Annotated in this window: 34 protein-coding genes, 1 tRNA gene and 4 pseudogenes (1 of these 39 cut by a window edge); 14 read left to right on the top strand and 25 right to left on the bottom strand. The window is 70.6% G+C overall.

Annotated elements, in window-relative coordinates:
* Positions 1–167: 167 nt before the first annotated feature.
* The 10 genes from ACFYZ3_RS19655 to ACFYZ3_RS19610 all read right to left on the bottom strand — a co-directional run bounded on the left by ACFYZ3_RS19655 (position 168) and on the right by ACFYZ3_RS19610 (position 10,937).
* Entirely contained in the window at positions 168–1,622 is a 1,455-nt protein-coding gene (locus ACFYZ3_RS19655) for an MFS transporter (protein ID WP_388519119.1), read from the bottom strand.
* A gap of 81 nt (positions 1,623–1,703) precedes the next feature.
* Positions 1,704–2,735 carry a class II fructose-bisphosphate aldolase gene (fbaA, locus tag ACFYZ3_RS19650; RefSeq protein WP_388519116.1) on the bottom strand — a complete coding sequence of 344 codons (1,032 nt, stop codon included), beginning with the start codon at positions 2,733–2,735 and terminating at the stop codon, positions 1,704–1,706.
* Positions 2,736–2,907: 172 nt separating this feature from the next.
* Complete coding sequence (gene pyrE, locus ACFYZ3_RS19645) at positions 2,908–3,456, bottom strand: orotate phosphoribosyltransferase (RefSeq protein ID WP_388519113.1); 549 nt, start codon at positions 3,454–3,456, stop codon at positions 2,908–2,910.
* A 10-nt stretch (positions 3,457–3,466) separates the two neighbouring features.
* Entirely contained in the window at positions 3,467–4,264 is a 798-nt protein-coding gene (locus tag ACFYZ3_RS19640) for an aldose 1-epimerase (protein ID WP_388519111.1), read from the bottom strand.
* A 67-nt stretch (positions 4,265–4,331) separates the two neighbouring features.
* On the bottom strand, positions 4,332–5,180 hold the full coding sequence (locus ACFYZ3_RS19635; protein WP_388519108.1) for an SRPBCC domain-containing protein: 849 nt from the start codon (positions 5,178–5,180) through the stop codon (positions 4,332–4,334).
* Positions 5,181–5,232: 52 nt separating this feature from the next.
* Positions 5,233–5,979, bottom strand: coding sequence for a response regulator (locus tag ACFYZ3_RS19630; RefSeq protein WP_388519106.1), 747 nt, complete (start codon positions 5,977–5,979; stop codon positions 5,233–5,235).
* Complete coding sequence (locus tag ACFYZ3_RS19625; RefSeq protein WP_388519103.1) at positions 5,976–7,136, bottom strand: sensor histidine kinase; 1,161 nt, start codon at positions 7,134–7,136, stop codon at positions 5,976–5,978. The genes ACFYZ3_RS19630 and ACFYZ3_RS19625 overlap by 4 nt, the downstream gene beginning before the upstream one ends.
* Positions 7,137–7,395: 259 nt before the next feature.
* Positions 7,396–9,066 carry a polyamine aminopropyltransferase gene (locus tag ACFYZ3_RS19620; RefSeq protein WP_388519100.1) on the bottom strand — a complete coding sequence of 557 codons (1,671 nt, stop codon included), beginning with the start codon at positions 9,064–9,066 and terminating at the stop codon, positions 7,396–7,398.
* Positions 9,067–9,197: 131 nt separating this feature from the next.
* On the bottom strand, positions 9,198–9,734 hold the full coding sequence (locus ACFYZ3_RS19615; protein ID WP_388519097.1) for a DUF2617 family protein: 537 nt from the start codon (positions 9,732–9,734) through the stop codon (positions 9,198–9,200).
* Between the two features lie 891 nt (positions 9,735–10,625).
* The gene (locus ACFYZ3_RS19610) at positions 10,626–10,937 is read right to left on the bottom strand and encodes a tyrosine-type recombinase/integrase (protein WP_388519611.1); all 312 of its coding nucleotides are present in this window, start codon (positions 10,935–10,937) and stop codon (positions 10,626–10,628) included.
* Positions 10,938–10,946: 9 nt separating this feature from the next.
* On the opposite strand from ACFYZ3_RS19610, the pseudogene ACFYZ3_RS19605 reads away from it, so the two are divergent.
* Positions 10,947–11,051, top strand: a pseudogene (locus tag ACFYZ3_RS19605) (GntR family transcriptional regulator); the annotation flags it as partial.
* 31 nt (positions 11,052–11,082) lie between these two features.
* Positions 11,083–11,349 (top strand): annotated as a pseudogene (locus tag ACFYZ3_RS19600) (GNAT family N-acetyltransferase); the annotation flags it as partial.
* Between the two features lie 52 nt (positions 11,350–11,401).
* Here ACFYZ3_RS19600 and ACFYZ3_RS19595 read toward each other — a convergent pair.
* Positions 11,402–11,812 (bottom strand): carboxymuconolactone decarboxylase family protein, encoded by a 411-nt coding sequence (locus tag ACFYZ3_RS19595; protein ID WP_003975062.1) that lies wholly within the window; start codon positions 11,810–11,812, stop codon positions 11,402–11,404.
* A 282-nt stretch (positions 11,813–12,094) separates the two neighbouring features.
* On the opposite strand from ACFYZ3_RS19595, the gene ACFYZ3_RS19590 reads away from it, so the two are divergent.
* Positions 12,095–12,427 (top strand): hypothetical protein, encoded by a 333-nt coding sequence (locus ACFYZ3_RS19590; RefSeq protein WP_388519094.1) that lies wholly within the window; start codon positions 12,095–12,097, stop codon positions 12,425–12,427.
* Between the two features lie 532 nt (positions 12,428–12,959).
* The gene (locus ACFYZ3_RS19585) at positions 12,960–14,150 is read left to right on the top strand and encodes a pyridoxal phosphate-dependent aminotransferase (RefSeq protein ID WP_388519092.1); all 1,191 of its coding nucleotides are present in this window, start codon (positions 12,960–12,962) and stop codon (positions 14,148–14,150) included.
* Between the two features lie 76 nt (positions 14,151–14,226).
* Here the strand turns inward: ACFYZ3_RS19585 and ACFYZ3_RS19580 are convergent, their stop codons facing one another.
* The 3 genes from ACFYZ3_RS19580 to ACFYZ3_RS19570 form a co-directional block, all read right to left on the bottom strand.
* On the bottom strand, positions 14,227–14,763 hold the full coding sequence (locus ACFYZ3_RS19580) for a YbjN domain-containing protein (RefSeq protein WP_164418319.1): 537 nt from the start codon (positions 14,761–14,763) through the stop codon (positions 14,227–14,229).
* 172 nt (positions 14,764–14,935) lie between these two features.
* Entirely contained in the window at positions 14,936–17,533 is a 2,598-nt protein-coding gene (clpB, locus tag ACFYZ3_RS19575) for an ATP-dependent chaperone ClpB (protein ID WP_388519089.1), read from the bottom strand.
* Between the two features lie 282 nt (positions 17,534–17,815).
* Complete coding sequence (locus ACFYZ3_RS19570; protein ID WP_003975277.1) at positions 17,816–18,151, bottom strand: hypothetical protein; 336 nt, start codon at positions 18,149–18,151, stop codon at positions 17,816–17,818.
* A gap of 252 nt (positions 18,152–18,403) precedes the next feature.
* Between ACFYZ3_RS19570 and ACFYZ3_RS19565 the strand changes: the two genes are divergently transcribed.
* Entirely contained in the window at positions 18,404–19,417 is a 1,014-nt protein-coding gene (locus tag ACFYZ3_RS19565; RefSeq protein ID WP_388519086.1) for a helix-turn-helix transcriptional regulator, read from the top strand.
* 25 nt (positions 19,418–19,442) lie between these two features.
* Positions 19,443–20,426 (top strand): LuxR C-terminal-related transcriptional regulator, encoded by a 984-nt coding sequence (locus tag ACFYZ3_RS19560; RefSeq protein WP_388519083.1) that lies wholly within the window; start codon positions 19,443–19,445, stop codon positions 20,424–20,426.
* On the opposite strand, the gene ACFYZ3_RS19555 is transcribed toward ACFYZ3_RS19560, so the two are convergent.
* The 6 genes from ACFYZ3_RS19555 to dnaK form a co-directional block, all read right to left on the bottom strand.
* Positions 20,389–21,426, bottom strand: coding sequence for a LuxR C-terminal-related transcriptional regulator (locus ACFYZ3_RS19555; RefSeq protein WP_388519080.1), 1,038 nt, complete (start codon positions 21,424–21,426; stop codon positions 20,389–20,391). The two genes, ACFYZ3_RS19560 and ACFYZ3_RS19555, sit on opposite strands and share 38 nt — an antisense overlap.
* A gap of 156 nt (positions 21,427–21,582) precedes the next feature.
* Complete coding sequence (locus ACFYZ3_RS19550) at positions 21,583–22,701, bottom strand: sugar ABC transporter substrate-binding protein (protein ID WP_388519077.1); 1,119 nt, start codon at positions 22,699–22,701, stop codon at positions 21,583–21,585.
* A 204-nt stretch (positions 22,702–22,905) separates the two neighbouring features.
* Entirely contained in the window at positions 22,906–23,361 is a 456-nt protein-coding gene (locus ACFYZ3_RS19545; RefSeq protein ID WP_059299450.1) for a heat shock protein transcriptional repressor HspR, read from the bottom strand.
* A gap of 5 nt (positions 23,362–23,366) precedes the next feature.
* Positions 23,367–24,566 (bottom strand): molecular chaperone DnaJ, encoded by a 1,200-nt coding sequence (gene dnaJ / locus ACFYZ3_RS19540; RefSeq protein WP_356868454.1) that lies wholly within the window; start codon positions 24,564–24,566, stop codon positions 23,367–23,369.
* A 42-nt stretch (positions 24,567–24,608) separates the two neighbouring features.
* Positions 24,609–25,286 carry a nucleotide exchange factor GrpE gene (grpE, locus tag ACFYZ3_RS19535; protein WP_388519072.1) on the bottom strand — a complete coding sequence of 226 codons (678 nt, stop codon included), beginning with the start codon at positions 25,284–25,286 and terminating at the stop codon, positions 24,609–24,611.
* On the bottom strand, positions 25,283–27,142 hold the full coding sequence (gene dnaK, locus ACFYZ3_RS19530; protein ID WP_388519070.1) for a molecular chaperone DnaK: 1,860 nt from the start codon (positions 27,140–27,142) through the stop codon (positions 25,283–25,285). The genes grpE and dnaK overlap by 4 nt, the downstream gene beginning before the upstream one ends.
* A 378-nt stretch (positions 27,143–27,520) precedes the next feature.
* Here dnaK and ACFYZ3_RS19525 point away from each other — a divergent pair, with 378 nt between their 5' ends.
* The 4 genes from ACFYZ3_RS19525 to ACFYZ3_RS19510 all read left to right on the top strand — a co-directional run bounded on the left by ACFYZ3_RS19525 (position 27,521) and on the right by ACFYZ3_RS19510 (position 34,015).
* On the top strand, positions 27,521–29,803 hold the full coding sequence (locus ACFYZ3_RS19525; protein ID WP_388519067.1) for a heterodisulfide reductase-related iron-sulfur binding cluster: 2,283 nt from the start codon (positions 27,521–27,523) through the stop codon (positions 29,801–29,803).
* Between the two features lie 134 nt (positions 29,804–29,937).
* Complete coding sequence (locus ACFYZ3_RS19520; protein ID WP_388519064.1) at positions 29,938–31,269, top strand: FG-GAP repeat domain-containing protein; 1,332 nt, start codon at positions 29,938–29,940, stop codon at positions 31,267–31,269.
* Positions 31,270–31,340: 71 nt separating this feature from the next.
* Entirely contained in the window at positions 31,341–32,378 is a 1,038-nt protein-coding gene (locus ACFYZ3_RS19515; RefSeq protein ID WP_388519061.1) for a Yip1 family protein, read from the top strand.
* Positions 32,379–32,581: 203 nt separating this feature from the next.
* Entirely contained in the window at positions 32,582–34,015 is a 1,434-nt protein-coding gene (locus ACFYZ3_RS19510; protein ID WP_388519059.1) for a recombinase family protein, read from the top strand.
* Between the two features lie 3 nt (positions 34,016–34,018).
* On the opposite strand, the pseudogene ACFYZ3_RS19505 reads toward ACFYZ3_RS19510, so the two are convergent.
* From ACFYZ3_RS19505 to dcd, 4 genes and pseudogenes are all read right to left on the bottom strand, one after another.
* A pseudogene (locus tag ACFYZ3_RS19505) lies at positions 34,019–34,921 on the bottom strand (replication initiator); the annotation flags it as partial.
* A gap of 700 nt (positions 34,922–35,621) precedes the next feature.
* Positions 35,622–35,753 carry a hypothetical protein gene (locus tag ACFYZ3_RS19500; RefSeq protein ID WP_263446916.1) on the bottom strand — a complete coding sequence of 44 codons (132 nt, stop codon included), beginning with the start codon at positions 35,751–35,753 and terminating at the stop codon, positions 35,622–35,624.
* Positions 35,754–35,911: 158 nt separating this feature from the next.
* On the bottom strand, positions 35,912–36,421 hold the full coding sequence (locus ACFYZ3_RS19495) for a phosphoribosyltransferase (RefSeq protein WP_388519056.1): 510 nt from the start codon (positions 36,419–36,421) through the stop codon (positions 35,912–35,914).
* A 28-nt stretch (positions 36,422–36,449) separates the two neighbouring features.
* Positions 36,450–37,025, bottom strand: coding sequence for a dCTP deaminase (dcd, locus tag ACFYZ3_RS19490; RefSeq protein ID WP_388519053.1), 576 nt, complete (start codon positions 37,023–37,025; stop codon positions 36,450–36,452).
* A 508-nt stretch (positions 37,026–37,533) separates the two neighbouring features.
* On the opposite strand from dcd, the gene ACFYZ3_RS19485 reads away from it, so the two are divergent.
* Positions 37,534–37,607, top strand: a tRNA-Gly gene (locus ACFYZ3_RS19485).
* Positions 37,608–37,865: 258 nt separating this feature from the next.
* On the opposite strand, the gene ACFYZ3_RS19480 is transcribed toward ACFYZ3_RS19485, so the two are convergent.
* Complete coding sequence (locus ACFYZ3_RS19480; protein ID WP_388519050.1) at positions 37,866–38,243, bottom strand: ArsR/SmtB family transcription factor; 378 nt, start codon at positions 38,241–38,243, stop codon at positions 37,866–37,868.
* 174 nt (positions 38,244–38,417) lie between these two features.
* Here ACFYZ3_RS19480 and ACFYZ3_RS19475 point away from each other — a divergent pair, with 174 nt between their 5' ends.
* From ACFYZ3_RS19475 to ACFYZ3_RS19465, 3 genes and pseudogenes are all read left to right on the top strand, one after another.
* Complete coding sequence (locus ACFYZ3_RS19475) at positions 38,418–39,560, top strand: FAD-dependent monooxygenase (RefSeq protein ID WP_388519047.1); 1,143 nt, start codon at positions 38,418–38,420, stop codon at positions 39,558–39,560.
* 169 nt (positions 39,561–39,729) lie between these two features.
* Positions 39,730–40,037: pseudogene (locus tag ACFYZ3_RS19470) on the top strand (TerC family protein); the annotation flags it as partial.
* Positions 40,038–40,165: 128 nt separating this feature from the next.
* Positions 40,166–40,967: the 5' end (the start) of a SpoIIE family protein phosphatase gene (locus ACFYZ3_RS19465; protein WP_388519044.1), read on the top strand. Its footprint extends 902 nt past the window's final position; only the first 802 of its 1,704 coding nucleotides appear in the window; it begins with the start codon at positions 40,166–40,168; its stop codon lies off the right edge, out of view.

The raw sequence follows: 40,967 nt of genomic DNA, 5'->3' as shown, positions 1-40,967 counted from the left end.
CCAAGGCGACACCCCGCGACCGGGCACGTCGTCGGCCGCGGGTGCGTCATGGCTGGGCGCGCAGTTCCCCGCGCCCCTTGGCGGCGTGATCGGGGCGTCGGCCAGGGCGGCAACCCTGCGTCCCCTTCCGTGCGCGGTTCCCCGCGCCCCTCAAGGGCGGGGCAGGGTCAGGTGGCTCGCTCTCCCTCCAGCGGGGGTGTCAGGACCGAGCCGTGGGTGCGGCACTCGGGGCGGGGGCAGTCCGGGGCCGGGCGGCGCACCGTGGTGAAGGCGATCAGGGAGCCCGCGACCAGGATCCCCGCGCAGATCAGCATCGCCGGTCCGAACGCGTCGTCGAACGCGTCGGCCGAGCGGTAGGCCTCCTCCCCCATGCCGGTGAGCAGGGGCAGCGCGGCGACCGCGACGAGCCCCGCCGCACGGGCCGCAGCGTTGTTGATGCCGCTGGCCAGACCGGCGCGCGCGGTGTCCACGGCGGCCAGCACGCTCGCCGTCAGCGGGGCGACCAGGGTGACCATGCCGAGGCCGAGCACCAGCAGGGCGGGCAGCACGTCGGCCAGGTACGAGGCGCCGGGACCGACCCGCAGCATCAGCACCATCCCGGCGGCGCAGAGCAGGGGGCCGACGGTGAGCTGGAGGCGCGGGCCGAGGCGCTCGGCGAGTTCGCCGGAGCGGGCGGAGAGCAGCAGCATCAGGACGGTGGTCGGCAGCAGGGCCGTACCGGCGGCCAGCGCGGACCAGCCGACGACGACCTGGAGCTGGAGCGCGGCGAGGAAGAAGAAGCCGCCGAAGGCCGCGTACACGCACAGGGTGACCAGGTTGATCGCCGAGAACTGGCGGGAGGAGAAGACGTCGAGCGGCATCATCGGGTCCTTGGCCCCCCGCTCGACGAGGACGAAGGCCACGGCGGCCACCACCCCGGCCACCGCGCTGAGCGCCACCGCCCAGGACGCCGTACGGGCCTCGATCAGCGCGTAGGTGAGCAGCGCGAGGGCCGCCGCGCACAGGGCCGCGCCGAGGACGTCGAAGCGGGTGTGGGCGCGCTCGTCCGACGACTCGGGGACGTGCCGCAGCGCGATCGGGGCGCACAGCAGCGCCAGCGGGACGTTGAGGAGGAAGACCCAGCGCCAGCCCGCGCCGTCCACCAGCCAGCCCCCGAGGAACGGCCCGACCGCCGCGCCGACGCCCCCGAACCCCGACCACAGGCCCACCGCACGGCCCCGGTCGTCTGCGTGGAACGAGGCCTGGATCAGGGCGAGGGAGCCGGGCGTGAGCAGCGCCCCGCCGACGCCCTGGAGGGCACGGGCGGCGATCAGCACACCGGCGTTCGGCGCGAGCCCGCACAGCAGGGAGGCCGCGGCGAACCACAGCACACCCAGGACGAAGATCCGGCGGCGGCCGAACCGGTCCCCGAGGGCGCCGCCGAGGAGGATCAGGCCCGCCAGCGTGACCATGTACGCGTTGACGGTCCACTGGAGGGCGGCCAGGTCCGCGCCGAGGTCGCGCCCGATGTGGGGCAGCGCGACGTTGACGACGGTCGAGTCCAGCAGGGCCATGCTGGAGCCGAGGACGGTGGTGAGCAGGATCCATTTGCCCTGCGGGGAGGCCAGCCGGACATCGGGCATGCCCCAGATATACACCCGGGCATGCGGCGAGCCCGGCGCGTCGGGCGCCGGGCTCGTGCGAACGGTCGTGTCGACCGGGTGTTACTTGATCTTCTGGCCCGCCGAGCGCAGGTGACCGCAGGCCTCGACGACGCGCGCGGCCATGCCGGCCTCGGCCAGCTTGCCCCAGGTGCGCGGGTCGTACGTCTTCTTGTTGCCGACCTCGCCGTCGACCTTCAGGACGCCGTCGTAGTTGCGGAACACGTGGTCGACGACCGGACGCGTGAAGGCGTACTGGGTGTCCGTGTCGATGTTCATCTTGACCACGCCGTTCTCCAGGGCGGTCGCGATCTCCTCGGCGGTGGAGCCGGAGCCGCCGTGGAAGACGAAGTTGAACGGCTTGCTGCCGGCCGGCTGGCCGTACTTCGACGCGATGCCCTCGTTCAGCTCCTTGAGCAGCTCGGGGCGGAGCACGACGTTGCCCGGCTTGTACACGCCGTGCACGTTGCCGAAGGACGCGGCGAGCAGGTAGCGGCCCTTCTCGCCCAGGCCCAGGGCCTCGACGGTGCGGACCGCGTCGTCGACCGTGGTGTACAGGGAGTCGTTGATCTCGTGGGAGACGCCGTCCTCCTCGCCGCCGGTCGGGGTGATCTCGACCTCGAGGATGATCCTGGCGGCGCGGGCGCGCTCCAGCAGCTCCTGGGCGATGGAGAGGTTGTCGGCCAGGGTCTCGGCCGAACCGTCCCACATGTGCGACTGGAAGAGCGGGTTGCGGCCGGCCTTCACGCGCTCCTCGGAGACGGCGAGCAGCGGGCGTACGTACCCGTCGAGCTTGTCCTTGGGGCAGTGGTCCGTGTGCAGGGCGACGGTGACGTCGTACTTCTCGGCGACGATGTGCGCGAACTCGGCGAGGGCGACGGCGCCGGTCACCATGTCCTTGTTGTGCTGGCCGCCCAGGAACTCGGCGCCGCCGGTGGAGATCTGGACGATGCCGTCGCTCTCCGCCTCCGCGAAACCGCGCAGGGCGGCGTGCAGCGTCTGGGAAGAGGTCACGTTGATGGCGGGGTAGGCGAACTTTCCTGCCTTCGCCCGGTCCAGCATCTCGTTGTAGACCTCGGGAGTTGCGATGGGCATCTGTCCGCTCCTTGTATGTGCGGGTGGGCGTGTTGTTGCTTATGGCCCTGACCTAGGACTGGGGGGCGACGTCATCGTCGGCCCCATCCTTCCAGACGGACCGGGAATACCCGAGTGGACCCCGGCCCCGTCTCGGCCCCTGGTATCCCTGGCACCCCCGGTACTCCTGGTATCAGTCCAGGCCCAGCTCGTCCTTGTCGTACGCGTACAGGTACGGCACTCCCGCGCCGTCCTGGATCTTCTGCGCGGCGCCCGTCGCCCGGTCGACGATCGTCACGACGGCGACCACCTCGGCACCGGCCTCGCGCACGGCCTCGACGGCGGTGAGCGGGGAGCCGCCGGTGGTGGAGGTGTCCTCGACGACCACGACGCGGCGGCCCTTGATCTCCGGGCCCTCGACGCGGCGCTGAAGCCCGTGCGCCTTGGCGGTCTTGCGGACGACGAACGCGTCCAGCCTGCGGCCCCGCGCGGCGGCGGCGTGCAGCATGCTCGCGGCGACCGGGTCGGCGCCCATGGTCAGCCCGCCCACCGCGTCGAACTCCAGGTCGGCGGTCAGGTCGAGGAGCACCTGTCCGACCAGCGGCGCGGCCTCGCCGTCCAGGGTGATGCGGCGCAGGTCGACGTAGTAGTCGGCCTCCAGCCCCGAGGAGAGGGTGACCTTGCCGTGCACCACGGCCTTGTCCTTGATCTGCTGCAGCAGCTCGCCGCGTACGTCCGTCATGTACGCCAGCTTAAAGGCGGCGCCAGGCCCAGGTGGTCGTGGCCTCCAGCGGCTCCAGGGGTGTGACCAGGCGCGGGAGGATGTTCAGGCCGTTGGGCGGGCCGGTCTGCGGCTCCACGCAGACGGCGGCCTCCTGCTCGTCGTACACCACGGCCCACTGCTCCCGGCTGGTCACCTTCAGCTCCAGCAGACCCGGCCAGGTCAGCGTGACGTCGACGCCGTCGGGCATGCCGAAGCAGTCGTCCCAGGGGCCGGGCTTCGGCTCGACGCGGTTGCCGGTGGGGAGGTGGTCGTCGCCGCGCTCCTCCTGCCAGGCGGGGTCGAAGGCGATCTCCACACCGGTGCCGGGCTTGTCGTCGAGGGTCCGGTTGAACCAGGGGTGCCAGCCGATCTGCGCCGGGAAGGACGACTCGTACGTCTCCACGGACATCGACAGCGTGAGCCCGTCCTCGGCGAGCGCGACCACCTGGGTGACGCGGCCGGGGTAGGGCCAGGGGTCGACGAGGTCGTACGTGAGGACGGCCTCGTCGGCGGTGACGCGGGCGGTGCGCCAGGCGGCGTCGCGGGCGGTGCCGTGGATGGCGTGCGGCGGGGAGTTCAGCGGCATCTGGTGGACCACGGCGCCGTCGCTGAAGCGGCCGTCGCGGATGCGTCCGCACCAGGGGACCATCGGGAAGCAGCCGTAGCGCTCGCCCTGGCGGAGCAGCTCCGTGCCGCCGACGCGGAGTCCGCCGATCCGGCCGCCGTTGCCCGGCAGCACGGTCGCCTCCGCGTCGCCCGCGGTCAGCGTGATGGGTTCGTTACTCACGCCACGACCCTACTGGGGCGATCAAGGGCGCCCCACCCGGCGGTGACCCTGAGGGGTCCGGCGGTGGTCAGCGGCGTCTGCGCAGTGCGCGGCCCACCACGATCGCCGACGCCACGACCAGCGCCGCCGCGGGGGCGGCCCAGCGCAGGGGGGCGCCGACCGCGCTCGGCTGGGGCGCGGGCACGGGGGCGTACCGGCCGCGCGGCGGGGAGTGGTCCACCTCCTCGGCGCTGCGGCCGATCATCGTGCGGCGTGCGTGTGCGGCCTCGGCGGGGGGCGGGACGGCCGGCTCGTCGTCCGGGCGCCCGCCGTCGTCCGCGGCCGCTTCGGCTTCCGCTTTCTCGCGCGTGTGCGCGTCTGCTTCTGCTTCTGCGTCTGCGTCTGCGTCCTCGTCGCCGTCCGCGAGGGAGGACGGGGGGACCTCGGTGTCGAAGACGGAGGCGGGGCGCGGTTCGGGGCGCGGGCTCGGCCCCGGCTCCGGGGCGGGGGGCGCCTGCGCCGCCGTGCCCAGGTTCTCGGTGAACCGGGCCAGCAGCCGTGTCGTGGCCGACGCCACCGACTCCGGCGGCAGCTCCGTGACCCGCCCGTCCGCGGTGGCCGTCCCGGTGAACGTGAGGGTGGCGCCGCCCTCGGCGTCGTCCGCGCGCAGCGTCAGCGCGAGCGCGACCGCGCCGGTGCCGCGCGACTCGGTGGCCTCGCCCTCGACGGCGTAGGTGCCGTCCTCGCGCGCGGACAGGCGCAGGGAGCCGCGGTAGGTGATGGAGTGACTGCCGATGCGTACCTTCAGCCGGCCCGTGACGGGCTCGGCACCGGCGTCCTGCTGGAGCCCCGGAACCGCCCGGGCGACCCGGACGGGGTCGGCCAGCACGTCCCTGAGCCGCTCGGCCGGAACCGGAACGAACACCTCATGCTCCATGTCACGGCACCCTACCCAGCGGGGGCCCGCCGCACCCCCCGTCGGCACAAAGTCACCCGGCGCCCGCGCTCCCCGGCGTCACCAGTCCCGTCTCGTACGCCACGACCACCGCCTGGGCCCTGCTGGTCAGGCCCAGCTTGGTCATGGTGCGGTTGAGGTGGGTCTTCACGGTGGCCTCGCTGATGAACAGCCGGTCGGCGGCCTCGGCGTTGCTCAGTCCGCGGGCGACCAGTTGCAGGACCTCGGCCTCGCGGCCGGTCAGCGTCGTCAGCTCGGGCGGCGGCGGACCGCCGTCCCGCGGGTCCGCGCGCCCCGTGTCCGTCATCCGCGTGAACGCCTCCACCAGGCGCCGGGTGACCGCGGGGGCGAACAGGGCGTCGCCGCCGTGCACCGCGGTGACCGCGGCCAGCAGCCGTTCGGGACCCGCGTCCTTGAGCAGGAAGCCGGACGCGCCGGCCCGCAGCGCCCCGTACACGTACTCGTCGAGGTCGAAGGTGGTCAGGACGAGGACGCGGGGCGCCGGGTCCACCGCCTCGGCGAGGATCCGCTCGGTGGCCTGGATGCCGGTGAGGCCGGGCATGCGGATGTCCATCAGGACCACGTCCGGCCGGGTCCGCGCGGCCAGCTCCACCGCCTCGGCGCCGTCGGCCGCCTCGCCGACGACCTCCATGCCGGGGGCGGCGCGCAGCAGCGTGGCGAGGCCGGTGCGGACGAGGTACTGGTCGTCGACGACGAGCAGGCGGATCGGCCCGGCGGCGTCGTGGTGCGGCCCGTCCGGCGGGCGGTCTGCGTCGGTCATTCCCGCACGGAGTCTCCCCGGCGTGCGACTTGTACCGGCGTCGGAAGGGTCAGGCGCACGCCGAATCCACCCTCGCTGCGCGGGCCGACGGCGATCGTCCCGCCGTAGAGCTTGGCCCTCTCCCGCATCCCGATCAAGCCGTGGCCGCCCCGTTCGGCAGGTGTGACCGGATCCAGCCCCTCCACCGGCCCGCCGTCGGTCACCGACACCGTCACCTCGCCCGCGCGGTAGGCGAGTTCGACGGCGGCGTCCGCGCCGGGCGCGTGCTTGAGCACGTTGGTGAGGGCCTCCTGCACCACCCGGTAGACGCACAGCTGAACGCCCGGCGGCAGGGGGCGCGGGGTGCCGGTGACCCGCAGCCGAACGCCCACGCCGCCGGTGCGCACCCGGGTGACCATCTCGTCGAGCTGGTCGAGGCCGGGAGCGGGGGCGCCGTCCGCACCCTGCACGCCGTCGGCGCGCAACAGGCCGAGCATGCGGCGCAGTTCGGCCAGTGCCTCGCCGCTGGCGCCCTCGATGGTGTCCAGGGCTTCGCGTGCGGTGCGGGCGTCGGAGCGGAAGACGAAGCGGGCCAGTCCGGCCTGGACGTTGATGACGGCGATGTGGTGGGCGACCACGTCGTGCAGTTCGCGGGCGATCCGCACGCGTTCCTCGGCGACCTCGCGCCGGGCCCGGTCGGCCTGTTCGGCCCGCAGCCGCAGCGTCAGCTCGCCGGTCCGGCGGGCCACGTGTCCGAACCGCCACAGCACCAGCGGAAAGCCCACGGCCTGCCCCACCACCGACGCCATGGCCGCGGAGTCGCTGCGCAGCCCGGCGTAGATCCACACCCCGGCGAGCAGGGCGGCGCAGGCGGCGGCGGTGCGGGTGGGGCGCTGGGCGGCGACGGTGTAGACGGCGAGCATCGGGCCGAAGGAGCCGACGACGGGCCAGTAGTCGAGGGTGACGTAGAGCGCCCAGCAGGCGTGGACGGCGAGGCAGACGGTGACGGGGGCGCGGGTGCGCAGGACGAGGGGGAGGGTGAGCAGGGCGACGAGCGTCCAGGCGAGCGGGTCGAGCGCGGGCCACCCCTGGGCGACGGCCTCGGTGCCGAGCAGGACGGCCACGGTCGTCAGCGCCGCGGCGATCAGACCGTCGGCCGCCAGGGGGTGCAGGCGCATTCCCGCAGCGTAGGTCCGCCGCCCGGCGTCGGCGTCATCCTTCTGCCGTACCGCGGAAGTTGCAGGAACCGGGCGACTACCGCGCCGGGTGGGCCCCGGTCTCCACCCACCGCCGGATTCCGGGACGCGCGGGGCGGCCGTAGATTCTCGGTGCGAGCGATCCACAGGGGGGTGTGGCGGTCCGTCCCGCGCCTGGGGGAGGGTCGGGCCGCCGCACGGGGAGAGGGCGGATCGCGGTCGCGACGCCTGTGGGGCGGGCTCAGAACCGGGGATGCACGAGCGTGGAGGGCGGCAGCCCGGCCATCCGGGTGCGGGCCGCCTCGCGGACGCCTCGGGCCAGGGAGTCCGGGGTGAGGCTGTGCGGGCGGGGTGCCGCCGGGTCCAGGCGCGGGGCGGGGGCCGTGCGCGCGGCCAGCAGGAAGCCCCAGCCGCGGGGCGCGGGAGGGTCCGCGGCCGCGCGACGCGGGCCGGGCGCGGCGTCGGAGCCGGTGTCGGAGCCGGTGTCGCGTGCGCCGACGCGGTAGGCGACGGCGGGCAGGCCCGCCGCGCGAAGGGTGGCGTCCACGGTCCAGAAGGCCCGGGGGTGTGCGTCGACCGGGCCCGCGTGGACCGCCAGCCGACCGTCGGGCGCGAGCACCCGCCGCAGCAGTCCGTAGAACTCCTGGGAGTACAGCTTCGTGCTGGCCGTGATGCCCGGGTCGGGCAGATCCGAGATCACCACGTCGTACGTCGCGGAGGGCGTCGCGCGCAGCCGGTGGAAGGCGTCGCCCGTGAGGACGCGGACGCGCGCGTCGCCGTAGGCGTGCTCGTTGAGGGTGGACAGACCGGGGTCGTGCCGGGCCAGCCGGGCGAGGCCGGGGTCGGCTTCGAGGACGTCGACGCGGTGCACGCCGGGGTGGCGCAGCACCTCCCGCGCGGCCAGGCCGTCGCCGCCGCCGAGGATCAGCACGCGCGCGTGCGGGCCGCTCATGGCGGGGTGCACCAGCGCTTCGTGGTAGCCCCGCCCGTCGCTGCCGCGCACCCGCAGCCGCCCGTCGAGGAACAGGTCGAGGGGCCGCCCGTCGGCGTCGCCGGTGAGGACGATCTCCTGCACGTCGGTCCGGACGGCCACGCGGACGTCCTGGCCGTACACGGCCTGCCGGGCCGCGCGTTCGAAGTCGTCGGCGAGGACGGTCGCGGTGGCGAGGAGGGCGAGGACGACCGCGTTGGCGGTCAGCAGCAGCCAGCGCGCCCGGCGGGTCAGGTCGCGCCGGAACAGTCCGAGGACCAGGGCGGCGCCGACGACCGCGTTGACGGTGCCGGTGAGCAGCGCACCGGTGAGCTGGCCGAGGAAGGGCAGCAGGACGAACGGGAAGGCGAGGCCGCCGACGAGCGCGCCGACGTAGTCCGCGGCGAACAGGTCGGCGACGGCGCCGCCCGGGTCCTGCCTGCGCACCCGCTGGATCAGCTCCATGAGCAGCGGCACCTCGGCGCCGATCAGCACGCCGATGGCGAGGGAGAAGGCGACCAGCAGGATGCGCGGCCCGTCGGCCCACAGGCCGCCCCAGCCGCCGGTCCAGGCGAAGACCGCGTACAGCAGCATGGCGCTGGAGCCGCCGACCAGGGCGAGCGCGGCCTCCAGCGCGCCGAAGCCGGCCGCCGCCAGGCCGCGCAGCCGTTTGGCGGCGAGCGAGCCGAGGCCCATGGCGAAGACCATGACGGACAGGACGACGGACGCCTGGGTGACCGAGTCGCCGATCAGGTACGAGGCGAGCGCGACGAGTTCGAGTTCGTACACGAGCCCGCAGGCCGCGCACACGAACACGCCCGCCAGCACCAGGAACCGCCCGACGGCCGGCCGGACGGGCAGCCGCGCGGGCGCTTCCGGGCCGCAGGGGCCGCCCCAGGACGGCGGAGAGCCGGGCGGGGCGGGCGCGTGCGGTTCGATCACGCAGTGACGTTACGTCACTCCAGCACTGCGCTTCGTCACCCACACGTGTGAAACTCAGGGCTGGTCGGGCACCGCAGGTTTATTCGGTTCTCTTCGGTGCCCGCCCGCTCACACCCGCCGGTGCCGCCCGCTCACACCGCAGTCGGGCTGAGCCGCGCCGTCGGCACCCGCACGCCCACCCGCGTCCGGGTCGCCACCAACTGGCCGTCCTGCGGATAGGCGTGCCAGGTCCGCCAGTGCACCTGCCCCTCGTGCCGCTGGGCCAGCAGCGCGGTGAAGGCGTGCGGGCTGCCGGGGAAGACACCGGCCAGGCCGTGCGGGTGGTCGGAGACCAGGGCCAGCAGTTCCTGGGCACGGCCGGCGAAGGATCCCGGCGTCAGCACCTCGACGCGGGCGGCGAACTCGTACTCCCAGTCGCCCACCCGCTTGGCGACGCCCAGGGGCAGGGGGGTGCTGCTGCCGGGGATGCACGCCACCGTCTCCGAGCAGCTGCCCCGCTCCTCCTCGAGCAGGACTTGGTGGGAGGCGCCGAGCAGCCTCAACTGAAGTCTGGCGTCCGTCAGTTCGACGTCGAGACAGGCGAGCGCGGGCAGCGGCTCGCGGCCCAGGGCCCAGGCCAGGTCAGCGGCGCGTGTGTCGGTGTAGGCGGTGTTCAGGGTCGTGAGCATGGATCGGCTCCGCAAGCACACAAGGAGAGGAAGGTGTGGGGCCTGCGCATCCGTGGCACTGCCGGGGATGCGGCCCGCTCAGCCCAGTCGGCCGGTCAGGAGGGGGGTCAACAGGTCGTCCGAGGAGCTGCGTTGGTGAGGGAGAGCGAATCATGAACGATGGCGCCGCCACAGCGTTTTTACCCAACTTCGTGACGTTTCCATCCCTCAGGGGGCTCCACAGCTCAACTGTTCAACCCGGGCGCACACCCCGCCCGTACGGAGTGCGCCGGGCGTGGGAGCGCCCACCGGGAGTGTGACCCGGCGGGCGCTCGTGGTGGGGACGCGGGGCCCGGCCCAGGAGCGGGCCCCGTGCAGGGGATGCGGTTCCCCCTGTGCAAAGGCTCAGCTGCCCCGTGTCAGCCGCCGCCTCCGCCGCATCCGCCGCCCCCTCCCCCGCAGGACGACCCGCCTCCGCAGGACGAGCCGCCACCGCAGGAGTGGCCCGAGTGGTGGCCGCCGGAGGACGAACCGCCCCCGTCACCGGCCCACCAGCTGTTGGTGCCGCCGCCGCTGCCACTGCCGCCGCCCGAGCTGGACCAGGGCCTGCTCCGCCCGGTGCGCGAGGCGCGCCGACTCACCGAGATTCCCCTGATCAACAGGGCTGCGACCAAGATCAGAACTATGCCTGTGACCATGGCTCCACCCTCCTTCCGTTCCCGGGCCCGCGCCCGGAAGTCCCCCGAAGCAGTCCCCCGTCGGACGCCTCGCTGCCTGTCGGTGAACGGGAGATGCCCCCCGCCGCCACGCCCCAAAGCAGAGTTGAGGAAGTTCTGAGGGTCCCTGAACGGGATTGGCCCCTGACCTGCACCGGAGTGCGAGTCAGGGGCCGTTGGCGCCTTGCTGGGCCGTCTATGGGCCGTCAGCGCTTGCCGGGCCGTACCGGAACACGGAGTCGATGGCCCGCCGGGCCCGTTCGCGGCTGTCGGGCATCAGGTGGGCGTACACCCGCAGGGTCATACCCGGATCAGCATGCCCCATGTACTCGCTCACGGCCTTGATGTTCGCGCCCGCGTCGAGCAGCGCCGAGGCGTAGAAGTGCCGCAGTGCGTGCATGCCGTGCTCGCGCGCCGAGTCGTACTTGCCGTCCTCCCCGCATCCGGGATGAGCCCAGCAGCGGCCAGGGCGGGCTTCCACTCCTTGCCGTTGAAGTTGCTGCGCCAGACCATGCCGGTGGGATACGCCGACGAGATCGCGACGCGGATGCCCACGCCCGAGGAGGCCCGGCTCCTGGAGATCGGCCCCGGCGTTCCGGTCATGCTCTGGACCCGCACCGGGTAGATCAGCGCACTCGGCAGCGACCAGTGGAAACCTCGGAGGCGCCCTCCTGGACTGGGCGGGAGACCGTGCCTACCGCGCAGCAGCCAAGTGGCTACGCCTCGACGCCTGGACGTCCAACACCCGATTGCAGCGCTACTGCCTCGACCAGGGCTTCCAGCACGTGAGGACCGTCCTCGAAGGCAACGCCGTCAACGGTGGCCCGCGAGTCTCAGGTTGGCTTGCCCAGGGCCCTACCCGGCCAGCAGAGCCGACCTTCACCGACGAGATGCCGAGCCCGGAACCGCTTCGCGCCTGAGCTGTTACAAGTTTCTCTACCTCATCGAGCAGACGCGGCTGACGTCGGTGCTTCAGTTCTCAGACGAGTCTGCTTCGGCGTGTTCGGCAAAGACCTCGCGTGCCACGGCGTAGCTGTCAAACGCGCGAGCGACACCCGCGTAGACGGCCATCTGGATGAAGGCTTCGACGATCTCCTCTTTGGTCACGCCATTGTGCAGAGCGATACGCAGCTGGCCCCGGAGCGGCTCGAGGATGCCCAGGCTCGCCGTAATGGTGACCGAGATGAGTGCGCGAGTGCGGAGGTCGAGATGCTCGCTGCGAGTCCATGCGTCATTGAAGGCGTGTTCGGTCGCGATCCGTGTGAAGTCGTAGGCGTTGTCAGGTTCCGTCGGCCTGGGATCGACATACGGCGCCAGGCTGAAACCAAGGATCTTCTCGGCGTTGTTCAGAGCGCGCGTGTAGTCAGCGTCGTGTTCCGTCATGGCGCCATTCTGCGCGCTGCCGACCCAAGGGCATTGGAGCGGCACGACGCTCGAATCAGTCCACTGTGTTGGGTTCGTCAAGAGTGCCCCTTTTCGCTGACACCAGTACCTGACACCAACAAGGCTGGACAGCAACAGACACCGCCGAACCTCGACGGACAGCTAGTCAAGGCTGGAGACGAGTTGGCCGACGTTCAGGGGCGCCATGATCGACCTGATAAGGATCCGGGCCGAGCCCCAAGGCCAAAGTCTAATGTCAGAGCCAGGTGGGAGCGTGCAGTCATGGACACGCTGTTTGATCTCCCCGAACCTGAGCCTGAGCAAGCCGTCATTGCTCACTACCGTCTGAGCGACGACCAGTACGGATCACCTGCGGAGCGCGAAGCCCTCTACAGCGCGGAGCGGGTCATGGGTTCCGCCGTCGAGGCGGCGGGAGTCGGCGAGGTCGACGGGAACGAGTTCGGAGGAGGCGAAGCCGTGCTGTATGCATACGGAGCGGACGCCGCGGCTCTCTTCAGGGCCATGGAGCCGATCTTGCGTAGCCTGCCCTTCAGACCGGCCCACGTCGTGTTGCGGCGGGAGTCCCGCGAATCGGAGTCCCGGGTGGACCTGTGATGCGGTACAGCAGCGAAGTACCGCAGCTACAGCAGCCGGACGCGCCCAGCAGCACGTCTGCGAGGCCTGCGGACGACATGTTTGCTCCTCAGTGACCGCTCCACACAGCGCTACGGCTCAGAAGGTAGCCGCTTCCCTGCCGAGCCCGATCGCTCCGTAACTGGTGCGAGGAGCCGCAGCGGCTGCCGGACAGTACTCAAGAGAACGGCCCCTGACCGATCCGCATGGTCAGTTGCCGTTCTCACTGCTCAGCAAGCGGAAACGGTGAGACCGAAACCGCCGTGGCATCGCTGCCGCACCCGCTCGCTGGGCAGGGACTCCCTGACCACGGGTTTCCCGAGGACCGAGCCCCTCCCCCGTGGGTGAGTCCCGGGCCGTCCCTGGGCCGTGCGAGGGGGGTCGACGTCGACCGACGATGACTGACGTCGACGGACCACCCGCAGGTCAGAGTGGGTGCCTGGAAGATCGCCGCAGGTGGCTACCGCCGAAGGTGAGTTGAGGAAGTCCGGAGCTTCGGCGCAGGATGACCGGCATGACCTCGATGAGCTCCAGCGCCCGCCCCCTCCTGAACCGCCGGCTCGCGGAGTTCGGGACGACGATCTTCGCCGAGATGTCCGCCCTGGCGGTGCGGACCGGGGCGATCAACCTCGGCCAGGGCTTCCCCGACACCGACGGCCCCGAGGAGATCCGCGAGGCCGCGGTGCGGGCACTGCGCGACGGGCGCGGCAACCAGTACCCGCCGGGGCCGGGCGTCCCCGAGCTGCGCGCCGCCGTCGCCGACCACCAGCACCGCCGCTACGGCCTGTCCTACGACCCCGACACCGAGGTCCTGGTCACCGCCGGCGCCACGGAGGCCGTCGCGGCCGCCCTGCTGGCCCTGCTGGAGCCCGGCGACGAGGTCGTCGCGCTGGAGCCGTACTACGACTCGTACGCGGCCTGCATCGCGATGGCGGGCGGCACCCGCGTGCCGGTGACCCTGCGGCCGCACGAGGGCGCGTTCCGCCTGGACCTGGACGAGCTGCGCGACGCGGTCACCGACCGCACCCGCCTGCTGCTGCTGAACACCCCGCACAACCCGACGGGCACGGTCCTGACCCGCGACGAGCTGGCCGCGATCGCCGAGCTGGCGGTGGAGCGGGACCTGCTGGTGGTGACCGACGAGGTCTACGAGCACCTGGTCTTCGACACGGCCGAGCACCTCCCCCTGGCGTCCTTCCCCGGCATGCGGGAGCGCACGGCGACCATCGGGTCGGCCGGCAAGACGTTCTCCTTCACCGGCTGGAAGGTCGGCTGGGTCACCGCCGCGCCCGCCCTGCTCACGGCGGTCCGCTCGGCCAAGCAGTACCTGACGTACGTGGCCTCGGGACCCTTCCAGTACGCGGTCGCCGAGGCGCTCGCGCTGCCGGAGTCGTACTTCACCGCCTACCGGGCGGACATGGAGGCGAGGCGGGACCTGCTGGCCGCGGGCCTGGCCGAGGCGGGCTTCGGCGTGTACCGCCCCGCCGGGACGTACTTCGTCACCACCGACATCCGCCCGCTCGGCGAGCGCGACGGCTTCGCCTTCTGCCGTTCGCTGCCCGAGCGCGCGGGCGTGGTCGCCGTCCCCAACGCGGTCTTCTACGACCACCGGGACCAGGGCGCGCCCTTCGTGCGGTTCGCGTTCTGCAAGCGGACCCCGGTGCTGGAGGAGGCCGTGCGGCGGCTCAAGACGCTTTCGGCGTGAGCCGCGCGGCAACGGGAGAGCCCGGCCCCCGCAGCGGCGGGCGCCGGGCTCTCCCGAGTGGTGCCGCGAGGGCGGACTACTCGCCGTCCTCGTCGGTCGGCTTCTCCGACTCGTTGACGTCCTGCTCCAGGCCCAACTGCTCCACGAGCCACCGGTCGAACTCGATGGCGGCCCGCACCCAGCTGACCGTCGAGGAGACGAAGTGCTCCAGGCTGACGCCCATGCCGATCAGCATCTGCGCCTCGCCGATCAGGCGGACCGTGCCGTCGTCGTGGGTGTGGGAGTACACCTTGGGCCACAGGGTGCGCCGGTTCCAGTCGTCGACCGACTCGAGCAGCTGCGGCTTCTCGTCGATCTGGTGGGGCCGGTCGTAGAACGTCCGCACCGAGAAGACCTGCTGGTCACCCTCGCCGCGGAACATGAAGTACGTACGGAACTGCTCCCACGGCGCCGCGAGGTCACCCTCGTCGTCGACGACGTACTTCAGCTCCATCTGTTCGAGGAGCTGCTTCACAAGATCCTGATCCGGGACGACGGGGCCCGCCGGTCCTTGGGGCTGCGGCTCGGGCTGCTTGCCCCCGAAGTTCGGAATCGAGGACGGGTCGATGCTCACCGTGTATTTCCCTTCGTACGGATCCGGCCATCCTCCCCCATGCGGGGAGGGGCGTGGCAAGCCCGTCGGGGGCCTGTCAGCCCTGGGCTGACTTGATCCGGCCAGTCGGGTACCCGCTCGGGGCCCCGGCAACCCGAGGGGACGGGTCACCGGGGCGGTGCCGCGCGGCCGGCTACAGCGTCTTGCCGCTCGCCGGACCCACGATCAGGGCGTCGCCGAAGCGGTCCACGCGGACCGTGTCGCCGTCCTTGATCTCGCCGGAGAGGATCTCCCGGGCGAGCCGGTCGCCGATCGCGGTCTGGACGAGGCGGCGCAGCGGGCGGGCGCCGTAGGCCGGATCGTTGCCCTCCTCGGCCAGCCAGGCCAGGGCCTCGTCGGTGACCTCCAGGGCGAGGCGGCGTTCGGCGAGCCGACGGGCCAGGCCGTTGATCTGGAGCCGCGCGATCCGGCTCAGCTCCTCCTTGCTGAGGGCCGAGAAGACCACCAGGTCGTCGAGCCGGTTGAGGAACTCCGGCTTGAAGGAGGACCGGACCACCTCCAGGACCTGCTGCTTCTTCTCCGCCTCGCCGGTCGTCGGGTCGACCAGGTACTGGCTGCCCAGGTTGGAGGTGAGCACCAGGATGGTGTTGCGGAAGTCGACGGTGCGGCCCTGGCCGTCGGTGAGGCGGCCGTCGTCCAGCACCTGGAGCAGGATGTCGAAGACCTCGGGGTGCGCCTTCTCCACCTCGTCGAGCAGCACGACGGTGTACGGCCGCCGCCGCACGGCCTCGGTGAGCTGGCCGCCCTCCTCGTAGCCGACGTATCCGGGCGGTGCGCCGACCAGCCGGGCCACGCTGTGCTTCTCGCTGTACTCGGACATGTCGATGCGGACCATGGCCCGCTCGTCGTCGAAGAGGAAGTCGGCGAGCGCCTTGGCCAGCTCGGTCTTGCCGACGCCGGTGGGGCCGAGGAAGAGGAAGGAACCGGTGGGGCGGTCCGGGTCGGCGATCCCGGCGCGGGAGCGCCGTACGGAGTCGGAGACGGCGCGTACGGCCTCGGTCTGGCCGATGAGCCGCTTGCCCAGCTCGTCCTCCATGCGCAGGAGCTTCTGCGTCTCGCCCTCCAGGAGGCGCCCGGCGGGGATGCCGGTCCAGGAGGCGACGACGTCGGCGATGTCGTCGGCGCCGACCTCCTCCTTGACCATGGTGTCCCGGGCGACCTCTTCCTCGGCCTCGGAGGCGGCCTCCAGGTCGCGCTCCAGGGTGGGGATCTCGCCGTACAGCAGCTTGCTGGCGGTGTCGAAGTCGCCGTCGCGCTGGGCGCGCTCGGCCTGCCCGCGCAGTTCGTCGAGCTTCTCCTTCAGCTCGCCGACCCGGTTGAGGGACTGCTTCTCCTTCTCCCAGCGGGCGGTGAGGCCGCGCAGCTCCTCCTCCTTGTCGGCGAGGTCGCGCCGCAGCCGCTCCAGGCGCTCCAGGGAGGCGGCGTCGGTCTCCTTGCCGATCGCCAGCTCCTCCATCTTCAGCCGGTCGACGGAGCGCTGGAGTTCGTCGATCTCGACGGGCGAGGAGTCGATCTCCATGCGCAGCCGGGAGGCGGCCTCGTCGACGAGGTCGATGGCCTTGTCGGGCAGGAAGCGGGAGGTGATGTACCGGTCGGACAGGCTCGCGGCGGCCACCAGCGCGCTGTCGGCGATCTGCACCTTGTGGTGGGCCTCGTAGCGGCCCTTGAGCCCGCGCAGGATGGCGATGGAGTCCTCGACGGTCGGCTCGGCGACCAGCACCTGCTGGAAGCGCCGCTCCAGGGCCGGGTCCTTCTCGATCCGCTCCCGGTACTCGTCGAGGGTGGTGGCACCCACCATGCGCAGCTCGCCACGGGCCAGCATGGGCTTGAGCATGTTCCCGGCGTCCATGGCGGAGTCACCGCCGGCGCCGGCGCCGACGACGGTGTGCAGCTCGTCGATGAAGGTGACGACCTGCCCGTCGGAGTCCTTGATCTCGGCGAGTACGGTCTTCAGCCGCTCCTCGAACTCACCGCGGTACTTCGCCCCGGCGACCATGGCCCCCAGGTCGAGCGCGACCAGCCGCTTGTCCTTCAGCGACTCGGGCACGTCCCCCTTGACGATCCGCTGGGCGAGTCCTTCGACGACGGCGGTCTTGCCGACGCCGGGCTCGCCGATGAGGACGGGGTTGTTCTTGGTCCGCCGGCTGAGCACCTGGACCACCCGCCGGATCTCCTGGTCCCGCCCGATGACGGGGTCGAGCTTCCCGTCCCGTGCGGCGGCGGTGAGGTCGGTACCGAACTTCTCCAGGGCCTTGTACTGGCCCTCGGGGTCGGCGGTGGTCACGCGACGCCCTCCCCTGGCCTTGCGGAAGGCCTCCTGCAGCTTCTTCGCACTGGCTCCCTGCCCCTCCAGTACCTCTCCGGCCGCGCCGCCCTTCGCGGCGATGCCGAGGAGCAGGTGCTCGGTGGAGAGGTACTCGTCCCCGAGTTCCTTGGCGCGTGCCTGGGCGTCGGCGACCACGGCGAGCATCTCACGGCTGGGTTGCGGGGGTGCGACGGTGGACCCGGTCACGCTGGGCAGCCCGGCGACGATGCGCTCGGCGCCGGTGCGGACCGCGGCGAGGTCGGCCTCGACGGCGGCGAGCAGGTCGGTGATGTTCTCGTTGTCCTGCCCCTGGAGCAGGGCCAGGAGCAGGTGGGCGGGGGTGAGGTCGGCGTTTCCCTCGGTCACGGCCCGGTTGCTGGCCGCGTTGATCGCGTCCCGGCTCCGGTTGGTCAGCTCGGCGTCCACGTTCTGGCTCTCCTCCTCGTGTCAGTGCTGACTCATTCAGCGTACACAAAGTTGAGTCCATTCCACTCAAGGCGGATGGCACACGTCTCCCTCGAAGACGCCAGGGTGGTCGCCCGGGGAGGCGGGGCCACGTCGCACGAGTGCCTTTTCGGCCAGCCGTGGAACCGGCCACTGTCGCGAGATGTCCGCACATGCGACAGCGGCGTCACCGTGTTCAGGTCACGGTGACGCCGCTGCCGGGGGGAAGCACCTGAGCGATTGTGTTACGACGGGGGAATCGCGTCAGGCACTGCGGGGGGTGGCCGAGATGGTCCTCACTTCGGGGATCTCCGGCTGCTCGAGCCGGTGGTCCCGCTGGTCCAGGTTCACAAAGATCATTCCGTACCGGATGGCGCACCGAACGGGCTGCGGCGCCCCCCGAGGCCGCCGCAGACACCGGTACGCACGCACGTCGCCGTCCTCGTCCAGCGTGACGACGACCGGCTCGCCGAAGACGGTCACCATCAGCGAGTCACCGGCGTGCGGTATCGCGGTGACCAGGTCGATGAAGTGCCAGCCGGAGCGGTAGGCGGTGGCCATTTCACGACGGAAGGAGCGGTCGTCGGGTGGCGTGGTCACTTCAGCCCCCCGAGTTCGCAACGCCCGATGGCCAGTGACTGTCCGCCCGAACATCGCCTTCCGTATCGGAGTGAAAGCTCAGCGCTCCGAAAATGGCGGCGGCGAAGAGGGCGCCAGCAAGCACCGAGCGAACCAGTCTGTTGCGCATGGTCGGCTTCGTCCTCACTCGTAAGTCTCCTCTTCCCCCGTCAGATAAGACGATGGCTCATTCCAACACCTCATGGCCACACAATCGGTGCATCATGTTCCTGCATGTTCAGGACCCTGGGGGGTGGAGATTTGGTGGCAAATCAGACTAAGGCGTCGCATCCCCATGCGGTGACCGAACTGTGCGACGAAGGTACCCGGCTCTACGCGAACGCCCTACGCACAGGACGGATCGCGAGGGCGGACGTGGAATCCGCTCCGTGCCTGATGGAACTCGCGCTGATACACCCGGATCCGGACGATGCCGACTGGTTGCGCCCCGTGCCCCCGTCCGCCGCTCTGGCTCAGCGCCTGCACCCCATCGAGCGGGAGATCACGGACCGGCGGCGGCTCTCGATCGAGCTGGCGGACGCGTTCGAACCCTTCATGGCCATCGGCACGCAGCCGGCGAGGAGCGAGCACTCCATCACGGTGCTGGAGGGCGGTGACCGCATCAACTCGGCCCTCAACCTGGCCACCACCCAGTGCCAGGCGGAGATGCTCACGGTACAGCCGAGTGACGACCGGTTCTCCGAACGCAGCCTCACCCAGGGACTCGAGCGGGACAAGCCACTGACGGAGCGCGGTGTGCGGATCCGCACGCTCTACCAGCACACGGCCCGGTACAGCCCACAGAAGATCGCCTACGTCGCCCAGCTGTCCAACGGCAAGGCGGAGTACCGCACGATCGACGAGGTGGTGGAGCGCCTCATCGTCTGCGACGAGACCGTGGCGTTCATCCCGACCCGCGACGACCAGCAGGTCGCCCTCGAAATCCGTAATCCCGGCCTGGTCCGTTACCTCATCAAGGTCTTCGAGTTCATGTGGAGCCGGTCCGTGCCGCTGAACGCCGGCGCGCCCTACGAACCCGCACCGGGTGGTATCACCGACATCCAGTACTCCATTGCCAAGCTGCTGGTCGAGGGACATGTCGACGAGGCCATCGCCCGGCGCCTGGGCATGAACGTGCGCACGTGCCGGGCGCACATAGCCAAGCTGGCCCAGGCCCTCGGCAGCGGCAGCCGCGCCCAGCTCGGCTTCCTCATTGCCCAGTCCGGGATCCTGGAGAAGGATCACTGATCCCAGTCGACGAAGAGAGTCACACGTGACCCCAGAGGTGCATCACCACGGAGCGGAGGAGCTGTGTGACGCGGGCCTGGAGCTCTACGCCCGCGCACTGCGGGAGGGACACCTTCCCAGCGCCGCGGCGGCGACCGCACCCTGCCTGATCGACAACGGCATCCTCCACCCCGCCGTCGACGACCTGGACCGCCTGGAGCCCGTGCCGCCCACCGTGGTGCTGCAACGCCTGCTCCGGTCCTCGGAGGACCGCATCGCCGACGAGAGGCGGCGCGGGCAGCGGATGGCCGATGTCTTCGAGCCCCTCATGCGCCTGGGCCGCCGCGATGTCCTCACCGAGGACACCCCGGCCCTCAGAATCCTCAGCAGCAAGGAGCGGACGGGCCAGGCCATCGAGGAGGCCATGGCCGAGGGCAGGGAAGAACTCCTCGCGATCCAGCCGCACGACTCGCACGTCACCAAGCGCCCCGACATCCTCGAAGGGGCCATGAAGCGGGACCAGGACTTCCTCGACCGCGGGGCCCGCGTACGGGCGTTGTACCAGCACACCATCCGCCACGCCCCCTACACACGCGCCCGCTACGAGCAGCTGACCGGCGACGTGGAGGCCCGCACCCTCGACGAGGTCACCGAACGGCTCATCATCGTCGACCGCACCGTCGCCTTCATCCCCGCCAGTGCCGACCGTACGCTCGCCCTCGAGGTCCGGCACCCCGCCCTCATCGCCTACTTCGTCAACATCTTCGACCGGCTGTGGCACCTCGCCACCCCCATGCACCCCCAGGCCGTCCACCAGCCCACGCTCAACGGCATCACCCCCCGCCAACGCGCCATAGCGGCCCTGCTCATCGAGGGCCACACCGACTCCGACATCGCCGACCGCCTCGGCATGAACGTCCGTACGGCACGCGTCCACATCGCCAAACTCGCCGCCACCCTCGGCAGCGAGAGCCGGGCTCAGCTCGGGTACCTCATCGGGCAGTCGGGGATTCTCGGTCAGGAAGGATGACGGGGGACGGAGCACGGCGCGGGGAGCCGTCCAGGCCGGCCTGGGCTATGCGGACGCCCAACTGCGTGCGGCTCGCCGCGCCCAGGGTCTCCGAGAGCCGGGCGATGTGCGCGCGGGCCGTGCGGACGCTGATGCCGAGGCGTTCCGCGATCACCGCGTCCTGGTGGCCCTCCGCGAGGAGCGCCGCGATGGACTGCTCGCGGTGGGAGATGCCCTCGATGCCGGTGTCGGGGAGGGGGGCGGTCAGGGGGATGGCGAGGCGCCACAGGCGTTCGAAGACCGTGACCAGGTAGGAGATCAGGGCGGGGTGGCGCAGCTCCAGGGCCATCGTGCGGTCGGTGTTGGCGGGGATGAAGGCGACGGTGCGGTCGAAGAGGATGAGGCGGTCGATGACCTCGTCCAGGGTGCGGGCCTCCACCGCGTCGCCCATCAGCTCCAGGTAGTTGAGCAGACCCTGCCCGTGCCGGGCCACGTGCGTGTACAGGTCCCGCATCCGCACCCCGCGCCCGCGCAGCGCCAGCGCCCGGTGCAGGCCCTCGGACAGCTCGTGCTCACGCCGGATGCCGCCGGGCTGGACGGTGAGCACCTCGGTCGTACAGGCCTGTGTCGCCTCGTCCATCGCGGCCTGGATGCGGGACAGCCCGTCGAGGACCCGGATCGCCGTGCTCTCCGTGCCGGCCGGGGTCCGGAGCAGCCTGCCGAGCCCCGCGTACCACTCGAAGGCCTCCACGGCCGAGCCCACCCGCCGCTGGCTGGCGCTGACCTCGTCGTGGACCCCGCGCAGCAGCCGCGTCATGACCTCCTGCGGGGAGGTCGGCACCAGCCAGTCCATGTCGTCGGGGTCGGGGTGCAGCAGGGCCAGTTCCAGGAGGCAGGGGACCGGCTCGGCGTCCTGGCGCGGCACCCGGCCGCGCCGGACCGCCCGGGAGTACACGCGGTCCCCGGCCGCGCACAGCCGCTCGGCCCCGTGGGGGTGCTCCTGAGCCCCGTGCCCGGCCATCGCCCATCCCACCCCCGGTTCCGGCTCTTCCGCAGCGCAACTATGCGCGGCCGGGACCGGCTCCGCAACAAGGCTCCGCCGCGGACGGAGGCCGAAAAGAGCCGGTTGCGGGCGGAACGCCCGGTCACAGCGGAACCGGGCCGACACGCGGGCCGTCTACTTCAGACCGAGCTCCGCGCACGCGTCCTCGTACTTGGCGGTGCAGATGTCGGTGACCTTGTAGAAGCCGTCCGCGACGACCGTCTCCTCGATGTTGGCCTTGGTGAGGGCGACGACGGGGACGAGCTGGGCGGGGACGCCCTTGTGGGTGGGGCTGTCGACCTTGTCGCGGGCGAGCGCGTCGAACTGGATGTCCCGGCCCTGGACCCGCGCCACGGCCATCTCCGCAGCGTTCTCCGCCTCCTGCGGGTAGGACTTGTACACGCTCATGTACTGCTCGCCGGTGACGATCCGCTGGACCGCCGCGAGTTCCGCGTCCTGGCCGGTGATCGGCGGCAGGTCGGTGACGCCCGCGTCCTCCAGGGCCTTGATGATGCCGCCCGCCATGCCGTCGTTGGCGGAGTAGACGCCCGCGATGTTCTTCTTGCCGATCTTCTCGATCGCCTCGTTCATGTTCGCCTCGGCGTTCTCCGGCTTCCAGTCCTTGGTGTCGAAGGACTGGGCGATCGTCACCTTGCCGTTCAGCTCCGACAGCGCGCCCGCCTTGAACTGCTTGGCGTTCGGGTCGGTGGACGAGCCGTTCATCATGACGATCTTCTCGGTGCTCTCCGGGTCGCCGCCGAGCGCCTCGATGAGCGAACGGCCCTGGACCTCGCCGACCAGCTCGTTGTCGAAGGAGATGTAGGCGTCGATCGGGCCCTCGGCCAGCCGGTCGTAGGCGATGACGGGGATGCCCGCGTCCTTGGCCTTCTGCACGCCGTCCGCGATGGCGTGCGCGTCGACCGCGTCCAGCACGATCACGTCGACCTTGTCCTCGATCATCTGCTGCATCTGGTCGGCCTGCTTGGTGGCGCTGGCCTCGGCGTTGGCGTACTTGACGATGCCCTCGTCACGCGTCAGCTCGCCGACCTTCTTCTTGAAGAAGGGGTAGTCGAACTGCTCGTAGCGCGTGTTCTCCTTCTCCGGCAGCAGCAGTCCGACCAGGAGGTCGTTGCCCTTGGTCGGGCTGGCGTCGTCGCTGCTCTCCGAGGCGCCCAGCATGCCGCAGGAGGCCAGCGAGAAGGTCATCAGGGACGCGGCCACGGATATGGCTGTTCGACGGGCACGGCTGCTCACTGCGCTAGACCTTCCGACACACGGGCGTAGTTGCTATCCAGGTGACCCAGGTGACCCCGGTGAAGAGAGCCAACGCTGTCTTCACCAAATCGTCAAGAAGTACTAGACCAATGAGACAGCACCGTTGTGAACCAGCCCCGGAGGACGCGGTGGTCCTCCGGGGCCGATGGTGTCGTTTTCTCTTGTGCCGACTGCCTGCCGGGATCAGTCCGAGGACTGGCCGTGGCGCTTGGGCCGCCAGACCACCAGGGCGCTGGTCTGCTGTACCTCTTGGTAAGGGACCAGGTCACGGCGGTACGACGCGTGCACCGCGGCCTCGCGCTGGCGCATCGCCGTGGCCGCCCCGTCGAGGGCGGCGGCCAGCTCGGCGGCGCGGGCCTGGAGCTCGGCGACCTGGTTCTCCAGTTCGATGATGCGCTTGATTCCGGCCAGGTTGATGCCCTCGTCCTGCGACAACTGCTGGACCTGCCGGAGCAGTTCGATGTCGCGGGCCGAGTAGCGCCGGCCGCGGCCGGCCGTGCGGTCCGGGGAGACCAGGCCGAGGCGGTCGTACTGGCGCAGCGTCTGCGGGTGCAGACCGGAGAGCTGGGCCGCCACCGAGATGACGTAGACCGGGGTGTCCTCGGTCAGTTCGTACGGGTTGCGTCGACGACCGTCCATTCCCGTCAAGCTCCCTTCGCGGCCTGGAACAACTCCGCCCGCGGATCCTCGTCCGCGGTCGCCTCGCGATACGCCTCGAGCGCGTCACGAGCCTTCCCCGTCAGATCCTTCGGAACACTCACCTCCACGGTGACCAGGAGGTCGCCGCGGGTGCCGTCCTTGCGGACCGCGCCCTTGCCCCGGGCCCGCATGGTGCGGCCGTTGGGCGTGCCCGCCGGCAGCTTGAGCGTGACGGGCGGACCGCCCAGGGTCGGGACGCGGACCTCTCCGCCGAGGGCCGCCTCGGCGTAGGTGACCGGGACGGTGACGGTGAGGTTGTCGCCCCTGCGGCCGAAGACGGGGTGTTCCTTGACGTGCACGACCACGTACAGGTCGCCCGCCGGGCCGCCCCGCTCGCCCGGCGTGCCCTTGCCGCGCAGCCGGATGCGCTGCCCGTCCGAGACCCCGGCGGGGATACGGACCTGCATCGTCCGCGAGGACTTGGCGCGTCCGGAACCCTTGCAGACCTCGCAGGGGTCCTCGGCGATCAGGCCGCGGCCCTTGCAGTCCGGGCACGGGTCGGTGAGGGAGAAGCCGCCGCCCGAGCCCCGGGCGACCTGGCCGGTGCCGACGCAGGTCGGGCACACGCGCGGCGTGCCGTTCTTGTCGCCGGTGCCCGAACAGGCCTTGCAGGGAGCCTGCGAGGACATCCTGAGCGGCACGGTCGCGCCCTCGATGGCCTCGGTGAAGCTCAGGGTGACCTCGGACTCGATGTCCTGCCCGCGCCGCGGCTGCGTACGCGTGCCGGTGCCCGGTCCGCCGCCGGTGCGGTTGAACAGGCCGCCGAAGACGTCCCCCAGGCCGCCGCCGAAGCCGCCGGCGCCGCCCTGGCCTCCCCCGCCCTGGGCGCCGCCTCCGAAGAGGTCGCCCAGGTCGAAGTTGAAGGTGCCGCCGCCGCCCGCGCCCGGCCCCGGGCGGAAGCCGCCGTTGCCGAAGAGGGCGCGGGCCTCGTCGTACTCCTTGCGCTTCTTGGGGTCACCGAGGATGTCGTTGGCCTCGGAGATCTCCTTGAAGCGCTCCTCCGCCTTGACGTTTCCCTTGTTGGCGTCCGGGTGGTTCTCGCGGGCGAGCTTCCGGTACGCCTTCTTGATCTCGGCCTCGGTGGCGTCCTTGGGGACGCCGAGAACCTTGTAGTAGTCCTTCTCGATGAAGTCCTTCGTGCTCATCCCCGACGTCCCTCCTCTCGCGCCCTACGCGTCACTTCGAGCTCAGCCCTCGTCCGGGCCACCGCTCTCCTTGGTCCCGGCGTTGTCCTCCGCGCCGGAGGCGTCCTGTGCCTCGGCGGCGTCCTCGGCCGGCTTGACCGTCTGGGCACCCGGCTGCGGCTCGGCGACCGCCACCCGCGCGGGGCGGATGGTGCGTTCGCCGATCCGGTACCCGGGCTGCAGGATCGCCACGCAGGTCGTCTCGGTGACGTCCGGTGCGTAGGAGTGCATCAGGGCCTCGTGGATCGTCGGGTCGAAGGGCTCGCCCTCCTTGCCGAACTGCTGGAGGCCCATCTTGGCGATGACCGCCTCCAGCGACTCCGCCACGGACTTGAAGCCGCCGACGAGTTCGCCGTGGTCCCGGGCCCGACCGATGTCGTCGAGCACGGGGAGCAGCTCGGACAGGAGGTTCGCGACGGCGACCTCCTTGACCGCGACGCGGTCCCGCTCGACCCGGCGGCGGTAGTTCTGGTACTCGGCCTGGAGTCGCTGGAGGTCCGCCGTGCGCTCGTTCAGCGCGGTGCGCACCTGGTCCAGCTGGGCCACCAGGCCCGCGTTCTCGCTCGCGTCCCCGGCCGGGGCCGCCCCCTCTTCGGAGGCGGCCTGCGGCTCGGCGTCGTCAGGGGTGGCGCCGGAGGGGACGTCGGGCTTCTCGTCGAAACCCGGGGTCTCCTCCGTCACGCGGCACCGTCCTTGCGCTCGTCGTCCACGATCTCGGCGTCGACGACGTCGTCGTCGGCCTTGTCACCGGCGCCCGCGTCGGCACCGGCACCCGGGGCCTCGCCGCCGGCGGCCTGCGCGGCCTGGGCGTCGGCGTACATGGCCTGGCCCAGCTTCTGCGAGACGGCGGCGACCTTCTCGGTGGCGGTGCGGATCTCGGCGGTGTCCTCGCCCTTGAGCTTCTCCTTCAGCTCGGCGACGGACTCCTCGACCTCGGTCTTCACCTCGCCGGGGACCTTGTCCTCGTTGTCCTTGAGGAACTTCTCCGTCTGGTAGACGAGCTGCTCGCCCTGGTTGCGGGACTCGGCGGCCTCGCGGCGGGCGTGGTCCTCCTCCGCGTACTTCTCGGCCTCCTGGCGCATCCGGTCGACCTCGTCCTTCGGCAGCGAGGAGCCGCCGGTGACGGTCATCTTCTGCTCCTTGCCCGTGCCCAGGTCCTTCGCGGTCACGTGCATGATGCCGTTGGCGTCGATGTCGAAGGCGACCTCGATCTGCGGGACGCCGCGGGGCGCCGGCGGCAGACCGGTCAGCTCGAACATCCCGAGCTTCTTGTTGTACGCCGCGATCTCGCGCTCGCCCTGGTAGACCTGGATCTGCACGGAGGGCTGGTTGTCCTCGGCGGTGGTGAAGATCTCCGAGCGCTTGGTCGGGATCGTCGTGTTCCGCTCGATCAGCTTGGTCATGATGCCGCCCTTGGTCTCGATGCCGAGGGACAGCGGGGTGACGTCGAGCAGCAGGACGTCCTTGACCTCGCCCTTGAGGACACCGGCCTGGAGGGCGGCGCCGATGGCGACGACCTCGTCCGGGTTGACGCCCTTGTTGGCGTCCTTGCCGCCGGTCAGCTCCTTGACCAGCTCGGCGACGGCGGGCATACGGGTGGAGCCGCCGACGAGGACGACGTGGTCGATCTCGGACAGCTGGATGCCGGCGTCCTTGATGACGTTGTGGAACGGCGTCTTGCAGCGCTCCAGCAGGTCGGAGGTCAGCTGCTGGAACTGGGCGCGGGTGAGCTTCTCGTCCAGGTGCAGCGGGCCCTCGGCGGAGGCCGTGATGTACGGGAGGTTGATCGTGGTCTCGGTGGACGAGGACAGCTCGATCTTCGCCTTCTCGGCGGCCTCGCGCAGGCGCTGGAGCGCCATCTTGTCCTTGGCCAGGTCCACGCCGTGCCCGGACTGGAACTGCTTGACCAGGTAGTCGACGACGCGCTGGTCCCAGTCGTCGCCACCGAGGTTGTTGTCACCGTTGGTGGCCTTGACCTCGACGACGCCGTCGCCGATCTCCAGGAGCGAGACGTCGAACGTACCGCCACCGAGGTCGAAGACCAGGATGACCTGCTCGTCCTTGTCGAGGCCGTACGCCAGCGCGGCGGCGGTCGGCTCGTTGACGATGCGCAGGACGTTGAGGCCCGCGATCTCACCGGCCTCCTTGGTGGCCTGGCGCTCGGCGTCGTTGAAGTACGCCGGGACGGTGATGACCGCGTCGGTCACCTTCTCGCCCAGGTAGGACTCGGCGTCCCGCTTCAGCTTCTGCAGCACGAAGGCGCTGATCTGCTGCGGGTTGAAGTCCTTGCCGTCCAGGTTGACCTTCCAGTCGGTGCCCATGTGGCGCTTGACCGAGCGGATGGTCCTGTCGACGTTCGTGACCGCCTGGCGCTTGGCCACCTCGCCGACGAGCACCTCGCCGTTCTTGGCGAAGGCGACGACGGACGGCGTGGTCCTGGCGCCCTCGGCGTTGGTGATGACGGTGGGCTCGCCGCCCTCCAGAACGCTGACGACGGAGTTAGTCGTGCCCAGGTCGATGCCGACCGCACGTGCCATGGTGAATAACCTCCAGCTGACTTGAGTGGAACAGGCTCAAGTGTGCATGACGCCCGGCGATGGGTCAACAGAGGTGAGTCGAGCCGACTCAACTCTTATCCGTTCCTTACACGCAACGGCGCCATGACCTGGACTTTCCTCGCACCCGCAGCCCGACGAACCGGAAAAATCGTCACCCGGAAGGACGCACCACCCGGGACTCCGGTTGCCCCGCACGGCGCGTGGGACGCGCCGGGGTCAGGGTGGCCTCAGCGACGCAGATCACCGCACGTCCGACTACAGTGCGGCGGAGGATGGGGGTACTCTCAGACGAACTGAATAAGTTACCGCTTAGTAATACCGCCCCCCTCGTAACCTCGCAGGCCCGAGGAGCCCCAAATGCAACTCGCCGCGATCATCGTGTCGCTGGTCCTGATCGTGGTCGGCGTCGCACTGTTCGGCCGCGCCGTCCTGCAGATCGTCAACTACATGCGGCTGGGCCAGCCGGTGCCGGCCGGCACGCGGACCAACGACCCCGTGGACCGCACCGTCACCGTGGTCAGGGAGTTCCTCGGCCACACCCGGATGAACCGCTGGGGCATCGTCGGGGTGGCGCACTGGTTCGTCGCGGTGGGCTTCTTCTCCCTGCTGCTGACCATCGTCAACGCCGTCGGCCAGCTCTTCCAGGCCGACTGGATCCTGCCGGTCATCGGCGACTGGGCGCCGTACAACGTCTTCGTCGAGTTCATCGGCACGATGACGGTGCTCGGCATCCTGGTCCTGATCGTGATCCGGCAGCTCAGCCACCCGCGCAAGCCGGGCCGCAAGTCCCGCTTCGGGGGCTCCAACTTCGGCCAGGCCTACTTCGTCGAGGCCGTAATCCTCATCGTCGGCGTCTGCATCTTCATGCTGCACGCGCTGGAGGGCGCCCTCCACCACGTGGACGGCTACGAGGCGTCGTTCTTCATCTCGTACCCGGTCGTCTCCGCGCTCCGGGACGCCGACCTCGGCACGCTCCAGAACCTCGTCTACTTCTTCGCCGGGCTGAAGATCGCGACCTCCTTCATCTGGATGATCACGGTCGCCCTGAAGACCGACATGGGCGTGGCCTGGCACCGCTTCCTGGCCTTCCCGAACATCTGGTTCAAGCGCGACGCGAAGGGCGGCACCGCGCTCGGCCCGCTGCTCCCGATGACCTCGGGCGGCAAGCCGATCGACTTCACCGACCCCGGCGACGACGACGTCTTCGGCGTCTCCCAGGTCGAGCAGTTCTCGTGGAAGGGCCTGCTGGACTTCTCCACCTGCACCGAGTGCGGCCGCTGCCAGTCGCAGTGCCCCGCCTGGAACACCGGCAAGCCGCTCTCCCCCAAGCTCCTGATCATGTCCCTGCGCGACCACGCGCACGCCAAGGCCCCCTACCTGCTGGCCGGCGGCGGCAAGACGATGGAGGGCGAGGAGAAGGCGTCCGAGGAGCAGCTGGCGGGCGTGCCCGCTGCGGCCCTGGCGGAGGCCGAGCGGCCGCTGATCGGCACCGCCGAGGAGAACGGCGTCATCGACCCGGACGTCCTGTGGTCCTGCACCACCTGCGGCGCCTGCGTCGAGCAGTGCCCCGTCGACATCGAGCACGTCGACCACATCGTCGACATGCGCCGCTACCAGGTGATGATCGAGTCGGCGTTCCCGTCCGAGGCGGGCACGATGCTCAAGAACCTGGAGAAGAAGGGCAACCCCTGGGGCCTGGCGAAGAAGCAGCGCCTGGAGTGGCTCAACGAGCTGGACTTCGAGGTCCCGGTCGTCGGCAAGGACATCGAGGACCTCACCGAGGTCGAGTACCTCTACTGGGTCGGCTGCGCCGGCGCCCTGGAGGACCGCGCCAAGAAGACGACGAAGGCCTTCGCCGAACTCCTCCACATCGCGGGCGTCAAGTTCGCGATCATGGGCGGCGACGAGAAGTGCACCGGCGACTCCGCCCGCCGCCTCGGCAACGAGCCCCTCTTCCAGGAGCTGGGCATGGAGAACGTCATGTCCCTCAACGCCGCCTTCGGCGAGGAGATGGACGAGGACGGCAAGGTGGTGCCCGAGTCGGCGAAGCCGAAGTCGGCCAAGAAGATCGTCGCCACCTGCCCGCACTGCCTCAACACCCTCGGCAACGAGTACCCGCAGCTCGGCGGCGACTACGAGGTCGTCCACCACACCCAGCTGCTCCAGCACCTGGTGGACGAGGGCAAGCTGGTCCCGGTCACCCCGGTCGAGGGCATCATCACCTACCACGACCCCTGCTACCTGGGCCGCCACAACAAGATCTACACCCCGCCGCGCGAGATCATCGCCGCCGTCCCGGGCGTCCGGAACGAGGAGATGCACCGCCACAAGGAGCGCGGCTTCTGCTGCGGCGCCGGCGGCGCGCGGATGTGGATGGAGGAGCGGATCGGCAAGCGCATCAACAACGAGCGCGTCGACGAGGCCCTCTCCGTCAACCCGGACATCGTCTCCACCGCCTGCCCCTTCTGCCTCGTCATGCTGACGGACTCCGTCAACGGCAAGAAGAACGACGGCAAGGCCAAGGAGTCCATCCAGGTCGTCGACGTCGCCCAGCTCCTGCTGGACTCCGTCAAGACCCCGGCCGACCCGACCGGCGAGCCGGAGCCGGAGACCGAACCCACGCCGGAGCCGGTGAAGTAGCCGCCGCTCACCCGCTCGACCGACACCCCCTGGTTCCGCCCGAACCCGGGGGTGTCGCCGTATGTCGAACGCGTGCATGATTACCCGGTCGTTGTCGGTGCTGGTGGTACGGGTAGACACGGACGAGGTGAACGGTGCGACGCCTGCGAAGAAGCACCCTGACGGGCACGGCCGCCGTCGGCTGCCTGCTGCTGCTCGCCGCCTGCGGCCACGGCCCGGCCCCCGCGGCCGAGGACGCCGCCGCGCCCACCCCCGTACGCGCCGCCCAGGCCCCCGCCCCGCTCCCCGTCCCGCAGGGCAAGGGCAGCGAGGTGCCCGACGACTTCAACGGCGACGGCCACCGCGACCTGGTCCTCGACAACCTGGTCACGGCGGAGACCCACACGGACGACGCGGGCATCGGCATCGTCTACGGCTCACCCCACGGACTGGTGCCGGGAGCCCGGCAGTTGCTCACGCCGAAGAAGTACGCGGCGCCGACCGACGGCCAGTTGCCGGCCGTCTTCGAGGCGGAGGCGAGCTGCGACCTCGACGGCGACGGCTTCACCGACCTGGTGGTCACCACCGACCCGCCCTACGACGGCCAGGGCCGCCCCCCGGTCCCGCTCCAGCTCCTCTTCGGCTCCCCGTCGGGACCGACCGGCCGCGCCGTCCCGCTGACCATCCCCGACAAGGCCCGCTACGGCAACGACTGGCCCGAGCGCCCGGTGTGCGGCGACTTCGACGGCGACGGCGCCCAGGACCTGGTCGTCCACGCCTCCGCCGGCCGCCTCAGCCACCTGCGCGGCCCCTTCACCCGCGAGGGCACCCCGCGCCGGGCCGGCGCGGCCCTCCCGTCCCCCGGCGAAGCACCGGCCGGCCCCGCCGCCGACGTGAACCGCGACGGATACGACGACCTCGTCGTCCGCGTCTCCGCGGGCCCCGGCAAGGCGGCCCTCGTCCTGGGCGGCCCCGACGGCCCGGCCCGCACCGGGGCCACCCTCCCCACCGGCGTCGACATCGCCCTGGGCGCCTTCGGCAAGGGCAAGGCGCTGGACGCGGCGGTGGGCACCCCGGACGGCACCGCGCTGCGCTACGACCTCCCCACCGCGGCTGGGGGTACCTCCCATGCATCAGGCAGTGGGGGAGGCACCCTCGGCACCCCGGGCTCGATGCTCGACGCCGCCGACTTCGACGGCGACGGCCTGAGCGAGCTGGTCTCCAGCGGCTCCGGAGTACGGGTGTACCCCGGCCGCGAGACGGGCCCCACGACACGGGGCGCGGTCACGGTACGGCCCGCGGCGACGGGCACGACACGGGTGCTGACGGCCGGCGACTTCGACGGCGACGGCCTGGCGGACCTCGTGCTGCGCACCTCCCAGGGCGACACGAAGGACTCCGTCGAGGTCCACCGGGGCGCGGCGAAGGACCTGGTGACGGCACGGGCCGCGGTCACGTTCTCGACGGCGCAGTTCCTGACCCCGTAGGGGACCGGCGGACGGACGCGTCGGGTCCGCCGGTCGGGCCTCGGGGACGCCTCGGGGAGCACCCGTAAGGGATGTCACAGCTCGGCAGCAAAGGGCCCCCCGAATGGCCGGGCCCCGCACGTCACTCTCCGGGACCAGGTACGTTCGAAGGCGTGGCTGGATTCAGGATCGGACGCGGCCGGGACAACGGCGCTCCAAACGCGCGACCGCAACGCCCCCCGTACGGACAGCAGGCGCCCCAGGGACCGCCGTACGGCGGCCCGGCGACGCCTCAGCAGCCGTACCCGCAGCCGCCGTACGGCGGCGGTGGCGCCCCCGCGCCCGGCGGCTCCCCGTGGCCCCAGGCACACGGCGGCGGTCACCCCGGACAGGGCGGGCACGGCGAGCCGGAGTACTTCGGCGACGGCGGCTACGGACAGGGCGGCCCCGGCGGTCACCCCCAGCAGGCCCCGTACGACCCGTACGCGGCCAACAACCCGGGCCACACCCAGGCGTTCACGGTCGACGACCCCTACAACCAGGGCGACACCTACCGCGCCGGCACCGCCCCGGCCCCCGGCCCGGTCGGCCCCCGCCTGCACTGGAAGGACCTCCTGAAGGGCGTGGTCCTCGCGCCCAACCAGACCTTCCTCCAGATGCGGGACTACGCGATGTGGGCCCCGGCGCTCATCGTGACGTTCCTCTACGGCCTGCTGGCGGTCTTCGGCTTCGACGGCGCCCGCGAGGAGGCGATCAACGCCACCCTCTCCAACGCGATCCCGATCGTCCTGACCACGGCGGTCGCGCTGGTGCTGAGCGCCTTCGTCCTGGGCGTGGTCACCCACACCCTGGCCCGCCAGCTCGGCGGCGACGGCGCCTGGCAGCCCACGGTCGGCCTCTCCATGCTGATCATGTCCCTCACGGACGCCCCGCGCCTGGTCGTCGCGATGTTCGCCGGCGGCGACGCGCCCTTCGTCCAGATCCTCGGCTGGGCCACCTGGGTCGCGGCCGGCGCCCTGCTCACCCTGATGGTCAGCCGCTCCCACGACCTGCCCTGGCCGAAGGCGCTGGGCGCGTCCGCGATCCAGCTGATCGCGCTGCTGTCGATCGTCAAGCTGGGCACGTTCTAGTCGCAGGCATGCGGAAGGGCCCCGGCGTGTGCGTCACGCCGGGGCCCTTCGCGTCGCCGCGGCCCCCGTCAGCCGGTCCGTCCGGTCAGGCGTCGAGGACCTGTCCCTGTCGCCGTACGACGGGCGGTTGAACGCTCTGGGCTGACTTGACTCGATGACGGTAGTAGTCTGGCCCTGCTCAGGAGGCAGGGGGAGGGCCGACCGTGGCACGCAAGGTAGGGGTCTACACCCGGATTTCTCGGGACGACGAGGGCGAGTCTCTGGGTGTCGCCAGGCAGCAGCAGGACTGCGAACGCCTCGCGGATCTCCGGTCGTGGCAGGTCGTGAAGACCTACGAGGACAACGACGTATCGGCGTTCAAGCGCAACGTCGTGCGCGATGAGTTCGAGCTGATGCTGAGAGACCTCCGTGCCGGTCTCATCGACGGCATCGTGGCCTACGACCTGGACCGCCTCGCCCGACAGCCGCGGGACCTTGAGCGTCTGATCGAGATCTTCGACGAGCGTCCCCGCCTGGAGTTCGCCACCGTCACGAACGACATCAACCTTGGCTCTCCGGACGGCCGCACCATGGCCCGCATCATGGTCGCGTTCGCCAACAAGTCGTCGCACGACGCATCACGCCGGATCAAGCGCAAGCACCTGGAATTGGCTCAGCAGGGCAAGGACAGCGGCGGGCCGGCACCGTACGGCTGGAGCAAGGACGACCGCACCAAGGTCGACCCGAAGGCCGCCGAGGCCATCCGCGAGGCGCAGCGCGAAGTCCTCGCCGGCGTCCGCATCGGAACCATCCGGACCCGGTGGCAGCAACAGGGCTTGGGCAACCCGCGCGCAGGCACCAAGCGCATGGCCCACCACCACGTCGAGCAGATCCTGACCAATCCCAGGCTGGTCGGCTACCGGACGTACCACGGTGAAATCCTGGTCGGCGAGGACGGCGAGCCGGTCAAGGGCAACTGGGAGCGGATCAACACCCTGGAAGAGTGGGAAGCCGTCTGCGCGGCCGTCGCCGAGCGGAAGCAGAAGCATCCCGGCAAGTCCCTCGCCCGTAAGTACCTGCTCTCGGGCATTGCCCGGTGCGGACTATGCAAGACGAAGATCCGAGGGCAGATCAACAACCGCTGGCAGCCAGGCTCGAACGCCGCGAAATACACGTACCAGTGCTCCGTGGTGAACGGCGGATGCGGCAAGGTCGGACGGGTTGGAGAGCCCGTCGACAGGCTCATAGTCCAACTCGCACTCGAAGAACAGCGCGCGCGAGCAGCAGTAACTGCCGTCCCGGCCGATCAGCAGTGGCCGCGCGAGGACGAGTTGCAGCAGGTCTCCCAAGACATCGCTCAACTCGTGGATGCCGAACGCTCGAAACAGATCACGGTGGCCACCCTCTTGCAGCTCTTGCCGGCCAAAGAGCGGCTGCGCGACGAACTCAAACTGGAGCGGGCCCGCTTCTACAAGGAGCAGAAGCAGGCCGAGGCCAAAAGCGACGCGGCGAACCTGACCGTCGAAGAGTTCTTTGCGCTGCCGGTGGAGCGCCAGCAGGAGATCGTGTTGCACAGCCTCTCAGCCGTGATCATTCACCCGGCCGGACGAGGACGCCGGAAGTTCGACCCGAGTCTGATCGAACCCGTCTGGCGGTGACGATCAGGCGCGCCCCTGCAACACGAGGGCGCGGCCGCGGCGGATGTTGGCGGCGAGCCAGGACTCGCCGGGGGTGTGGCCGTGGCCGGCGTAGGTCCAGTGGGCGAGGGTGAGCGTGGTGGCGTCCTCGTCGTCGGGGTCGGGCAGGCCGAGGGCTGCGCGTTGCTGGGCTGCGCGGTAGTCGGCGCGGGTCTGGCGCAGTTCGCCGAGGGTGGTCGAGTAGCGGCGGGACTTGGTGGAGAAGTGGCCGCGGAAGCCGAGCATGTGAGCCCGGTCGCGCAGCTTGCGGTCCGGATAGAGCGCGTGCAGGTCAAGGCAAGCGGCGATGAGCCGGGCGGGGTGGTCCGGGACGCCGAGCAGGACGAGGGCGTCTTTGCTGCCGATGCGGCGGTCTACGGTGCCGGTGGTCTCGGCCGCCTTCGTGGCGTACTTCGCGACGTAGGAGGCCACGGCCTGTTCGGTGATGTCCTCGCCTTCGCCGAAGGCCCGGATGGGGCGCACGTCGAGCTGTGTGCCCCACCGCAGGGTGCGGGCGGGCTGGTCCCTGGACGCGGGCACGTCGACTTCCACGCGGGCGGCGGCATGAATCGCGTCGGTGAGCAGGTCGAGGGTCGCCCACGCCGGCGGGGCATCGTCAGGCCCGTCCGGACCGTCGAAGCGGACCACGGCATGGAAGTGCACGGCGCCGCGCTTTTGGTACTCGGCGACCTTGCCGAACGAGACCCGGGACTGCTCCTTCGCGTCCTTCTGGGTGAGTCCGGTGCGCTTGGCGATCTCGCGGCGCAGGTAGATCGTGAAGTAGCGCCACAGCTCGGAGGCATGGTTGTTCCACAACACCGCGCCCGCGTAGTCGTACGTGTCGGGGTCAAGCCCCGGCTGCGCTCCGCTCCGCCGGGCGCGCTTCCCGGCTCCGCTCCGGGCGCCGCTCCTGCCTTCGGCCCGCTCCGCCCGCGCTGCGCCGACGCGCGCCCACATGTGGATAGGGCCGGAAGCCATGAGTCGATCACCGCATAGAACGGGGCGCGGTCAAAGACGATGCCTCCGGCGGGGGATCGGCCGGCACCGGGGGGAGGGGGCGCCGTCGCCGACCGCGAGTCCGTTGGGGCGTGCGTGGGGTGCTCCACCTGGACGCCCTGAACCACGCCCGCTCCACGGTGTGTGGGTCGACGGCGGACGGGATGGGAGCTGGGGTAGGTGGTGGTGAGGTAGGGCATACAGGCGCACCTTCATTCTGCTGGCCAGCGACAAGCACATCACAGTGCCTGGCGCAACAAGCAGCGACCATCGCGCATCTGCGCAGGTCACGGGGCATATCTCGCAACGAGGAGGCGTCCCAGGACCACTGGGGGCCAGCTAGGACCACTGACATCAGCGAGCTATAGTCTGGACAGCACGCCCATGAAAGTGGGAACTCCACTTTCACCGTGACGGCAAAACGTCACAGTGGACGCGCAAGTACGGGCTCCGAGCAGAGGAGCCCGGCCCTGGGGTCTAGCCAGAGCCGGGCCCATACGCGGAGTCGTTAAGCGGGTCCGGCCGACCAATCAACGGCCGGGCTCGCTTTGCTTTGCCCTGCCTTCGTCCGGTGCACCACTCAACGTCGACGCTAGCGCGCCAGCTGCTCCACACAGCCTGCGACTGCCGAGATCGCCATCAGGATCGCTATCAGGATCTCGGCCTTCGTCGGGCGAGGTCGCTGATCACGGTTCGGCTCTTCCGGCTTTCGCAGTTCTGCCATGTCACACTTCCAGTCCGGTCGTGCTAGCCCCTGGCGTGCTGGGGCCTTCGGCTCTTAGGTCCGAAGCTCAGGATGGACCGGAAGTGGACGGCACTAAGCATATCCGTCGGCACTGACACCCACGGGGGGCCAATGTGCAGCGCCGGCAGCGAACAGGCTTACAACGCCTCCGTGTTCATCTTGGGCGCCTCCCCTGACCTATGTACTGGAGGCAAGACACTCCACGGGAAGTTGATCCAGTCATCGGTGCGCTTCCACACGTACTCGCACTGGACGAGCGAGTGGGACTTCTCATAGATCACCGCGCTGCGGACCTCGGCGACCGTGTCGAGGCAGAAGTCCCGCACCAGCTTGAGCGTCTTGCCGGTGTCGGCGACGTCGTCGGTGATCAGGACCTTCTTGTCGGAGAAGTCGATGACGTTCGGGACCGGCGCGAGCATGACGGGCATGTCGAGGGTGGTCCCGACCCCGGTGTAGAACTCCACGTTCACGAGGTGGATGTTCTTGCAGTCCAGCGCGTACGCCAGCCCACCGGCGACGAAGACGCCCCCGCGGGCGATGGACAGCACTATGTCCGGCTCGTACCCGTCGTCGGCGACGGCCTGCGCCAGCTCGCGCACGGCGACGCCGAACTGCTCGTAGGTCAGATTCTCCCGAACATCACTCATGCGCGCGTCCCGCCTGCGTTCTTGCTGCTCATACCTGGGTCCGATGGAAATTGAGGAAGGACCGGGAGGCGGTCGGCCCCCGCTGGCCCTGGTAGCGGGACCCGTAGCGCTCGCTCCCGTACGGGTGCTCGGCCGGCGAGGTGAGCCGGAACATGCACAGCTGCCCGATCTTCATCCCCGGCCACAGCTTGATGGGGAGAGTCGCGAGATTGCTGAGCTCCAGCGTCACGTGCCCGGAGAACCCCGGGTCGATGAACCCGGCGGTGGAGTGCGTGACCAGCCCGAGCCGCCCGAGCGAACTCTTCCCCTCCAGCCGCGAGGCGAGATCGTCCGGCAGCGAGACGACCTCGTACGTACTGGCCAGCACGAACTCGCCGGGATGCAGGATGAACGGCTCGTCGCCCTCCGGCTCCACGAGCCGGGTCAGATCCACCTGCTCGACGGAGGGGTCGATGTGCGGGTACCGGTGATTCTCGAACACCCGGAAGTAGCGGTCGAGACGCACGTCGATGCTCGACGGCTGCACCATGGAGTCGTCGAACGGATCGATCCGCACCCGCCCGTTGTCGATCTCGGCCCGGATGTCCTTGTCTGAGAGAAGCACGCACCGAGGATACGCAAGACGCGCGGAGCAGCGACAACCGCCGCCGCGCCGCGCGCCCGAACCGCTCTGCGCCTGTGCTACCGCTTCTCCGCGCCCACGGGCACGGCACTGCGCAACCGCGCACACCGCGGACATCGGACGAGCCGACCGGGGCCGAGTCGATCGGCCTGCTGCATCGGGAACGAGGTGGCGGTGAACACGTGCCCATCGGCACAGCGGACGACGGTGCGCTCCATCAAGTCCTTCAAGTCCCTTCCCCAAGAGCCGCGTCTGGCTTACTACCCTGACGACAAAAGCCACAGTACGGGATGAAAGAGACGACTCTCCAGGCGGCACTCCGCCCTCACGCACACCCTCTGCGCGGCCCCCACCGTACGCCCCAACTCCGAGCCGCCGCAGCCGCATCCCCACCCCGGAACGACCACCGGCTCCGCGGCGCGAACACCAGGAGCCGGGCATGGGGTAGAGTGAGCGAGCGTCCAGGCACCGACCTCGGTCGGCGTCTTACGCGGGTGTAGTTTAATGGTAGAACATCAGCTTCCCAAGCTGAGAGCGCGAGTTCGATTCTCGTCACCCGCTCCACGCGAAACCCCCGGGTCATCGACCTGGGGGTTTTTTGCTGTCCAGTCCAATCGCAGGGTGGCGTGCCCTCCGCGTGTCCCAACTACAGTTCGGCGACGCTCAGTCGACGCGACCCTGCGCAGGCAGAACAGGTATGGCCGCATCGCGGGTGAGCCGGCACGAGCAGCGCCTGCCGTCGGGCGGCGATCACCTTCGCACCCGCGACGCGCTCGGCCACGTGCGAGCCGGGCGCGGGCCGGATTCGGGCGAGGTCGCGGCTCAGGACCGACTCGGGCTCCCCTCAGGCGTGCTCGGCTGTGCTCCGCGAGGAGCGGTACCGCTCGGGGGCTCTGGTCCCAGGAGCGCGAGCAGCCCGGGGAATCTCTTCTCGATGTCCGCGCGTCGCAGCCGGACGCCCTTGCGGTTGCCGTAATCGATCTCGTCAATGAGACCTGCCTCGCGCAGGGTGCGGAAGTGGTGGGTCTGGGTCTGCTTCGAGATCGGCAGATCGAACGAGTTGCAGCCCCGCTCGTTGTCGCTGCGGTCGGCGGCCAACTGCGTCACCACCGAGCGACGGTGCTCGTCGGCGAGGGCGCGCAACACCGCACCCAGATCGAGCGCATCGGCCTCCGGGCCGGCCAGGTTCTTCCCGGTCACGCGGCACCCCCTTCAGGTACGACTTGAATCGTACCTGAAGGATGTGCTCCACTGAGGTACGAAATTCTTCGTACCTGGATCCGGGCTGCGCTGTCCCGTGCCGCCGCTCCCCGAGGAGGCCCGGCCCGGCACTCGCCGGGGACCTGGTCATCGACTCTCCGAGAGGTCATCGTCATGAAGAAGCCCGAGGTGCTGATAGTCGGTGCCGGAATCGCAGGGCCCGCGCTCGCGTACTGGCTCTCCCGGAACGGCTACCGGCCGACGGTCGTCGAACATGCCCGGCAGCTGCGCTCCGGTGGCAGTGCGATCGTCGTGAAGGGGCCCGCGATCCCGGTCGCCGACCGCATGGGCATCCTCCCGCAGCTCCGCGAGCTCGCCACCCGCAATCGGTCACTGACCCTGCTCGACCCCGACGGCAGGCGAATCCTGCAACTCCCGCTCACCTCGGACAAGGCTCCGACGGTCGAGGTGACCCGGGCCGACCTGTCCGAGGTGCTCCACCGGTCGGCGCAGACCGGGACCGAGTTCCTGTTCGATGACACGGTCACCGCTCTCGACCAGGACGCAGAGGGGGTCGACGTCACCTTCCGGCGGTCCGCGCCACGGCGCTTCGACCTGGTAATCGGTGCCGACGGGATGCACTCCACGGTACGGCGCCTGGTATTCGGACCCGAACGGCAGTTCGCGAGCGACCTGGGCCTGTACGGCGCGACCGTGCCGCTGGAACCCGACGCCGTCGAAGACCCGAGCGAGATGACGATGCTGACGGTGCCGAACCGGACCCTGGTGGTCCACCCCTCGCGGACCACTCCGCTCGCGATCTTCACCTTCCGGGCCGCGCGGCCGGCGCCCCACGACCGCAAGAACATCGCCCTTCACAAGCAGACCGTGGCCGACGCCTACGCCGACGTGGGGTGGCGGGCGCCGGAACTCGTGGCGGCGTTCCTCGACCACCCGGCTCCGTTCTTCGACCCCCTGACCACCATCCGGGTGCCCTCGTGGTCCCGCGGACGGGTCGTACTGCTCGGGGACGCGGCGGCGGCGACGGCCCTGCTGGGTGACGGATCCAGCATGGCGATGGCGGGCGCGTACACCCTCGCACAGGAGCTCGCCGCCCATCCCGGTGATCACGCGCGCGCCTTCGCCGCCTACGAGTCGCGACTCCGCCGTGAGGTGGGTCCGCGGCAGCGACGTGTCGGTCTGCTCTCCCGGCTCATGGTGCCCCGCACCCGGCCGGGCCTCGCGGTGCGCAACGCGGTGGGCCGCGCGGTCGGTCGCACGAACCGGATCGCCTCTCGCGAAGCCGCGAACCGGTAGACCGGGGCCGGGTCCGCGTATCGGCGATGCGGGCGCGGCCATCGACGACTTCCGGGGGCCCGGCGCGTGTGCGGACGACAAGCCTGAACACCTGAGCCAAGATCCTTGCAGGAGCAGGTTGCGCACCAGCCTTCGTGAGCTGTCTCCCGTGCTCGACGTGCCGTTCTGGCTGTGGGCGGTGTTCGCCGTCACCGTGGTCGTGTCGGCCTCGCCCTGGTCTCGGCGCGGTCGTCTTCCTGGTCCTGGGCACGGCACCGGGGGGAGTACACCACCGCGTGGCTCCTGGAGAAGAGCCTGTCGGTCGACAACCTGTTCCTCTTCGCGCTGATCTTCGCCTACTTCAGAGTGCCGCGCGCCTACCAGCACCGTGTGCTGTTCTTCGGCGTCATGGGCGCTCTGGTGTCCCGGGGCCTGTTCCTGGCCGCCGGGGTGGCCGTGGTCAGCCGGTTCACCGCGGTGCTCTCGGTGCTCCTGGCGAACCCCTGGGCCGTACCCGCGCGGTGTACGCCGACTGCCCCGATGCCGTGCGAGCAGGGCCGCGTCGGAGCACCATCGACGGGAAGGCAGCCTCTGGAAAGTCCGTGTGCGATGGGGTGGGTGATGACGTGGGGCCGTGGCCGACGGACGAGCCGGGTTTCTGGCGGCAGGTCGTCCAGCGGCTGGCCACTGCGGTGCTGGTGCTGGACACAGCCGGACGCGTGATCGCCGCGAACCCGGCGGCCGAGCGGCTGCTGGGCCGCACCACCGCGGCGATGCGGGGCGCCGACGCCCACGATCTGCTGCACCGGGACGCGGACGGCAACAAGGTGCCGCGGAACCGGTGCCCACTGCTCCACGCGCTGGCAGAGGAGAAGGGGGCGCGAGGGGAGGGCGGCACATACCTGCGCGGTGACGGTCGTCTGCTGGCTGTCACCTGGTCCGCGTCCCCCTTGATGGAGGACGGTTCCGTGAAGGCCATGGCACTGCTGTTCACGGACGCCACGGAGGACCACCGCGTCCACCGGGAGCGAACGGCGCGCACGCGTGCTCTGGAGGACCTCAACGAGCGGCTGACCCTGGTCGCGGAGATCACCGACGTCCTGGGGCAGACCCTGGAGACCGACGAGGCGCTGGCCCGCCTGGTGCGCCTGCTCGTGCCCCGTCTCGCCGACTGGGCGGCGGTGGACCTGCGTACCGGTTCCGGCGAGATCCACCGGGTGGCTGTCACCGGGCCGGAGGGACAGGACGCCGGATTCCAGGGCTGGCGCGCACCCGCCCCGGAGGAAGCCGGCGAAGGGGAGGACTCGCCACTGGGCCGGGCGCTGACCGGTGGCGAATCCGTACTCCAGGAACGGGTGGCTGCCGTCACCCCGGCCGCCGGCGACCCTCCTCTGGCCGCTCTCCACCATGGCTTTCTGGCAGCGGTGG

The sequence above is a fragment of the Streptomyces sp. NPDC001599 genome (genome assembly GCF_042893535.1).
Lineage (GTDB): Bacteria > Actinomycetota > Actinomycetes > Streptomycetales > Streptomycetaceae > Streptomyces.
The sequence above is the reverse complement of the archived record's forward strand: the minus strand, read 5'-3'. Positions and strand labels throughout refer to the sequence as shown.

Excerpts from the sequence above, each read along its gene's own strand:
- ACFYZ3_RS19655 (WP_388519119.1), bottom strand. The coding sequence starts at position 1,622 with ATGCCCGATGTCCGGCTGGCCTCCCCGCAGGGCAAATGGATCCTGCTC.
- fbaA (WP_388519116.1), bottom strand. The coding sequence starts at position 2,735 with ATGCCCATCGCAACTCCCGAGGTCTACAACGAGATGCTGGACCGGGCG.
- pyrE (WP_388519113.1), bottom strand. The coding sequence starts at position 3,456 with ATGACGGACGTACGCGGCGAGCTGCTGCAGCAGATCAAGGACAAGGCC.
- ACFYZ3_RS19635 (WP_388519108.1), bottom strand. The coding sequence starts at position 5,180 with ATGGAGCATGAGGTGTTCGTTCCGGTTCCGGCCGAGCGGCTCAGGGAC.
- ACFYZ3_RS19630 (WP_388519106.1), bottom strand. The coding sequence starts at position 5,979 with ATGACCGACGCAGACCGCCCGCCGGACGGGCCGCACCACGACGCCGCC.
- ACFYZ3_RS19625 (WP_388519103.1), bottom strand. The coding sequence starts at position 7,136 with ATGCGCCTGCACCCCCTGGCGGCCGACGGTCTGATCGCCGCGGCGCTG.
- ACFYZ3_RS19615 (WP_388519097.1), bottom strand. The coding sequence starts at position 9,734 with ATGCTCACGACCCTGAACACCGCCTACACCGACACACGCGCCGCTGAC.
- ACFYZ3_RS19595 (WP_003975062.1), bottom strand. The coding sequence starts at position 11,812 with ATGACGGAACACGACGCTGACTACACGCGCGCTCTGAACAACGCCGAG.
- ACFYZ3_RS19590 (WP_388519094.1), top strand. The coding sequence starts at position 12,095 with ATGGACACGCTGTTTGATCTCCCCGAACCTGAGCCTGAGCAAGCCGTC.
- ACFYZ3_RS19585 (WP_388519092.1), top strand. The coding sequence starts at position 12,960 with ATGACCTCGATGAGCTCCAGCGCCCGCCCCCTCCTGAACCGCCGGCTC.
- ACFYZ3_RS19565 (WP_388519086.1), top strand. The coding sequence starts at position 18,404 with ATGTTCAGGACCCTGGGGGGTGGAGATTTGGTGGCAAATCAGACTAAG.
- ACFYZ3_RS19555 (WP_388519080.1), bottom strand. The coding sequence starts at position 21,426 with ATGGCCGGGCACGGGGCTCAGGAGCACCCCCACGGGGCCGAGCGGCTG.
- ACFYZ3_RS19545 (WP_059299450.1), bottom strand. The coding sequence starts at position 23,361 with ATGGACGGTCGTCGACGCAACCCGTACGAACTGACCGAGGACACCCCG.
- dnaJ (WP_356868454.1), bottom strand. The coding sequence starts at position 24,566 with ATGAGCACGAAGGACTTCATCGAGAAGGACTACTACAAGGTTCTCGGC.
- dnaK (WP_388519070.1), bottom strand. The coding sequence starts at position 27,142 with ATGGCACGTGCGGTCGGCATCGACCTGGGCACGACTAACTCCGTCGTC.
- ACFYZ3_RS19525 (WP_388519067.1), top strand. The coding sequence starts at position 27,521 with ATGCAACTCGCCGCGATCATCGTGTCGCTGGTCCTGATCGTGGTCGGC.
- ACFYZ3_RS19515 (WP_388519061.1), top strand. The coding sequence starts at position 31,341 with ATGTCACAGCTCGGCAGCAAAGGGCCCCCCGAATGGCCGGGCCCCGCA.
- ACFYZ3_RS19500 (WP_263446916.1), bottom strand. The coding sequence starts at position 35,753 with ATGGCAGAACTGCGAAAGCCGGAAGAGCCGAACCGTGATCAGCGACCT.
- ACFYZ3_RS19495 (WP_388519056.1), bottom strand. The coding sequence starts at position 36,421 with ATGAGTGATGTTCGGGAGAATCTGACCTACGAGCAGTTCGGCGTCGCC.
- ACFYZ3_RS19475 (WP_388519047.1), top strand. The coding sequence starts at position 38,418 with ATGAAGAAGCCCGAGGTGCTGATAGTCGGTGCCGGAATCGCAGGGCCC.